At 46.3% G+C, this 57,671-nt stretch carries 49 protein-coding genes and 4 pseudogenes (1 of these 53 only partly in view); 35 read left to right on the top strand and 18 right to left on the bottom strand.

Going from position 1 to position 57,671, the window contains the following annotated elements:
- Positions 1 to 202: 202 nt before the first annotated feature.
- The 4 genes from ACX5J7_RS13130 to ACX5J7_RS13115 form a co-directional block, all read right to left on the bottom strand.
- The gene (locus ACX5J7_RS13130) at positions 203 to 643 is read right to left on the bottom strand and encodes a DUF4426 domain-containing protein (protein WP_015067845.1); all 441 of its coding nucleotides are present in this window, start codon (positions 641 to 643) and stop codon (positions 203 to 205) included.
- Positions 644 to 727: 84 nt separating this feature from the next.
- Entirely contained in the window at positions 728 to 1,264 is a 537-nt protein-coding gene (locus ACX5J7_RS13125) for a YggT family protein (RefSeq protein ID WP_012519496.1), read from the bottom strand.
- Between the two features lie 20 nt (positions 1,265 to 1,284).
- The gene (gene proC / locus ACX5J7_RS13120; protein WP_012519495.1) at positions 1,285 to 2,106 is read right to left on the bottom strand and encodes a pyrroline-5-carboxylate reductase; all 822 of its coding nucleotides are present in this window, start codon (positions 2,104 to 2,106) and stop codon (positions 1,285 to 1,287) included.
- 51 nt (positions 2,107 to 2,157) lie between these two features.
- On the bottom strand, positions 2,158 to 2,856 hold the full coding sequence (locus ACX5J7_RS13115) for a YggS family pyridoxal phosphate-dependent enzyme (protein ID WP_012519494.1): 699 nt from the start codon (positions 2,854 to 2,856) through the stop codon (positions 2,158 to 2,160).
- Between the two features lie 27 nt (positions 2,857 to 2,883).
- On the opposite strand from ACX5J7_RS13115, the gene ACX5J7_RS13110 reads away from it, so the two are divergent.
- Genes ACX5J7_RS13110 through ACX5J7_RS13100 form a run of 3 tightly spaced genes read left to right on the top strand, consistent with a single transcriptional unit; the run spans position 2,884 to position 5,400 of the window.
- Positions 2,884 to 3,927, top strand: coding sequence for a type IV pilus twitching motility protein PilT (locus ACX5J7_RS13110; protein ID WP_012519493.1), 1,044 nt, complete (start codon positions 2,884 to 2,886; stop codon positions 3,925 to 3,927).
- Positions 3,928 to 3,935: 8 nt separating this feature from the next.
- The gene (locus ACX5J7_RS13105) at positions 3,936 to 5,048 is read left to right on the top strand and encodes a PilT/PilU family type 4a pilus ATPase (RefSeq protein WP_012519492.1); all 1,113 of its coding nucleotides are present in this window, start codon (positions 3,936 to 3,938) and stop codon (positions 5,046 to 5,048) included.
- 25 nt (positions 5,049 to 5,073) lie between these two features.
- On the top strand, positions 5,074 to 5,400 hold the full coding sequence (locus tag ACX5J7_RS13100) for a putative signal transducing protein (protein WP_012519491.1): 327 nt from the start codon (positions 5,074 to 5,076) through the stop codon (positions 5,398 to 5,400).
- Positions 5,401 to 5,489: 89 nt separating this feature from the next.
- Here the strand turns inward: ACX5J7_RS13100 and ruvX are convergent, their stop codons facing one another.
- The 4 genes from ruvX to ACX5J7_RS13080 all read right to left on the bottom strand — a co-directional run bounded on the left by ruvX (position 5,490) and on the right by ACX5J7_RS13080 (position 8,490).
- Complete coding sequence (gene ruvX, locus ACX5J7_RS13095) at positions 5,490 to 5,921, bottom strand: Holliday junction resolvase RuvX (RefSeq protein WP_012519490.1); 432 nt, start codon at positions 5,919 to 5,921, stop codon at positions 5,490 to 5,492.
- The gene (locus tag ACX5J7_RS13090; protein WP_498707317.1) at positions 5,914 to 6,480 is read right to left on the bottom strand and encodes a YqgE/AlgH family protein; all 567 of its coding nucleotides are present in this window, start codon (positions 6,478 to 6,480) and stop codon (positions 5,914 to 5,916) included. The genes ruvX and ACX5J7_RS13090 overlap by 8 nt, the downstream gene beginning before the upstream one ends.
- Positions 6,481 to 6,591: 111 nt before the next feature.
- Positions 6,592 to 7,542, bottom strand: coding sequence for a glutathione synthase (gshB, locus tag ACX5J7_RS13085; RefSeq protein ID WP_024016795.1), 951 nt, complete (start codon positions 7,540 to 7,542; stop codon positions 6,592 to 6,594).
- A gap of 219 nt (positions 7,543 to 7,761) precedes the next feature.
- Positions 7,762 to 8,490 carry a 16S rRNA (uracil(1498)-N(3))-methyltransferase gene (locus ACX5J7_RS13080; RefSeq protein WP_012519487.1) on the bottom strand — a complete coding sequence of 243 codons (729 nt, stop codon included), beginning with the start codon at positions 8,488 to 8,490 and terminating at the stop codon, positions 7,762 to 7,764.
- Positions 8,491 to 9,273: 783 nt separating this feature from the next.
- Between ACX5J7_RS13080 and ACX5J7_RS13075 the strand changes: the two genes are divergently transcribed.
- Positions 9,274 to 10,116 carry a mechanosensitive ion channel family protein gene (locus ACX5J7_RS13075; protein ID WP_012519486.1) on the top strand — a complete coding sequence of 281 codons (843 nt, stop codon included), beginning with the start codon at positions 9,274 to 9,276 and terminating at the stop codon, positions 10,114 to 10,116.
- Positions 10,117 to 10,216: 100 nt separating this feature from the next.
- Here the strand turns inward: ACX5J7_RS13075 and ACX5J7_RS13070 are convergent, their stop codons facing one another.
- Positions 10,217 to 11,014, bottom strand: coding sequence for a M48 family metallopeptidase (locus ACX5J7_RS13070; protein ID WP_012519485.1), 798 nt, complete (start codon positions 11,012 to 11,014; stop codon positions 10,217 to 10,219).
- 451 nt (positions 11,015 to 11,465) lie between these two features.
- Here ACX5J7_RS13070 and ACX5J7_RS13065 point away from each other — a divergent pair, with 451 nt between their 5' ends.
- Positions 11,466 to 13,268: a choice-of-anchor I family protein gene (locus tag ACX5J7_RS13065; protein WP_020744137.1), complete on the top strand. Its 1,803-nt coding sequence runs from the start codon at positions 11,466 to 11,468 to the stop codon at positions 13,266 to 13,268.
- 119 nt (positions 13,269 to 13,387) lie between these two features.
- On the opposite strand, the pseudogene ACX5J7_RS13060 reads toward ACX5J7_RS13065, so the two are convergent.
- Positions 13,388 to 13,765 (bottom strand): annotated as a pseudogene (locus tag ACX5J7_RS13060) (TonB-dependent receptor); the annotation flags it as partial.
- Between the two features lie 642 nt (positions 13,766 to 14,407).
- Between ACX5J7_RS13060 and ACX5J7_RS13055 the strand changes: the two are divergent.
- The 3 genes from ACX5J7_RS13055 to prsR all read left to right on the top strand — a co-directional run bounded on the left by ACX5J7_RS13055 (position 14,408) and on the right by prsR (position 19,118).
- Entirely contained in the window at positions 14,408 to 15,532 is a 1,125-nt protein-coding gene (locus tag ACX5J7_RS13055) for a beta-ketoacyl-ACP synthase III (RefSeq protein WP_015067841.1), read from the top strand.
- A 114-nt stretch (positions 15,533 to 15,646) separates the two neighbouring features.
- Entirely contained in the window at positions 15,647 to 17,674 is a 2,028-nt protein-coding gene (gene prsK, locus ACX5J7_RS13050; RefSeq protein ID WP_483379737.1) for an XrtA/PEP-CTERM system histidine kinase PrsK, read from the top strand.
- Positions 17,675 to 17,756: 82 nt separating this feature from the next.
- On the top strand, positions 17,757 to 19,118 hold the full coding sequence (gene prsR, locus ACX5J7_RS13045) for a PEP-CTERM-box response regulator transcription factor (protein WP_012519479.1): 1,362 nt from the start codon (positions 17,757 to 17,759) through the stop codon (positions 19,116 to 19,118).
- A 67-nt stretch (positions 19,119 to 19,185) separates the two neighbouring features.
- On the opposite strand, the gene ACX5J7_RS13040 is transcribed toward prsR, so the two are convergent.
- The 4 genes from ACX5J7_RS13040 to ACX5J7_RS13025 form a co-directional block, all read right to left on the bottom strand.
- Positions 19,186 to 19,503, bottom strand: coding sequence for a GFA family protein (locus ACX5J7_RS13040; protein WP_498707316.1), 318 nt, complete (start codon positions 19,501 to 19,503; stop codon positions 19,186 to 19,188).
- A 12-nt stretch (positions 19,504 to 19,515) separates the two neighbouring features.
- Positions 19,516 to 21,654, bottom strand: a complete 2,139-nt coding sequence (locus ACX5J7_RS13035; protein ID WP_474376156.1) for a tetratricopeptide repeat-containing diguanylate cyclase — start codon at positions 21,652 to 21,654, stop codon at positions 19,516 to 19,518.
- A 123-nt stretch (positions 21,655 to 21,777) separates the two neighbouring features.
- Positions 21,778 to 22,107 carry a hypothetical protein gene (locus tag ACX5J7_RS13030; RefSeq protein WP_012519476.1) on the bottom strand — a complete coding sequence of 110 codons (330 nt, stop codon included), beginning with the start codon at positions 22,105 to 22,107 and terminating at the stop codon, positions 21,778 to 21,780.
- Entirely contained in the window at positions 22,067 to 22,762 is a 696-nt protein-coding gene (locus tag ACX5J7_RS13025) for an AAA family ATPase (RefSeq protein ID WP_012519475.1), read from the bottom strand. The genes ACX5J7_RS13030 and ACX5J7_RS13025 overlap by 41 nt, the downstream gene beginning before the upstream one ends.
- Positions 22,763 to 22,998: 236 nt before the next feature.
- Between ACX5J7_RS13025 and ACX5J7_RS13020 the strand changes: the two genes are divergently transcribed.
- The 6 genes and pseudogenes from ACX5J7_RS13020 (at position 22,999) to ACX5J7_RS12995 (ending at position 29,525) form a co-directional block, all read left to right on the top strand.
- The gene (locus tag ACX5J7_RS13020; protein ID WP_012519474.1) at positions 22,999 to 23,739 is read left to right on the top strand and encodes a glutathione peroxidase; all 741 of its coding nucleotides are present in this window, start codon (positions 22,999 to 23,001) and stop codon (positions 23,737 to 23,739) included.
- Positions 23,740 to 23,822: 83 nt separating this feature from the next.
- Positions 23,823 to 24,865 (top strand): annotated as a pseudogene (locus tag ACX5J7_RS13015) (alpha/beta hydrolase).
- A 182-nt stretch (positions 24,866 to 25,047) separates the two neighbouring features.
- Complete coding sequence (locus ACX5J7_RS13010) at positions 25,048 to 25,506, top strand: hypothetical protein (RefSeq protein WP_015067836.1); 459 nt, start codon at positions 25,048 to 25,050, stop codon at positions 25,504 to 25,506.
- Between the two features lie 191 nt (positions 25,507 to 25,697).
- Positions 25,698 to 26,141, top strand: a complete 444-nt coding sequence (locus tag ACX5J7_RS13005) for a TolC family protein (RefSeq protein WP_287148403.1) — start codon at positions 25,698 to 25,700, stop codon at positions 26,139 to 26,141.
- Positions 26,131 to 26,274 (top strand): hypothetical protein, encoded by a 144-nt coding sequence (locus ACX5J7_RS13000; protein WP_015067835.1) that lies wholly within the window; start codon positions 26,131 to 26,133, stop codon positions 26,272 to 26,274. Before ACX5J7_RS13005 ends, ACX5J7_RS13000 begins: the two co-directional genes overlap by 11 nt.
- A pseudogene (locus ACX5J7_RS12995) lies at positions 26,267 to 29,525 on the top strand (efflux RND transporter permease subunit). The gene ACX5J7_RS13000 and the pseudogene ACX5J7_RS12995 overlap by 8 nt, the downstream one beginning before the upstream one ends.
- A gap of 73 nt (positions 29,526 to 29,598) precedes the next feature.
- Here ACX5J7_RS12995 and ACX5J7_RS12990 read toward each other — a convergent pair.
- A complete protein-coding gene (locus tag ACX5J7_RS12990; protein ID WP_015067834.1) occupies positions 29,599 to 30,813 on the bottom strand; it encodes a dipeptidase in 1,215 nt (404 codons plus the stop codon).
- Between the two features lie 382 nt (positions 30,814 to 31,195).
- On the opposite strand from ACX5J7_RS12990, the gene ACX5J7_RS12985 reads away from it, so the two are divergent.
- From ACX5J7_RS12985 to mutT, 21 genes and pseudogenes are all read left to right on the top strand, one after another.
- Positions 31,196 to 31,966, top strand: coding sequence for a SapC family protein (locus ACX5J7_RS12985; protein WP_015067833.1), 771 nt, complete (start codon positions 31,196 to 31,198; stop codon positions 31,964 to 31,966).
- 173 nt (positions 31,967 to 32,139) lie between these two features.
- Positions 32,140 to 32,964 (top strand): hypothetical protein, encoded by an 825-nt coding sequence (locus tag ACX5J7_RS12980; protein WP_498707315.1) that lies wholly within the window; start codon positions 32,140 to 32,142, stop codon positions 32,962 to 32,964.
- Between the two features lie 491 nt (positions 32,965 to 33,455).
- The gene (mraZ, locus tag ACX5J7_RS12975; RefSeq protein WP_287150065.1) at positions 33,456 to 33,914 is read left to right on the top strand and encodes a division/cell wall cluster transcriptional repressor MraZ; all 459 of its coding nucleotides are present in this window, start codon (positions 33,456 to 33,458) and stop codon (positions 33,912 to 33,914) included.
- Positions 33,911 to 34,852 (top strand): 16S rRNA (cytosine(1402)-N(4))-methyltransferase RsmH, encoded by a 942-nt coding sequence (gene rsmH, locus ACX5J7_RS12970; protein WP_071959764.1) that lies wholly within the window; start codon positions 33,911 to 33,913, stop codon positions 34,850 to 34,852. The genes mraZ and rsmH overlap by 4 nt, the downstream gene beginning before the upstream one ends.
- Positions 34,849 to 35,184 carry a cell division protein FtsL gene (ftsL, locus tag ACX5J7_RS12965; protein ID WP_287150068.1) on the top strand — a complete coding sequence of 112 codons (336 nt, stop codon included), beginning with the start codon at positions 34,849 to 34,851 and terminating at the stop codon, positions 35,182 to 35,184. The genes rsmH and ftsL overlap by 4 nt, the downstream gene beginning before the upstream one ends.
- Positions 35,181 to 36,953, top strand: a complete 1,773-nt coding sequence (locus tag ACX5J7_RS12960) for a penicillin-binding transpeptidase domain-containing protein (RefSeq protein ID WP_023559866.1) — start codon at positions 35,181 to 35,183, stop codon at positions 36,951 to 36,953. The genes ftsL and ACX5J7_RS12960 overlap by 4 nt, the downstream gene beginning before the upstream one ends.
- On the top strand, positions 36,943 to 38,493 hold the full coding sequence (locus ACX5J7_RS12955; RefSeq protein WP_287149743.1) for a UDP-N-acetylmuramoyl-L-alanyl-D-glutamate--2,6-diaminopimelate ligase: 1,551 nt from the start codon (positions 36,943 to 36,945) through the stop codon (positions 38,491 to 38,493). The genes ACX5J7_RS12960 and ACX5J7_RS12955 overlap by 11 nt, the downstream gene beginning before the upstream one ends.
- Positions 38,490 to 39,900, top strand: a pseudogene (locus ACX5J7_RS12950) (UDP-N-acetylmuramoyl-tripeptide--D-alanyl-D-alanine ligase). Before ACX5J7_RS12955 ends, ACX5J7_RS12950 begins: the two are co-directional and overlap by 4 nt.
- On the top strand, positions 39,894 to 40,976 hold the full coding sequence (gene mraY, locus ACX5J7_RS12945) for a phospho-N-acetylmuramoyl-pentapeptide-transferase (protein ID WP_012519459.1): 1,083 nt from the start codon (positions 39,894 to 39,896) through the stop codon (positions 40,974 to 40,976). The pseudogene ACX5J7_RS12950 and the gene mraY overlap by 7 nt, the downstream one beginning before the upstream one ends.
- A gap of 21 nt (positions 40,977 to 40,997) precedes the next feature.
- Positions 40,998 to 42,437 (top strand): UDP-N-acetylmuramoyl-L-alanine--D-glutamate ligase, encoded by a 1,440-nt coding sequence (murD, locus tag ACX5J7_RS12940; RefSeq protein ID WP_287150643.1) that lies wholly within the window; start codon positions 40,998 to 41,000, stop codon positions 42,435 to 42,437.
- Positions 42,434 to 43,846, top strand: coding sequence for a cell division protein FtsW (gene ftsW / locus ACX5J7_RS12935; protein ID WP_024016778.1), 1,413 nt, complete (start codon positions 42,434 to 42,436; stop codon positions 43,844 to 43,846). Before murD ends, ftsW begins: the two co-directional genes overlap by 4 nt.
- Positions 43,839 to 44,933 (top strand): undecaprenyldiphospho-muramoylpentapeptide beta-N-acetylglucosaminyltransferase, encoded by a 1,095-nt coding sequence (gene murG / locus ACX5J7_RS12930; protein WP_071952422.1) that lies wholly within the window; start codon positions 43,839 to 43,841, stop codon positions 44,931 to 44,933. The genes ftsW and murG overlap by 8 nt, the downstream gene beginning before the upstream one ends.
- A complete protein-coding gene (murC, locus tag ACX5J7_RS12925; protein WP_287150640.1) occupies positions 44,933 to 46,378 on the top strand; it encodes a UDP-N-acetylmuramate--L-alanine ligase in 1,446 nt (481 codons plus the stop codon). Before murG ends, murC begins: the two co-directional genes overlap by 1 nt.
- Before the next feature lies 1 nt (position 46,379).
- The gene (locus tag ACX5J7_RS12920) at positions 46,380 to 47,348 is read left to right on the top strand and encodes a D-alanine--D-alanine ligase (protein ID WP_012519454.1); all 969 of its coding nucleotides are present in this window, start codon (positions 46,380 to 46,382) and stop codon (positions 47,346 to 47,348) included.
- 2 nt (positions 47,349 to 47,350) lie between these two features.
- Positions 47,351 to 48,121, top strand: a complete 771-nt coding sequence (locus ACX5J7_RS12915; RefSeq protein WP_015067823.1) for a cell division protein FtsQ/DivIB — start codon at positions 47,351 to 47,353, stop codon at positions 48,119 to 48,121.
- Between the two features lie 7 nt (positions 48,122 to 48,128).
- Entirely contained in the window at positions 48,129 to 49,358 is a 1,230-nt protein-coding gene (gene ftsA / locus ACX5J7_RS12910) for a cell division protein FtsA (RefSeq protein ID WP_014980043.1), read from the top strand.
- Positions 49,359 to 49,466: 108 nt separating this feature from the next.
- On the top strand, positions 49,467 to 50,633 hold the full coding sequence (gene ftsZ, locus ACX5J7_RS12905) for a cell division protein FtsZ (RefSeq protein ID WP_015067821.1): 1,167 nt from the start codon (positions 49,467 to 49,469) through the stop codon (positions 50,631 to 50,633).
- A 212-nt stretch (positions 50,634 to 50,845) separates the two neighbouring features.
- Complete coding sequence (lpxC, locus tag ACX5J7_RS12900; RefSeq protein WP_498707314.1) at positions 50,846 to 51,757, top strand: UDP-3-O-acyl-N-acetylglucosamine deacetylase; 912 nt, start codon at positions 50,846 to 50,848, stop codon at positions 51,755 to 51,757.
- 179 nt (positions 51,758 to 51,936) lie between these two features.
- The gene (locus ACX5J7_RS12895; RefSeq protein ID WP_020746439.1) at positions 51,937 to 52,815 is read left to right on the top strand and encodes a M23 family metallopeptidase; all 879 of its coding nucleotides are present in this window, start codon (positions 51,937 to 51,939) and stop codon (positions 52,813 to 52,815) included.
- A gap of 181 nt (positions 52,816 to 52,996) precedes the next feature.
- A complete protein-coding gene (secA, locus tag ACX5J7_RS12890) occupies positions 52,997 to 55,705 on the top strand; it encodes a preprotein translocase subunit SecA (protein WP_474376150.1) in 2,709 nt (902 codons plus the stop codon).
- Complete coding sequence (mutT, locus tag ACX5J7_RS12885; RefSeq protein ID WP_020746438.1) at positions 55,705 to 56,088, top strand: 8-oxo-dGTP diphosphatase MutT; 384 nt, start codon at positions 55,705 to 55,707, stop codon at positions 56,086 to 56,088. Before secA ends, mutT begins: the two co-directional genes overlap by 1 nt.
- A 90-nt stretch (positions 56,089 to 56,178) precedes the next feature.
- Here the strand turns inward: mutT and ACX5J7_RS12880 are convergent, their stop codons facing one another.
- From ACX5J7_RS12880 to zapD, 3 genes are all read right to left on the bottom strand, one after another.
- A complete protein-coding gene (locus tag ACX5J7_RS12880; protein WP_474376149.1) occupies positions 56,179 to 57,051 on the bottom strand; it encodes an aspartoacylase in 873 nt (290 codons plus the stop codon).
- Between the two features lie 192 nt (positions 57,052 to 57,243).
- The gene (gene yacG / locus ACX5J7_RS12875; RefSeq protein ID WP_012519434.1) at positions 57,244 to 57,471 is read right to left on the bottom strand and encodes a DNA gyrase inhibitor YacG; all 228 of its coding nucleotides are present in this window, start codon (positions 57,469 to 57,471) and stop codon (positions 57,244 to 57,246) included.
- A gap of 90 nt (positions 57,472 to 57,561) precedes the next feature.
- Positions 57,562 to 57,671, bottom strand: the final stretch of a protein-coding gene (zapD, locus tag ACX5J7_RS12870; protein WP_015067815.1) for a cell division protein ZapD. Its footprint extends 643 nt past the window's final position; only the last 110 of its 753 coding nucleotides appear in the window; its start codon lies beyond the right edge, outside the window; the stop codon is at positions 57,562 to 57,564.

Genomic DNA, 57,671 nt, shown 5'->3' with positions numbered 1-57,671 from the left:
CAGTTGTTTTGATTATTTACTACTGTAACGAATTGGTAAAGCAAAGCTGGCAAATTTTTAACATAATAAAAAAGCGAGACACCCACTTAACGGTTATCTCGCTTATCTATTTTAGTTTGGTTTTTCTTATTAACGCGCCAAATCCTTGCGCTAAACGTTGCGACTTGTGTTGCTATGTTAGTAACACAAGGCCAATAAAGGGCTACTCATCAACGTACATTTTTTGTTGGAATTTTAAGGTTTGTTTACTCGAGCCTTTTTGAACATCAATTTCAAACCTGAAGGTTTCCTGGTCGCGAAACGGCAATACAGCTAAATAGTAAATAGCATCGCCTTCCTCTACCTTTTTAAAGGTGAGCTTACGGGCGTTACCTATTAAGTTCTTCGCCGTACCCGTCACGTCAGCGCGCTGGGCCGCCCCTGAAACTTTGTCTAGCACAGAAATGTTAACCAGTGCGTTAAACTTACTTCTTACAATGCCGTAGTTTGCTGCCACTTCCGGTGTTAAAAAGGGCGTACTTACCACCATGTAGTGCACGTCCCACTCTCCAAGCGTTTGCTTTTGTTCAGCGAACGCAGAGGCGCTTAGGGCAGATAATATACCCGCTAGCAGCGCAACCAAGCCTAATTTCAACTTACTCATAATAAAACCTATTGTACGTTTACCATTATTCAAGCGTAAATTTTTACCGCTTAATGTACTGTCGAATATAACCTTTGCCATTAGTTACATGGGGAAGGTGTCTTGGATCAGAAGCTGTAAAAACTGTAATGCGATAATGGCAATGAGCACTGATAAATCTAACCCGCCAAGAGGTGGGATGATTTTTCGAATAGGAGCTAAAAAAGGCTCAGTAAGTTGATAAAGCACATAGTCCACAGGCGACTGGCCTTGTGAAACCCAGCTTAAAATGGCGCGTAATAGCAAAACCCAAAACATCAGAGACAAGGTTTCTTTCACTACGCCAATGACCGACAAAATAGCAATGCCGATGGGGTTAAGACTACCACCAAACATAAGCCCGAGCGTAACTAATTTTAACGCGCAAACAGCTACGGCAAGTACAAAGGTGGCAGTGTCAAACCTGCCGATTGAAGGAATGATGCGGCGCAACGGCCCCACAATAGGGTGGGTTGCTTTTACTACAAATTGACTCAGCGGGTTATAAAAGTCTGCCTGTACCATTTGTAACCAAAGGCGCAGAATAACCACCATCAAATAAAGGTTGAATAAGGTATCAACCAAAAATACCGTTGCGTTCATGTTAAGTTGTTCCTAAAACGTTATAGCTGTTTTGCCATTTCGTCAGCACGTGCAACTGCTGCGCGCATTGACTTGCTGACAATGTCTTTTAACCCTTCATTAATGAAAGTGTTGACGGCTTCTGCTGTCGTGCCGCCCTTTGACGTAACTTGGGCGCGAAGCTCGCTTAATTCAAGGTCTGGGTTGTTACAAACCATTTCGGCTGCACCGAGCATCGCTTGCTGCACCATTAAGCGCGATTGCTCTTTGTCAAAGCCCATGTTCATGGCTTCTTCTTGCATGTTTTGTAAGAACAAGAAGAAATACGCTGGGCTACTGCCCGCTGCGGCAATCACACCATTAATGCCCGCTTCTTCATTTACCCAAACGGTTTCGCCAACGCTGTTCATCACATCGTCAACATATTGTCTGTCTGCTTCAGAAACTGTGCTATCGGCATACATACCCGACATGCCTTTACCTAGCAAACTTGGTGTATTTGGCATAATGCGAACAACAGGGTATTCACCGCCCAGCATTTCTTGCAATCGTGCAACGGGTAGACCGGCTGCAATGCTTAAGAATAACTTACCCGATAGATCGTTATTCTTTTGCAGTTCGCCGCACATATCACCCATAATTTGTGGTTTTACCGCAAGCACAATGGCATCAGCGAATTGGCAGGCTTCATCGTTTGACTGTGTGGTGTGAATACCAAACTCGGCTTTTAAGCCATCAAGCTTGGGCGTTGATGGGTTGGCAGCAAGAATATTTTCCTTTGCATATCCAGATTTGATAAGACCACTGATGATGCTGCGGCTCATATTGCCCGCGCCAATAAATGCTAATTTTTTCTGTTGCATGTAAATCCTATTTGTTGGTTGCGTTTTAGTTTGTGTAGTGACGAGTTTACGCTACCGGTTTGGGTAATCTCGCTTACCAAAAATAGCCGTCCCAACTCTTACCATAGTCGACCCATGGTGGATGGCCTCTACCATATCACTACTCATTCCTACGGATAGGGTATCAAAATTGCTCAGTGATGTATGGTAGTGGTCAAATAATTCTTTGAGCTTAGATAGGGTTTGACGCTGTTGCTCATCGTCAGGGTTTGCCTTTGGAATAGCCATCAACCCTCGCAGACAAAGGCGCTCTTGCGATGAAACAAACTCAACTAGCGAAGCTAATTCACTAAGCGAAACACCCGACTTACTGTCTTCGTCATCGACATTAACCTGTATGCACACGTTTAAGGGCGGCAGTGATTCTGGGCGCTGTTCATTTAATCTTCGCGCAATCTTTTCTCTGTCTACCGATTGTACCCAATCGAAATGTTCGGCTACTACTTTAGTTTTATTCGACTGAATAGGGCCAATCATATGCCACTCGATATTGTCGAGGTTGGAAAGTTCCTGAACCTTTTCAACACCTTCCTGCACGTAGTTTTCACCAAACATTCGTTGTCCCGCTTCATACGCTTCAATGATATCTGATACGGGTTTTGTTTTGCTAACCGCTAGCAATTTAACGGAATTTGGTGGACGATGTGCACTATTAGCGGCTTGGTCTATTCCTTTTCGTGCGGAATTTAGTCTTTCTGCTATTGTTTGCATTATTCACCTTGTTTTGGAGAAGTGGTTGTGGATATTACCGAACTTTTGGCTTTCAGTGTTAAGAATAACGCCTCAGATTTACACTTATCAGCGGGCCTACCACCAATTATTCGTGTAGATGGCGAGATGCGTAAACTGAACGTGCCTGCCCTCGATCACAAGCAAGTACATAGTCTCGTTTACGAGATTATGAACGACATGCAGCGCAAAGAATACGAAGAAAACTTAGAAACCGATTTTTCTTTTGAAGTGAATGGGTTATCTCGTTTTCGTGTCAATGCCTTTGTTCAGAACCGCGGTGCCGCCGCTGTTCTGCGTACTATCCCCAGCAAAGTATTAACGTTAGACGACCTTGGTGCCCCGGAAATATTTAAAGAGATCATCAATCAGCCTACAGGTATTGTGCTGGTAACCGGTGCCACAGGTTCGGGTAAAAGTACTACCTTGGCGGCCATGGTCGACCATATTAATACGCACAAACGCGAACATATTCTGACCATTGAAGACCCCATCGAATTCGTGCACGACAATAAGCTCAGTTTGGTAAACCAGCGTGAAGTGCATCGCGATACCCACTCTTTTAACAATGCATTGCGTTCCGCGTTACGTGAAGACCCAGACGTTATTCTTGTCGGTGAGCTGCGTGACCTCGAAACCATTCGCCTTGCTATCTCGGCCGCGGAAACAGGTCACTTAGTATTTGGTACGCTACATACTAACTCAGCGCCTAAAACTATTGACCGGATTATTGACGTTTTTCCTGCAGAAGAAAAAGCCATGGTGCGCTCTATGTTATCTGAGTCTTTACGCGCGGTTATTTCTCAAACACTGCTAAAGAAAGTAGGGGGAGGCCGAGTGGCGGCTCACGAAATCATGGTAGGTATCCCAGCTATTCGTAACCTCATTCGCGAAGATAAAGTGCCTCAGATGTATTCGGTTATCCAAACCGGTCAGGCCCACGGTATGCAAACCATGGATCAGTGCTTACAGCGCCTGGTCGCCATGGGAGTTATAAGTAAAGAAGACGCGGCTGCAAAGTCAGTGGATAAACAGTCGATGAACAATTTCTAGAGGCCGTTATGCTAGATTCACTACTTCAAAAAATGGTTGATACCAACGCGTCAGATTTATTTGTCACTGCGGGCTTTCCGGTTAGCGCTAAAATAAATGGTAAACTTACCCCTGTCACTGATAGCGCAACGTCAGAAGAGGCATCACTCGCGCTGGTTCATGAAGCCATGACCGATAAGCAGCGAGACGAGTTTCATACGTCGAAGGAATGCAATTTTGCTATCGTGCGTGATGGCATTGGTCGTTTTCGTTGTTCTGCGTTTTGGCAACGAGACCAAGCGGGTATGGTTATCCGTCGTATTGTGACGCAAATACCGAAAGCCGATGACTTGGGTCTACCCCGAGTATTAAAAGAAATTATCATGTCTAAGCGCGGTCTTGTTCTATTCGTAGGTGGGACAGGTACGGGTAAATCAACCTCGCTAGCTGCACTCATTGGGCATAGGAATGAAAACTCTCACGGGCATATACTGACCATTGAGGACCCTATTGAATTTGTACACGAGCATAAAAACTGTGTGATTACACAGCGTGAGGTGGGTATTGATACCCAGTCATTCGACGATGCGCTTAAGAGCTCGTTACGACAAGCGCCAGACGTTATTCTAATTGGTGAGATTCGGTCTATGGAAACCATGGAATATGCCATGTCGTTCGCCGATACGGGCCACCTGTGTGTGGCAACGCTGCATGCGAACAACGCGAACCAAGCCATAGAGCGTATTATGCACTTAGCGCCTAAAGATCAGCACGACAAGCTGCGCTTTGATTTAAGCTTGAACATTCGTGCTATTGTTGCCCAGCAACTGGTGCCGACGCCAGACGGTAAAGGGCGTGTGGCTGCCATCGAGATACTGCTTAATTCACCATTAGTGCGTGACCTTATTCAGCGCAATGAAATAGGCGCGTTGAAAGAAGCCATGAAAAAGGGCAAAGAGCAGGGCATGCAAAGTTTTGATATGGCGCTCTACGACCTTTACAAGGCCGGCCGAATTGACATGGATCAGGCGCTGCATCATGCTGACTCTCCGAATGATTTACGCTTAATGATTAAGCTGGATACCAGCGATGGCTCAAGCCTAGGTACGCTGTCTAACGTGTCGATTGATATGGACGATTAATGGTTGTAGAGCGTGGATATAGCCTTTGAAAAAACTGTTCTCTTCGCAAGATGCTTTTGAATTACAAGCTGTTCGCAGCGAATTAGATGCGTTGTCTATTCCTTATATGGTAAAAAATGAGTTTGCCAGTGGGGCAATAGGCGAATTACCTTGGCAGGACTCGCAACAAGAGGTATGGCTTGTTGACGATACTTGGTATACGAGAGCATCAAAAGTAGTAGAGGCATTGATAGGGCGAACGAGCGACAAAGCGGATATCCAATCGGACTGGCGCTGCCAACAGTGCGGTGAGGAAAACGGCGGCGCGTTCGAGCTCTGCTGGCAATGCCATGCGGGAACGCGGCCTGAATAGTTCTGGCCTAATTCGTTATAGGGTTTATACCCGGTGAGCCTACAAGGCTAAAAGGGAAATGTCGCAGTGAAACTTTGCTGCGTTAAACGCTACTCGTATTGGCTTTCATTCCAACTGGCGAAAATAACGCAGGCCGACACGCTATCGACTTTGTCTTTTGTCAGTTTTTTGTACCCACCTAATTCAAATAGCATAGATTTGGCGTCAGTTGTGGTGAGGCGCTCATCACACGTTTCTACTGCAACGCGAAAACGCCCGTGAAGGCGGTTAGCGAACTTTCGCGCACGCTGCGTCATTTCCTGTTCGGTGCCGTCCATATTAAGGGGCAAGCCTACCACTACCACGTGAGGCTGCCACTCTTCGTAAAGCTTTTCAATTACATTCCAGTCTGGAATACCGTCGCGAGCTTTTAACGCGGGAAGAGGTGAGGCTGTACCGGTAATTTCTTGGCCAACTGCCACACCAATACTCTTAGTGCCAAAGTCGAACGCTAATACAGTACGACTGCCTAACTCAGGCATGACCGGCTCCTGGTGCTAGCTGCCAAACATCCACACCGAGTTTATTCACAGTGGCCTGCCATTTTTTGTGCATAGGCGTATTAAAGAGGATTTCTTCATCGGCCTCGATGGTGAGCCATGCGTTCTCCTGCATTTCCTTTTCTAGCTGACCGGCTGTCCACCCTGCGTACCCAAGGGCAATTAAAACATCATCTGGGCCTTCGTCATTGGCAATAGCGGTAAGTATGTCCTTCGACGTAGTCACCATGACCCCAGGCGCAAGCTTAAGGCTAGATGCCCATTCTTTTTGGGATGAATGAAGCACAAACCCTCGCTCTTGGTTTACCGGGCCGCCGGCTAACACTATTTGCTCAGCTTTATCATCAGATACCACAAGCGCTTTGTCTGTTTGCTCTAAAAGCTGCTTAACGTTCATCGTAGAAGGTTGGTTTACCACTATGCCCATTGCGCCTTCTGCGTTGTGCTCGCATACATAAATAAGTGAACGAGAAAAGTACGGATCGTCCAAACTGGGCATCGCGACTAAAAAGTGGTTTTGTAAGCTTTTCAATTCCGTCATAAATCTTCTTTCATTTGTCTTTCGCTGCCAATTAATAGCGGCTGCATTTTGTACACTCATGTTTCGTTATGCGTTATAAGCAGTGGCAACTGGACACTAGTTTTATACCTATTACTTAGCTAAGCGCTTTTCAATGGCGTCAAATAATGCACCCATAATATTAACGTCGTAGGCTGCTTCTATTTCTCTTACGCACGTTGGGCTGGTTATGTTTATTTCGGTAATCTTATTGCCAATAACATCAAGCCCCACAAAAAGAATGTTGTTTTCTTTCAAGGTGGGCGCAATCGCTTCTGCTAACGCTTTATCCGAGTCTGAAATTGGCTGTGGACGTCCCGTACCCCCTGCGGCCAAGTTTCCTCGGGTTTCCCCTTTGGTGGGCAGGCGTGCTAGGCAGTAGGGCATCACTTCGCCATCGACAATTAGCACGCGCTTGTCGCCATCTTTAATTTCTGGCAAGTATTCCTGCACCATCATATATCGCGTGCCCAACTGAGTTAGCGTCTCAATAATAACACCTAGGTTATTGCCATCAGGCTTCACGCGAAAGATAGAAGCGCCGCCCATGCCGTCCAGCGGTTTACAAATAATATCTTGGTGCTTAGCGTGGAACTCGCGAATTAACGCTTGATTGTTCGACACCATGGTATGGGGGATATGCTCTGGAAAATACGAAGTGAACAGCTTCTCGTTGTAATCGCGAAGAGCCTGCGGATTATTCACCACCAGCGCACCTGCATCTTGCGCTAATGAGAGTACCTGAGTGGCATATAAAAATTCACTGTCAAACGGCGGATCCTTGCGCATAAGCAGCACATCAATGTCGCCCAAATGAACGGTAGACTCATCTTCAATGGTGTAGAAGTCGGTTGCTTGGTCTTTCACCGATACGGTTTTAGCCAGACCCATCGGCTTACCATTGTCTAAATACAAGTCTTTCAATTCAAAATAAACAACCTTTGCACCGCGGCGCTGTGCTTCAAGCATCATCGCGAAGCTCGTATCTTTATGTGGCTTAATGTTCGCAATGGGGTCCATGATTACGCCAACGGTATATTGCATAATGTTTTCACCTTGAATGTTTATAAAGTGCCTGCACACAGGGCTTATCTGATAGATTGTTAATATTGGGGCGTAGCTGAATTCTTCAAGATACGTGACGCCTAAAGGTTAGGGCGCTTTGTACCTTAGCAACAAATATCAAGTTGTTGAAAATAGCACTCTTTATAACACGGAGTAAGCCCTATTTTACTTGATAGGGCACCAGCCTAATAGTGGGAACTAAAAATCGCCGTGCTGCGCTTGAAGTATGCTTAAACTTGTTATGGCCGCGGTTTCAGTTCGCAAAATACGCGGTCCCAAACTAACAGATTGGTACCCATTTTCGTTGGCTTGATGTATTTCCGTGTCTGATAACCCGCCTTCTGGACCAATTAATAAACGAAACCCCTGTGCGTTGTATGGCTGTCTTGCTAGCGGCTGTTCAGCGCCTGGTGCAAGCACCAGTCGTGTGGTATTGGTTGAAGATGATAGCCAAGTGTTTAGGCTCACCGGCGCGTTTAGCTTAGGGATAATATTACGCCCACTTTGCTCACAAGCTCCGATAACAATCTTCTGCCATTGCTGGATTTTCTTTTCCCAGCGAGACTCATCGAGCTTCACGGTGCAGCGTTCGGTAATCACTGGTGTTATCTCTGACACACCAAGCTCAACGCTTTTTTGAAGAACCGTATCCATCCTGTCGCCTTTAGATACACCTTGGCCGAGATGTAGGTGAAGAGGAGATTCTTTAGCTAGGGAAAGGCAAGCATCGGCTTCTACGATGACTTTCTTTCTTTGAACACTGATAACTTGTGCGCTGTATTCATTGCCGTCGCCGTTAAAAAGTACAATGGGACGATTGGGCTTTATGCGCAGTACGGTAGCAATGTGATGCCCTGCATCTTCGGTTAACTCGAATTCTTGCTCTAACGGAATAGGATTGGGGTAATAAACTCTAGGTATACGCATAGTAAATTAGGTGTTTGCTTTTACTGCGTATAATACGTGTGTAAATACAGGTTGCAATGCTACCGACGACATCATGTAAATAATTACTTCAGAATTTACATAAACGGCAGCACGCTGCCTATTTTAGAATCACTTGACTCGTGTGGTTGCTCTAAGCCGCATAAGGCGAAGAGTTGTCCGAAGTTGATTTCAACACTGAGGTTGATGGCTTCGACTTTGGTGCTGGGCGGTAGTCCGCTCTTGCATACTTGGTATGTTTTCCTTTATCAGTGCGCAGTGAGTACAAAAATAAACACAAAACAACTGAAAAGAGTGTTATGAGAAGCAACATGCGTTAATCCTTTAATTGACATAGTTTGCTAAAGCTCGTTCATACCGTCGATCGTCGCCAGTAGAAAAAGGGAATAGATCGACGCGTTGAATGAGGCTTTAGTCTAAAGCTTTACGGCTAAAAAATCATCAAAAAAATTATCTTAAAACTCGGTAACTTCCAGCAATCTGAAAAGTAAAAAGCGCATTTAGGCTTCATAGACAAGTTTGCTTTGACTGCGTGACAAAGGTGTGACAATTATTCAAAAGTATACTCAAACTTTAGTCTAAGGAGAGTGCGCGAACGGAGGTTTACATCACTACTTTCGGATAATACTAACACTTTCAAAGGGCTATGAAGCTTAGACTTTAGAGCAAATTTAAGCTGTTTGGGCTTATATTGTATTGGTGTTCATACGAATTGCTGCTAACGTAATTGCGCATTTAACAACTAACCATGACAAGGACCATATTATGGAAGAGAAACTTTCGCTTTTTTCTGCAAGCGATGTTGAAAGGTACATAAACGATTACGCTATCCCGTGGGGTATTAACATTGCGATGGCGATTGCGATTTATGTAATAGGTAGGATTGTAGTTGGATTCCTTCTTTCTATATTTAGACGTGTGATGTCAAAGTCTAAATATGACGACATGCTAGTAGATTTCCTAGAAGCTATTCTAAGCGCTATCTTGATGCTCTTTGTTATTGTGGCATCACTTGATCAGCTAGGTGTAGATACCACATCGTTGGTTGCTATTCTCGGTGCTGCTGGTTTAGCGATTGGTCTATCGTTGCAGGATTCTTTGAAGAACTTCGCCGCTGGCGTAATGCTACTGGTATTTAAGCCGTTTAAAGCGGGCGACTTCGTTGAAGCTGCAGGTACTGCTGGTTCAATCAAAAAGATTGGCATTTTCACAACCACAATGAATACGCCAGACAACAAAGAAATTATCGTTCCAAATGGGAATGTCTACAGCGGTAACATCACTAACTACTCGGCTAAAGATACTCGCCGTGTAGATATGGTTGTAGGCATTGGTTACGACGCTGACTTGCTAAAAGCTAAGCAAGTGCTGCAAGAAATGATTGCAGCGGACGATCGAATTCTTGCTGAGCCTGCGCCAACCGTAGCGGTTTCTGAATTGGCCGATAGTAGCGTTAACTTTGTCGTACGTCCTTGGGTAAATGCTGCAGACTTCTGGGCTGTGAAGTTCGACTTTACAGAACAAGTTAAGCTGCGCTTCGACAAAGAAGGTATTTCAATTCCATTCCCACAAATGGATGTGCACCTTCACAAAGAAGACAGCGAATAATCGCTTGTTTCTATCACGAAAAAAACGCTGCTAATTTGCAGCGTTTTTTTTGCGTGTAAAAAGCGAATTGAAGAGTCAATATCGCGTAAGTGTATTCAACCTATCGGCAGTTTGGTCTATACGCCGTTGCTTGATAATCGGCGTACGCGTCAGGCATATTTGCTTGCAAGTTATCTATACGGGTTTGTGGCGCGGGGTGAGTGGATAAGAGTTCCATAGGGCGGTCGCCGCTACTCGCTGCATCCATATTCTGCCACAAGTTAACAGATTGTCTTGGGTCAAACCCCGATTTTGCCATGAGTTGTAAACCGATAACGTCTGCTTCCGATTCATGAGTCCTGCTAAAAGGAAGTTGAACACCAACTTGAACACCTAAGCCTATCGCCGCCATTATCGGGCCAGATTGGGGGACTTCGTTCGCCGCAAGCACTTGGCCAACAGCTTGGCTGCCCACGTTTATTAGGGTAGATTGAGACATACGTTCGTTACCGTGCTCAGCGATAACGTGGCCTACTTCGTGACCAATAACCGCGGCAAGTTGATGCTGATTCTCAGCGACTTTCAACAACCCGGTGTACACGCCAATTTTACCGCCAGGCAGTGCGAACGCGTTCACTTGTTCATCATCAAAAACAACGACTTCCCATTGCCCGTTAAAAACACTCGCCGGAACTTGCGCGGTAATCGCGTTTGCAACGCATTCTACGTAAGAGTTTTGCACGGCCTTATTTGAAATTTTTAACTCTTCTTTCATACCTGTGAAAGCTTGATCGCCCATTTGCGCCAATTGGCTTTCAGAATAAAGTAGTACTTGGTTTCTTCCCGTCGGTGAGGTTGCGCAAGCTGTTAACGTGAGCGCTGCTGCCATCACTGCCGAGGCTGTGAATTTCAATTTCATGGTTAATCCTTTTAATAGCCAAACTTAATAGTACACGCAGTAAACCCTGCAAAAAAACGCTATGTTGTTTAGGTGGTACGTTTATATGGCGATATTAGTATCAGATAGTGCTTATAAATAAAACTATACCTTTGCGGTAGGCGTCTTACTTTTTTCCTTTAGATTTTAGACAGTAGAGCGCTAACACGATTATTTGAAATGTGTGGTTACAATTAGGCGAGTATGGCTTAAATACTTGTCTGTGTTATAGAAAAGTTACCCACCTTTGCCTATTTAATATTTGTGTCATAAACTGATTCTAATTTATACATAGAAGTTACATAAATTTTCTGGTGTACTAGTTCGTGAAATCACCGTTTTCCCTAATACTTTTCTCAGGAAGAAATGGAAAACTCTGAGATTTCTGAAACCTCTTAACGTACGACAAAAATACAAATAAAAAGGAAATCAAATGGCAGTGCGTAATAAGTTTAAATATGGATTACTCGCATTTTTAGTTTCAGCGGCACTTACGGGATGTGGCCTTGACGGCGACGATGGAGCGCAAGGGGAGACCGGTGCACAAGGGCCACAAGGTGAGCAGGGTGAACCCGGTACAGACGGTAGCGATGGTACCGATGCATCAATCGGTATTGCTATGGACATTGTTGGTCGCGCATTTTTAGGTAATCAAACGGCTGCTGAAATTGTTCAGTACCATGCTGAAACAAGCACGATTTATGCAACCAATGGTGAAACCAATACCATAGCTATCATCGACGCGTCTGGTGTGAGTTCAGCCACTATGGCAGACCCAATTAACACCACTTCGCTTACGCCTACCACTATTGCACTGCCAGCAGATATCAATGGTGTAGCGCTTGGTAGCCTTACCAGTATTGCCATAAGCGGTGACCTTATGGCGGTGGCGGTACCCGCCGCTGTTAAAACAGATAATGGTTTTGTACTGTTTTACAACGGGCTAGACAGTTCAGCACCTGCCTTCCTAGATTCGGTAGAAGTTGGTGCATTACCTGATATGGTTACCTTCACGCCAGACGGCGGAAAGGTATTGGTTGCAAACGAAGGTGAGCCATCTGACGATTACACCGTCGACCCTGAAGGTTCAGTTTCTGTTATTAATATTCTTGCAAGCGGTGAGCCTGAAGAAACTGGCACTACCGTGGGCTTTAGTGCGCTAAACGGCAGCGAAGCCGACTTGATGGCTCAGGGCATGATGTTCCCTAACCCAGCAGGGCGCACAATCAATGGCACTGCTATTACCTCATCTGTCGCTAAAGACCTTGAGCCTGAGTACATTACAGCAACCAACGATGTGGCTTATATCAGCCTTCAGGAAAACAACGGCCTTGCTATTTTAGATTTAGAAGAGCTAACGATAGATGTTGTAGGGTTGGGCACGAAGACGTGGGCCGGCCTTAATATCGACATACAAGAAGACGGTTCGGTTAGTTTTGGTCAATACACTGGGCTTTACGGTGTATATCAACCGGATACCATCGCTAACTTCACGTGGAAAGATGCTACGTTTATTGTGACGGCTAATGAAGGTGACGCACGAGAGTATTTCTTTGACGCGGCAGACGAAGCAGCCTGCACGGCAGCGGGTGGCGTAGACTTCGATGAAGATGATGGTTGTTTAGCTTACACCGACGAAGTCAAAGTAGAAGACCTGACGGCTGCTGCAAATTCTGAGTTAGCTATGCTTCAAGCTACTGGCGAAGCAGATGATTTACGCGTTACTTCAGCCATGGGTGATGCGGATGGCAATGGCGAGTATGACGCCGCGTACGCATACGGTGCCCGTTCATTTACCATTTGGGATCAAAACGGTTTAGTTGTTTATGATTCAGGTGATGACTTCGAGCGTATTACGGCTTCTGTGCATGGTGCGCAGTTTAATAACGGTGATGATGAAAACGAAGGCGATTCTCGCTCTGAGAATAAAGGACCAGAGCCAGAAGCACTCACCGTGGGCCAAATTGGCGATCGCACTTATGCGTTCATCGGTACAGAGCGCATGGGCGGTATTTTCGTCTATGACGTCACCAACCCCTACGACGTTCAGTTTGCAGAGTATGTGATTAATCGTGACCTTACAGAAGGCTTAACTGCTGATGACGTGATTGGCGACCTTGCTCCAGAGAGCCTGGTATTTGTCAGCGCAGAAGACAGCCCTAGTGGTGTGCCGCTGTTAGTGGTAGGTAATGAAGTAAGCGGTACAGTAACCGTTTGGCAAATCAACCAACTATAATTTGTGGCTTAAACGAGATAAGAAAACCCGCTTCATGAAGCGGGTTTTTTGTTTGGCTTTTCACAAACGCCTCAGCATTGCCGAGGCATTGTTTGTACGTTTTATTAGTACTTAGCGGTAACGCCTACAATTAAGTCTGAGATAGTGGTAGGGGCAACCTCGTCATCAGTTTGGAATGTGCGGCTGTAACCCAAGTCTGACGGGTCTGCGCGTGACATACCGCGATAAATACCCGCACGCAATAAAATGTCATCACTGTAATCCATAACAAAGTTTGCGCTTGGTAGGACTTCAGTGTAGCTGCCACCGCCTTCAATACGCTCTACAATCGAATCGTCTTCAACTAGCGTTAACGTATCAAGCTCACCTTCAATAACTTCAAAAGCGCTTCTAAAACCAATAGACGTAACCTCAGTATTTACAACGCGTACGCCAAAGTTACCACGAATAAACTTGCCCTACATTTCTGTATTGTAGTTCGCCATTGCCCATAAGGCCAAGCCCGATGAAACCAATAGCTGGTTTAGACATTATCTTTTCCTCTTCTTTAAATTTCTAAAGGTTCGATACAACCTTGTCACCATTGGTATCAGCTAGTCGTTTACTTGCAAGCTGCTATAAGTTCATGACTGTTGTTATTACCAATTTTGTAATTTAACCCTATTTATACCTTGCCAATTTGTCAACCAATAACAGGGGGAAGGTCATTTTTTTGTAAATATTTTGTTGAGGAAGGGAGGTGGAAGATAATGTATTTTCTGCCTATTTATTGTGTGCCAATCTAAATAAGTATTTTCATGTTCTTAGGTTTTTAGCGTAGCGAATTTTGAACTGATTTTGAAATAGAGTGCGGGGGGAGAATTGACGGAAACAGATTTTAAACTGAATAATCCCATTTTGGTGTTTTATTGGTCAGGTCAATTTTGTTGAGGTACTGATATGCCGCTGAAAGTGGGTTTGGGTACGTTAGCTATGGTTACACTGAAAGAGGATTGAGGTAAGCTATAGGTCATAAAACGCCGTCGCTACCCCTGTAGAGGTAAGAGAGCGGTAAATTGCGCGAGTAGTAGTGCGTTCAGGACACACAGTAACGCAATGCTCAATACACGTGTGGTATTAACTAATAGTAGAGAATGCTTATGTCTCAGCAAGTTGTGATTAGCGGTGTTGGTGTATGGCACCCTAAAGACAGTGTTACGAACGAAGAATTAGTAGATAGTTATAACGCTTACGTTGATGCGTTTAACGAAGACAATAAAGCCCAGATAGACGCAGGTGAAATCGCCGCGATGCCTTACTCAAGTGCCGAGTTTATTGAAAAGGCATCAGGTATCAAAAGCCGCTACATTTATCAAAAAGAGGGTGCGCTTGATATTAAGCGAATGAAGCCGAAAATCTCCCCCCGTGGCGATGATGAGCTTTCGCATCAAGCTGAAATTGCCGTTGAAGCCGCTAAGCTAGCATTAGCATCGGCTAATCTAGAAGCAGCGGATATAGACGCGGTAATTGTATCGTGTGCTTACACGCAACGCGCTTATCCTGCTATTGCCATTGAGGTTCAAGAGGCGTTAAACATTGAAGGTTTTGGCTTTGATATGTTGGTAGCCTGTTCAGCGGCCACGTTCGGTATGCACCGGGCCTACGAGATGCTGTGTGCGAAAAATGCGTCGCGGGTATTGGTTATCAACCCTGAGCTAGTTTCCCCACAAATCAATTATACAGATCGCGACAGCCACTTCATTTTTGGCGACGTCGCAACGGCTACTGTATTGGAGCTAGCTGAAACCGCTAAAAGCGAGCACGTTTACGATGTGCTAAGCACCAAAGCGCTGACCAAGTTTTCCAACAACATCCGATCAAATTTTGGGTACATGACCCGCGCAGAAGATGTTGACCCCTACGGACCCGATAAGCTGTTCCACCAAGCTGGGCGAAAGGTGTTTAAAGAAGTATGCCCAATGGCTGCAGCACATATAGAAGCGCATTTGGCAAGTCATGATCTTACCCCGGAGGGGGTGAAACGCTGGTGGCTACACCAAGCGAATATTAATATGAACACCTTAATCTGCAAAAGGTTGCTAGGTCGAGACGCCGATCGTACTGAAGCACCTATTGTGTTAGATGAGTATGCCAATACCGCGTCTGCAGGTTCTGTTATTGCTTTTGGCTTAAATCACGAAGATTTGGTTAGCGGCGATGTGGGTGTGCTTTGTTCGTTCGGCGCTGGCTACTCAATTGGATCGTTGGTTATTCGTAAAAGGTAATCAACTAGCGTAAAGGGAAGTTCTGCGCGTTATCGGGTGCAATGAATACAGAGACGGTGCGCGAAGCTGCTGTTGTAGTTCTCATAACAATGATAATAAGGGTGAGATAAAAGGATGATTTCAGATATAGGCTATGGGTTAAATAGTCTGGCGCACTTAGCCCTTTTATTATTGTTATTTACGGTACGAAAGCCTGGCGTGGCCAAGCATCTTTTGGTGTTGGCCACGGCCGCTACAACGCTGTGGTCCACTAGCCTGATAACCTCTCTTTTCGGGCCCATCTCGCTTAGTTGGTTGTTAAGTGCAGATGTGCTTAAACAGCTAGTGTGGCTATTGTTTTTAGCGGGCTGTTTGCAAAGTAGCTTTAATCGCTTTTCCGATGTATTAAAACGCCCGGTTACGTTAATTATTGTAGCGCCGGCTCTTCTTGCGCTTCTTACTCCTTACTTGTTAGCGGTAAACCCGGCCTGGAGCTTTCTAGTACTTATTGTACTTTCCTTAGAAGTACTGGTGCTGCTAGAAGTGGTCTACCGGCAAGCTGGCAGAGAGAAGTGGGCGTTTAAGCCTCTCATTATTTATCTTGGCGCTACCAACTTATTTGAGTTTGTTACCTACGCCAATGCAACTATGGTTAATCAGGTAGAAATTGGCTATATCGCTGCGCGAGGTTATATCTATTTTTTATTGATGCCGCTATTGGTGATTTCTATCAGACGTATCCACCATTGGGGAATCGATATATTTATCTCCCGAGACGTTGTTCTACACAGCTCACTTTTATTAGTGGCAGGCGGCTACTTGTTTGTGATGGCGGTGGTGGGATACGCGATTAACTATTTAGGGGGGAACTGGGGCGCGACGGTTCAAATTATACTGGTGGTGATGTCTTTTGCCCTATTGGCAACGGTGTTTTTGTCGAATGCCTTTCGAACAAAAATTAAAGTATTTATTACCAAACATTTTTTCGCCAACCAATTTGATTACCGCGTTGAATGGGTGAAGCTCACTCAGTGGCTTACTCGCGCTGGAGATACGTCGCCACAGGTGTATTACGCGGGTCTAACTGGCGTACTGAATGCCATTCAATACGAGTCGGGGTTGCTGTTTAAAGTGACTCAAAACGGTTACGAATGTGTGGCTGAAGCGTCACCTGTTGCAAATAATGGCAATATTCACACGACACTTGATGTACTAGCCCACTACAGCGACAAGAATGGTTGGATAATTGACACAGACGCTTATCTTGTAAAGCCCTTTGACTATGAGGGGCTCAATCTAGACCGCGAGGCGTTAAAAAAATGGGGCTATCAACTTTTTGTCCCTTTTTTGAAAGATGGTGGGTTATGGGGCTTCGCCGTACTTGCATCGGGAGATAAAGAAAAGATTAGTCTAAATTGGGAAGTTAAAGACTACTTAACGGCGGTATCGGAGCAGGTGGGTACGTATATGCAGCACCACGAGGCTGCACAGGTGGTAGCCGAGAACGCTCAATTCGCTGCATTCAACCGTATGTCTGCATTCGTCTTGCACGACTTAAAGAACGTGCTGGCCCAGGTTGATTTAATTTTAGCCAATGCTCAACAACACAAACACAACCCAGAATTTATCGACGATACGTTCGAAACCTTGGAGCACACCAAGGCGAGAATGGAGAAAATGCTCAAACAGCTGACAGATAAAAAAGCGGTAGAAGAGGGCGTGAATTCAGAGTTTTTACTTTCCGATATTGCCAATGATGTTGTAGAAAACCGCTGTATGGGGTTAAGCCCAACTCCTTCTGTACATATTGTCAGAGAGCGCGCTGTGATGGTGGATAGGGAAAAGGTAGCAAACGTGCTTTATCACCTTATCAGTAACGCTCAGCAGGCTACTGCAGATGACGGTGAAGTTGATGTAGTTATTACAAGTAATTCCGATGATAATACGCAGCTCGTCATGATAGAAGACAATGGAATAGGCATGGATAACGAGTTTGTTGAAGCGCGTTTGTTTAAACCGTTTGATACCACCAAAGGCAATGCTGGCATGGGAATTGGCGCCTATGACGCGAAAACCTACATAGAATCAATTGGTGGTAAACTGACTGTGCAAAGTGAACCTGGTCGCGGTAGCTGTTTTACGCTGTATTTTCCGATAGGATAGAGATTATCAGTGACAAGGCCGTAGTAGACACGGGTCAGTCCCCGTGCCCTTAATGGATGAAGTATAATAATAGGATGATGAAATGACCGATACTATTTTGGTAGTAGACGATGATTTAGGTATTCAAAAGCAGCTTAAATGGAGCCTTACCGATTACAATGTTGTTTTTGCTGATGATCATACGTCTGCCATAGCTCAGCTACGTCGTTTTGAACCTAAAGTTGTCACCCTGGATTTGGGGTTGCCACCAGACCCGGCAAACGCGTCTGAAGGGTTGAGAATTCTTCACGACATCATTTCATTAGCGCCGCGTACCAAAGTTATTGTTGTAACGGGCAATAACGACAAACAGCATGCGCTTAAAGCGATAGATTTTGGTGCCTATGACTTTTACCAAAAGCCCATAGATTCTGACACTATAAAGCTGTTAGTTCACCGCGCGCTTAATCTAGCTACGTTAGAGCATGAAAATAGTATTCTTGCTCGCACCCGCTCGGGAATGTCTCGCATAGTCGGTAACAGCGAAGCCATTCAGAAAGTCGTACGTCGCGCAGAGAAAATTGCTAACACTGACATTAGCACCCTTTTACTTGGCGAAAGTGGCACAGGTAAAGAGGTATTCGCGCGCAGTATTCATGAACATAGCCCAAGAAGAGACAAGCCATTTGTAGCTATTAACTGTGCATCTATCCCTGAAAACCTTTTGGAAAGTGAACTGTTTGGTTATGAAAAAGGCGCCTTTACGGGGGCTAATAAAACCACGCTCGGTAAAATAGAAACAGCGCAGGGCGGCACCCTGTTTTTAGACGAAATTGGGGATATGCCCATTGGCCTTCAGGCTAAAATGCTTCGCTTTTTACAAGAGCGGGTTATAGAACGGGTTGGGGGGCGTAACGAAATACCCGTGGATATTCGGGTAATCTGTGCTACTCACCGGGATTTACAAAAAATGGTGGCAGAGGAAACCTTCAGGGAAGATTTATATTATCGGGTAGGGGAAATGCCGATCCTGATCCCACCGCTTCGTGAGCGTGACCAAGATATTATTCTCTTAGCTCGAACCTTTCTCAATATTTACAGAGAAGAGTTTAAAGCAAAGGCAAAGAGCTTCTCTGAGTCTGCAGTGAACGCTATGCTGGGACACAAATGGCCTGGCAATATTCGCGAGATGCAAAACAAATTAAAATCAGCGGTAATTATGGCTGAAGGAACCGTTATTCAGCCTGACGACTTAGGCTTAATGCCGGTTGATGCTCAAAATGAGCCTGAAACTCTTAATCTGCGTGAAGTTAGAGAGATTGCCGAAAGTCGCGCTATTCGCAAAGCCTATCAAAAAGCGGAAAAAAACATGTCGAAAACCGCCGAATTACTTGGTGTAACCCGGCCAACACTTTATTCGCTGATCGACAAATACCACATGGAAGACATTAAAAGCAGCGACTAGCAAGCCGCTTGTAGTACCGGTGAGAGGAGCTTCCACCGGTACTAAAAACAAACATCTAGCCTTGTCGCTAGATAACAAATTGGCAGTGAGGTTCAGATAAAATGTCATGGCCGCTGTAAGTAACTTCAACCACCACACTATGCGGGCTACGCTCAACATAAATGACGCTGCCACACAGGTTACAGACGTGGTGGGTTTCACCATTTGCTTCGTGTAAAGTGGCTAACGCTGACGGTGCGCAATCTATCAGTAGTTGCTCTTTTGAAACCGTTACACGAAGCGTACGTGTATCTGCGATAGACAAGGTTTCATTGTCGGCATCACGTTCATCAATGTGGTCAACTTCATATTGAATAGCTTGGCAATTACAACTTCCTCTATACATAATGCTAGACCTCTACTGCTTATTATCGAGGGTATCAGGCCACTGAATGCTTGCGATGTTGTTAAATGATGTCGCAATTCTGGAGCCAGTAAAATTAAATTTTTCATCTATTGGCGTGCGGTTCTTAAAGTCTGTATCAAGGGTCTCAATAACACCTACCCAACCGTTTCTTCCTGAGAGTTTTGATGCATACAGCGCGTAGTCAATAACGGCGAACGTGCGTTCCCATGCCACATCGGAGTTGTCTTTCTTATCAGGAGAAAGTAGCGAGAACCCTATGCTGCAGGTAATTTTTATGGGCTTGTCTAAGCCGATATCAAACGGCGTACTTGCCACCATTTCCCGGCAACGCTCGGCGAGTTCGGGAAGCTCTTCTCGATTAGACTGTCTGCATACCACTAAAAACTCTTCTCCGCCCCAACGGATAATGAGATCGGTTTGTCTAAACACATTTTTTAAAACCTGAGCAAAAGACGACAGCACTTTATCACCAGCAATATGGCCATAATCGTCGTTAACACGTTTAAAATGATCAATGTCTATCAGGAGGCAAAGTAAATCTTGCTTTGCCTTATCGGTAGTAGGGCTTTGGCGTGCAGAAAATTGACTGCGCCTAATTTCTCCAGGTAGCTGAGACTCGAGGTAGTGTCTGTTGTACAAACCGGTTAATGGGTCTCGCAAGCTAACTTCTTCAAGGGTTTTGTAGGCGGCTTGGAGCTCCTCATTCTTTTTGTGAAGATCAAGGGTTTGTTGACGAACCTCGCGGCGTAAAATGATGGTTTGTCGTCGCTGCTTGTATCTACTCCACACTAAAAAGGTCAACAGCATTACCGCTAGCGACACGCTCCAGACAAGTGTGGTTTGCAACTTCTCCCTTTCTGCTTGGGCAAGTGCTAGCTGTTTTGACTCCTCTAGCTTTTCTAGCGTACGCGATTGCCTGATAAGCTCTATTTCAGCCTGAAGCCCTTCGATAGCCGACTTATTTTCAGAATCGAGTAAGACTTCACGTAACTGCTGGATTACAGATTGAATATCTAGGGCTTTTTTAAACTCGCCTAAGGATACGAAAGCACTAAGTTGCAACGATAAAAAGCTGAGCTGGCCGCGTAAATCCCGGCTTTTCCTTGCGTCAATAGTCCCGGACTTGGCTTCTGCTAACGCACGCTCAAAATCCTGTTCTTTCATGTAAGCCTGAGCCAGCGCCAAGCGACCATCAATCATGAGTTTGGCTTGCCCTGAAGAGCTTGCAAAGCGCATGGCTTCCATTAACAGCTCGCGTCCTTTAGCCGTCTCACCGTTTTCTACTAGGGCGCGGCCCATCAGCATTTTCGCTTCAGCGATAGCGCCCACATCGTTTGTCACCTGTAGAAGCTCAAGCCCCTCTTTGATGGCAACTGTTGCTTGCGCACTGGCGCCAGTTTTAAGTAAAAGGGCGCCGATACGGGTTTTAATAGTGCCAAGAAGACGCGGGTCAGTAGACCCTTCGATACTGTCGAAAGCATCCTGGTAATAGGTATGCGCAAGAGAGGCTTGGTTAAGAAGGCTGTAGATATCACCAATGCGCAGTAGGGAAAGACTCATTTCATTGGGCATGCGATTTTCTCTGAAGAAATCGAGTGCTTGCTTTAAAGGTTCAAGGGCGACTTCAATCTGGTTTTGTTGCTGGCGGATAATGCCAAGCTCTAAATTCAGTTTGGCTTTTAGCAGGTCGTTGCGCTCAATGTGCGCGATAGACATAGCGCGACGTACATAGGTAAGGGCGGTGTTGTAGTTTGAAAGGTGTCGTTCCGAAGTCGCAAGCTGCAACAGCGTTGACGCCATCTTTTCCAGCTCACCTTCTGTGGTGTATCGCTCTAATGCTGCGTTGAATATCGCTTTGGATACTTCAAAGCGCGAAGCATTTTGAAGCAGTTCACCTAGGCTTGAGAACATATCTGCAGGCATGTGCTGCTGCTGAAGGGCTTGCTCTAGAAGGAGAAGTGCCTTGGTGTCTGCGTTGGCATATTGTTTTGCGTGTAACAGCGATTCAACGTCGGCGAACTCCTTATCAAAAATCGTTAACGCTTTTACCGGGTTAACATGAGCAAAGTGCACAGCTACGAGTAGGGCACACATGAGCACGCGCAATGTGCTAAATCCTTCATGGCCCATTTGGCTCTATCTCCTATACAGTGACTAAGTTTGCTGTTGCAGAATATTCCAGCAGGCTGTTTCCGTAGCAATACTATAATAATGGAGGATAAAACGAAAAAAATACGTACATGGATCTATACTTTAGTCTAATTTTTGGTGCTGTTCGTTAATCCACTCCCGAATCAATGCAGACTTTGCTTTTCCTGTCCTAGCGGCTAACTCGGCAAGCATATCAATACATTGTGGTGTCAAAGTAAAGGTAGCGTGACGCATACCTTGTACTTTGTCTGGCTTTTTAAGCGGCACAACACAATTTGCTGCCGTGGCTTTACTGTTTTCTTCCGTTGACTGCTTGCTAGCGAAATCCACTTTACCCTGTGCGTAAAGTAAGGCGTCATCGATAAAGTCTTCAACCGTACGAAGGTTGGGCTTAGCTAATGGCTTCGACTTTTTTAGGTTGAGCAAACTCATAAGCATCCTCCATTTTGCCAGCCAATAGCTCTTCAAATAATGTTCTGATTTCGGTTGCTGCTTTGCCTTCAGGTTCGCTCTCTATCACCGACTGTCCCGATTCTTCAGAATCGTCGTACATGTTGCGGCTAAACGTTACCGCGTTTAATACCGGAATGCCAAATGAGCGGCAGACTTCTTTTGCCTCCAAAATGCGGCTAGCTAGACTTGGTAAAGAGGGGCACTGGGTGATCACAAACGCCGCGTTCATTTTAGGGTTTACCATTTTACAGGTAGATAATATGTCTTCCATGTGCGGTACCGTTTTCAAGTCCCGTCTTTTCGGCCTTAAGGGGATGAGGATATGGTCAGCAACAGCCATCGACGAGCGCAGGGCCAAGTTATCTTGCCCACCACAGTCGATGACTACGTAATCATAGTGCTGACGCAGACTTAGTAATTCGTTGCGAATTTTTCCATAAAGTTGGACACAGTTAATTTCTGCAAGGCGAGGGTTGGCTTTGCGCTCCTGAATCCAGTCTGAGGTGGTCCGTTGAGGATCGCAGTCCACCATTAATACCTTGGCACCTTTTTCGGTGCGAAGATATACTGCAATGTTTTGTGCCAAGCAACTTTTACCGCTGCCGCCTTTTTCTCCACCAACTAGAATAATCATGGTGATAACCCTCGAATGTCGCTTTACATTAAAAATTTGCGCTACCAATAGTCCGTAATTACGCTTGCAAACGTACTTACCTTCGAATCGAAGCATAGGCAGGGAAGGCGTTAACTTCAGCATCAAAATCGATATTAACGAATGTAGGGCGATACCTATTGATTTGTGCTCTAACTCATTCTAGGCTTCTAAGCCTATAGAAAGTTTACAATTACTATTTCTAACGAGAGGTTGTTATGTCAGAGAGTCGCTTTACTTCAAAAGAAGGCCAAAAAATCCCGAGTGTTTCATTTCAGTGTCGAGAAGGCGATGCGTGGGTAACGAAAACGACAGAAGCGCTATTTTCTGGCAAAAATGTTGTAGTGTTCTCACTTCCTGGCGCGTTTACGCCAACCTGTTCTTCTACGCATTTACCTCGCTACAACGCGCTGGCGAAAAAGTTTGCCAAACACGGTATTGATGACATCGTGTGTATGTCGGTAAACGATACGTTTGTAATGAATGCGTGGGCTGCTGATCAAGAGGCTGATAACATTACGGTTATCCCCGATGGTAATGGCGAGTTTACTGACGGTATGGGAATGCTGGTGGATAAGGCCGATTTAGGCTTTGGAAAACGAAGCTGGCGTTATTCTATGCTGGTGAAAGACGGTGTGGTAGACAAAATGTTTATCGAACCAGACGTTGCTGGCGACCCCTTTGAAGTGTCGGATGCCGATACTATGTTGGCTTATATCGCCCCAGAAGAGCAAAACAATCCACCGGTTTCAATTTTAACTAAACCCAGTTGCCCGTTCTGCGCAAAAGCCAAAGCCTTGCTTGATGAAAAAGGCTATGAGTACGAAGAAATTGTGCTGGGTAAAGGTGCGTCACTCACAAGCCTAACGGCTATTAGTGGCCGTGAAACCGTGCCTCAGGTATTTATTGGTGGGAAGCATATTGGTGGCTCTGACGACCTAGAGGCTTACTTTAGCTAACCCAACTTGTGTTTTAATCGTCACAAAAACGGGAGCATGTTAATATGCTCCCGTTTTTTATTGAAATTCCATAGCGGAGAAAAATGGTGTCGTTGAAGTCTTTTGTAAAAATGCTTGCGTGTTGTATTGCGCTAGCTAGTGCCAATAATGCGCTGGCCCAAAATAGTAAAATAAAAGAGTCGCAGGCGCAGTTTAAAGCTTTTTACGAAAAAGAGTGGGGGCAAACCCAGCCTTGTAGGGAAACCGCGCTTAACCGTTTTTCTGTGTGTAGCAATGTGTTGCGCAATGAAGGCAACGGGCCTTTTATGCTTACCAACAGCGCAAGTGACAAGGTCGCTGTGTTAATTCACGGGCTAAGCGACTCTCCCTTTTTCATGCGTGAAATAGCAAATATCTTATTCGAACAAGGTTTTACCGTTGTGGTGCCGTTACTACCCGGCCACGGCAAGCGTGACGCGGATGACGACATGTCTGACTGGGATTTGGCTGAACGTTGGCAGAGTCATGTTGATGAAATCATAACATTAGCTGACAGCATGGGTGACACACTCATTGTAGGAGGGTTCTCTACGGGTGGCGCGCTTGCAGTAGAACACTATTTGGACGGGGCCGATAACATAGACGGCTTAATGTTGTTTTCAGGGGCTCTTGCACTATCCGATAACGCTGAAGGCATGTCGCGTATTTGGGGTGTATTAAGCTATTAGCTAAAATGATAGACGGAAGCTACGTGACACATGGGCCAAACCCTTACAAATATCCTAACGTAGCAGGGTTCGCCGGGCTAGAGCTAATGGATTTAATTAATACAATTCGCGAAAAGATAGAAGAAGGTAACAATATTGAGGTGCCCTTATTTGCAGCCCATTCTCAAGCCGATGTCACTACGCCTATTGCGGGTGTTGAAGGGTTGATGGATGCTAGCAAAGGGCCGAATACGTTTTTCGTTATTGATGAGTCTTATTCACTGTGCCATGCTGACTTAGTCGTTAATTCCACTTTACTGAACGACATGAATTTCAATGCTAACATGGTTAACCAGCAAGAAGAATGCGCGGTGCCTAAAGCAAACCCATTGTTTTCTACTATGCGCTTTATGCTAACCGATTACTTGAATCAGTTTTAAAATAAGACGAACGGGCCCTGCGCACAGAGTTTACCGGGGCCTTTTAACGCGCTATTATTTAAGCTGCAAATAGCAACTATAGCCACCCTCTTGTAAAGTGGTATTACTGAAAGCAGGTAAACCTAAAAAGGTACAGCACAGTTTTATGCCCATAAAACCTAGGCAACAAGGTCAAAAAACGCGTGAGTTTGGCCGCTTTTATGCTCTTTTTAATGATGTCCCTTGTGTCGTCAGGGAATGCTGTATCTTTTGAAACGTCATCTCATTTGCATAATCAAAACTTTTCAATGTCAGAAATGGCAATGAAGCCTGTACCTTCGGACCTTTCTCAACACGAGGCCGATGCACCGCATTGTCAGCATCAGGGGATGCTAATGCGCGAAATAGCAAAGGAGCAGAAATTGGATGCCTCGTTGGAAGAAGCAACCATGGCACAAAATGCTGATATGTCTTGTTGTAATGACGAGTGTCAGTGTCCCACTGATCACTGTTACAACTTTAGCGCTACAGCACTGTTACAGCCGCTCATGGAAGCTGAAGTAACGGTCAACAGAACGGCTGCCTTGTCGTTTGTTTCGCAGCAATACAAAACTCTTCATTTCGGGCAGTTTCGCCCACCTAAAACCCTTTTCGCAGCATAGATCTATCTCGCGTTTGCGACCCTTGCCCGAAACACTAGTGAAGTGACATGGGTGAAAGGCCTTCGCAAACACTGTTTGTCTATGTAATGCGCTTTTAGTGTCTTGGCCCTTCGCTATTAAAGAAGCTTATATTTATAACGCTTAAAAGTTGGCTTTCACAACGCGCATTGCACCTGAAAAGTAATATTCACATGAGTAATTTATTGGTAACCCCAAAAGTCCATCTGGTTTTTAGCACATGTTCTCAACTACGGGGCCTGTACGCTCAATATACGCTGCTTTTGTCGCTATTAGTGTGTCTGTGTTCGATAGGGTTTTCTAAGATAGCCACGGCCGATACCTTTAGTTTAGAGCAAGCGGTTCAGTTGGCCATTCAACACGACCCCTTGCTAAAAGGGAATGCCTATCGTGAGCAAGGGTTTAAAGCAGACGCAGATGCAGCGTCTTATTGGTCTAACCCGCAAATGTCTGTATCGATGCAAAACTTACCTACAGATGGGTTTGCAATTGACCAAGAGCCCATGAGTCAAATTAAAGTAGGGTTTAAACAACAGCTTCCCCGCGGTGATGAAAACCACTATAGCCAAAAAAAATATCAGGTGATGGCGAGCAAAGTCGGCAGCTATGCCAAGTGAAACCATACCCCATGAAATGCGTCACGGTGAGCATGACGCAACAAGCGGCCATAACAGTGAAAGTGGCCCACAACGCGAGGGCAATAGCGACACCAAGGCAATGAATCACAAAGAGCACATGCACCATGATTGAGTCAGTCATTCGCTGGTCGGTAAATAACCGCATTATGGTGCTGCTAAGCGCGATTGTGCTGAGCATTGCTGGGGTATGGGCAGTAAAAAACAACCCCGGTCGATGCCATACCTGATCTGTCAGATGTTCAAGTTATTGTTAAGGTAAGCTACCCGGGGCAGTCGCCACAGGTAGTGGAAGATCAAGTGACATTTCCGCTTACGTCTGCGCTCATGTCCGTACCCGGCGTTCAGACAGTTCGTGGTTATTCTTTTTTTGGTGATGCTTACGTTTACGTCATTTTCGATGACGATACGGACATGTACTGGGCGAGAAGTCGCGTTTTAGAGTACTTAAGCCAAGCGTCATCTCAACTTCCGCCGGGTGTAACGCCGCAGCTAGGGCCTGATGCGACGGGCGTAGGTTGGGTGTATATCTATGCCTTAGAAAATGACACTAGTCAGCCTAACGCACTGGATGCCGGGGAGTTAAGAGCACTGCAAGACTGGTTCTTAAAGTTTGAACTGCAGTCTGTACAAGGTGTGTCAGAAGTTGCCTCGGTGGGCGGCATGGTGAAGCAATACCAGGTTATTGTCGACCCGGAAAAATTGCGCGCTTATAACATTATGCCTTCTATGATTGAACTTGCGCTAGCGCGAGGCAATCGCGCGACGGGCTCGTCGGTCGTTGAAATGGCCGAAGCGGAATACATGGTTACTGCGCAAAGTTATATTCAAAGCATAAACGATATTAAACGGCTGCCTACTGGGGTTATCAAAGATGGTGTGAGTATAACCATTAACGATGTTGCCCACGTGGTCGAAAGCCCTTTAATGCGAAGGGGGGTGGCGGAACTTAATGGTCGGGGCGAAACTGTGGGCGGTATTATCGTTATGCGTTATGGCGAAAACGCGAAAGCCACTATCGACGCCATAAAAACGAAGCTCGAGGCATTAAAGGCAGGCTTGCCAGAGGGCGTTAATATTGTCCCTGTGTACGACCGCTCCACGCTTATCGATAAATCGGTAGAAACGCTCTCGAATAAGCTAATGGAGGAGCTGCTGGTAGTTGGCGCGGTTTGTGCCCTCTTTTTATTCCATTTGCGCTCGTCTGTTGTAGCGCTAATAAGCTTACCTATTGGCATACTCGCCGCGTTTATCGTAATGAAACTACAGGGGCTTAACGCCAACATTATGTCGCTGGGGGGAATTGCTATTGCGATAGGCGCTATGGTGGATGGGGCCATCGTAGTCGTTGAAAACCTGCATAAACATATTCATCAACACGCAATTTCAAGTAAACAAAAGTCGCTAAAGCCAATGCCGCTTAGCGCAGCGAAACGGTGGGAGTTAGTCATAAAGTCAACATCAGAAGTTGGGCCTGCGCTGTTCTTTTCGCTGCTTATTATTACGGTGTCGTTTATTCCTGTCTTTGCGTTAGAAGCACAAGAAGGGCGACTATTTGCCCCCCTTGCATTCACCAAGACTTATGCCATGGCAGCGGCGGCAGCGCTAGCAGTAACGCTAGTGCCCGTACTGGCGGGTTACTTTGTCCGGGGTAAGATACGTTCAGAAGCGGAAAATCCGGTCAATCGTACGTTAAGCAACCTCTATAAGCCGGTGTTAATGCGCCTGCTTCATTATCCGCTAGCTACTGTTGCGGGCGCTATATGCCTGCTGGTTTCAATGTATTGGCCACTAAGTCATTTAGGGAGTGAATTTATGCCTGAATTAGATGAAGGTGACCTGATGTACATGCCCACCACGTACCCGGGAATTTCGGTGGGTAAAGCCAGAGAAGTTTTACAGCAAACAGACAAGCTCATAGCAACGTTACCCGAAGTGGAAAGCGTATTTGGAAAGGTAGGGCGAGCGGATACCGCTACTGACCCAGCGCCACTCACTATGATTGAGACCTTTATTCAGTTAAAGCCGAAAGCTGAATGGAGAGACGGCATGACAACAGAGAAACTTAAAGAAGCGCTTAATGCACTGGTACAGTTCCCCGGGCTCACTAATGCATGGGTCATGCCTATCAAAACCCGAATCGATATGTTGGCGACAGGAATTAAAACCCCGGTGGGGATTAAAATCGCCGGGCCTGATTTGGCGGGAATTGAAGCCATAGGTAAAGATATTGAAATGCAGCTAAAGGACGTACCTAACACCGCTTCGGTATACGCAGAGCGGGTGGTGGGCGGTCGCTACGTCAATATTGATATCGACCGCCAATTAGCGGCGCGCTATGGTCTTAGCATTGATGATGTCCACAGTATTCTGGCCAGCGCTGTAGGCACAAAAGTGGTAACTCAGTCGGTAGAAGGGCGCGAGCGCTTTCCCGTTAGCATGCGATTTTTGCAGCACTATCGCGATACACCTGAATCCTTGTCGTCAATGCCCTTTGTAACACCGAGTGGCGCTCATATTACGTTAGGGGATATTGCCAAGGTTCGAATAGCAGATGGCCCTGCCGCAATTAAAAGCGAGAATGCGCGTCTAAACGGGTGGGTTTATATTGATATTGCTTCTGACTCAGCCACAGGTATAGATTTAGGGGGGTATGTTGAGCAGGCTAAAGCGCATTTGCACAAACACCTTAAATTGCCGCCGGGCTACTCCATTTCCTGGGCGGGCCAGTTTGCTTATTTAGAACGGGCGAAAGCCAAGTTATCGCTGGTTATTCCAGCAACGCTAGCCATTATTTGCTTGCTATTATACTTAGCCTTTAAACGTTTGCGCGACGTGGCACTCATATTAGCAACCCTCCCTCTAGCCCTTGTGGGTAGCGTCTGGCTGCTGTACTTCCTTGATTTTAATCTGTCGGTAGCCGTGGGCGTTGGATTTATTGCGCTAGCAGGCGTTGCGGTAGAGATTGGGGTAATTATGTTGGTCTATTTAAAACAATATGTTGAAGATGCCCTCGCTAAGCATGAGGAAGGCATCATGTCGAATAGTCGAAATGACGCTAACGGCGATACTGAAACTGGTCGCGATAATGATAGAGCAATCGATGCATCCCTAGCGCATAGAGACTGCGTGGTCAGAAGTGCAATCGTACACGCTGCGTCGGCAAGACTTCGTCCCGTCATGATGACGTCTTTGTCTATTATTGCGGGTCTGTTACCGGTTGTTTACGCATCGGGCACCGGTAGTGAAGTAATGCAGCGTATTGCAGCGCCAATGGTGGGCGGTATGGCAAGTGCGTTGGTGTTAACGCTTTTGGTATTACCATGCGTGTTTTACTTAAGCATAACCCGCGGTAGAAAGCGCTAAATAAATGCAAAGGGAAGCGCTTATGGCTTCCCTTTGGTTAAATTGCTATTTATAGCAGGGGGCTGAAAAGGTGTTAGTGCGCTGCCGCATAGTCTTCCACCTGCTGCCATACGCGCAGAAGGTTTCCGCTTAATATTTTTTCAATATCAGTACGGCTGTAGCCTCTATCCAGCAACCCTTGAACTAAGTTTGGAAAGCTCGCCACGTCTTTAAGCCCAATTGGCAGCGAGTCGCCCACGCCGTCGTAGTCAGACCCAATGCCCACGTGCTCAACACCTATTAGCTTTACAACGTGGTCAATGTGGTCAAGCACTTCATCTAACGTGGAGTAAGGATAAGGTACTTCCTTACGGTAGGCTTTTTCAAAGTTCTCAAGTTTAGGGCTATCTTCCCCTTCTTTTTCAATCAACGCTTTACGGGCAGCTGATAGGCCTCTTCGCCATTCACCGGCCACTTTTGATACAAAACTAGAGCCAAAGTTAATCATGATAACGCCGCCATTCTCACCTAGCTTTTTAATCATGTCGTCGTTCATATTGCGCTCGAAACCCGGGGTAAAACGACGAAGCGATGAATGCGACGCAATAACCGGCGCTTTTGTTAGCTCAATGACTTGGTAAAAGGCATCGTCAGACACATGAGAAATATCTAACATAATGCCGATGTTATTCATTTCTCCCACTAGCGCTTTGCCAAATGGGCTCAGTCCTTTCCACTTTCTACGCAGGTCATAAGAGGAATCTGAAATGTGATTAGCCTGGCTGTGAGCAAGAGTAATGTAGCGTATGCCGCGCTCGTAAAAGGCATTTAAGTTTGCTAAATCACCTTGAATAGGTGAGCCGTTCTCCATGCCCATTGGCAACGAAATGAGGCCTTTTTCAAACTGCGCTTTTACGTCAGAAGGGCTTTTGGCAATGGCAAATTTATCAGGCGCTCGCGCAACAATTGCTTCTACTGAGTCGATAAGTTCATGAGCGAGCTGTGTAGACTCTGGAGAGTTATCTAAGCTTGCTGGTACGTAAATGCTCATAAAAGGGGCGTTTAAACCGCCCGCAACGGCACGCGGGTAGTCAAAATCGCCGTCTTCAGTTGCGTTGGTTACATCCACCCATTTTTCTTTAACGCGGTAAGGTACGTCAATATGACCATCTACAATAATGGTTTCCTTCGCGATATTTACCGCTCGTTCAGAGGCAGAGTAGGTCGGTGTTTCTGCCAGTGCGGTGTGTGAAGCAAAAAGCGCAGAGATAACTAATGCGCAAGATGAAAGTGGGAAGCGCCCCTTCATAGAAAGTCCTTATTTTGTTTTTAATCGCTTAGGCCTTCAGCCCCTAAAATGAATAGCAACTAGAGACTAAAGGATAATTCATACCGCGACAATAGGCTTTCGTTTCCCCTTCATTGCTCGCGTAATTCTTCAAATTCGTCGGAATTGCTCATTTTTAGAGCGCTTGGGCTCATTCACTTAAAGTTTACATTGCAATAAAAATTTAAAACTTGTTATGGTGAAGACTGCGTGACTTCATTGCGCGAATACGGGATACTCCCAAGCGCTCCGCCAACTATCGATGGATAATATACATCAGCGCGGCCGACGTAATTTTTTAGTGGCACCCGCTCTTCTCACATAATTAAGCCGGGGCCACAGCTAACAAGTATGAGAAATAAATATGGCTATTAACTTTGTACCGCTAGATAAAGAAAAGCATAAAGACCTAAAGGTTGCGGTAAACACTTCTTTCAGTTTTGCTAAAAATACACACCTTGCAGCAGCAACAATCCGTGAGTTCGCACAACTAGCAGCAACTATGCCGCTTGTTTTCATTGAAGACACGAATGCTAAGCGCCACCACGTAGTTACTATGCTTGGTATGGAACAGGGTCAAAACCTTTTCCTAACTGGCGACAGCTGGAAAGGTCCTCACGTTCCAATGAACATCCTTCGCTACCCGTTCGACGTACGTCCTGACGGTGACAAGCTTGGTGTTTACATCGACGAAAACTCTGATCTTATTTCTGATGAAGGCCAAGCGCTATTTACAGAAGCTGGCGAAGCAAGTGAATTCCTAGATAACCGTCAGAAATTCCTAGCAGACCTTGCAAACAGCGAAATGCTAACTCAGCGTTTTGTTGCGAAAGTCGTTGAACTGGACCTTCTTGATCCAATTCAAATTCGCCTTACTTACCAAGACGGTAAGCAGCGCAATGTTACCGGCATGATGAGCATCAACGAGAAGAAACTTCTTGAGCTACCTGAAGAGCAAGTACTTGAGCTACATAAACAAGGCTTCCTAGGTGCTATTTATGCAGTAATGATGTCTGTTGGTCAGCTAAACCGCCTTGTTGAGCTTTCTAACGATACAGATAATCCAATTCGCAACATGCAGCTTTCAGCGGTTAAAGCAGAAGAAGCAGCACCTGAAGCGGCGCCAAACGCGTAATCGCTCCCTCATTTTGAAGTTCAAAAGCCCGCAAAGTTGCGGGTTTTTTTGTACCTAAAATTCACGTTCAGACTTCGTCACGTTTCGTTCAGAATCCGTTAAGTTTTAATGTCTTATCTTATGCGTAGTGTTATTACACGTCGTTCCCAACACATTTTTTAAGGACAAAAGACATGAACATCAAATCTAATAAACTTTCAACAACGCTAACCGCACTATCAATTATTACGGCTTCGGTATTTACAGTTTCAGCAGCACATGCAGCTACGCAAAACGAAGTACAGGTTACCGCTGTCGATCCTGAAGGATTCGATGACAACCTCTACGGTGCAAGGTATGTGCGCTACCTGGAAGAAGTTAGCGGAAACAGCGGCGCTTACCTTATAAACCCTTATCTTCAGCGTGTATCGAGTTTATCTGGTGGTTACGCCAATTTAGATGGTGCCGACTTTTTTAATCTTGGAGCGACGTTTTACATCGATGAAAACTTAATGTTAGCAATCGAAGGGGTTCATAGGAAATGGAACAATGGCTATGGCGAATCTGATAGCACCGACATAAATGCTAAGCTGGGTTACAACTTATCACGTGAGTGGCAAGTTGGCGCAGGTTTGACTTATCAGCACTTCAGCACTGAATATGTCTTCGAAGATGACGTGTTTGAAGCTAGCGGTAACGAATCTTCTGCATTAATTTTTACTCGTTACACAACTGTTGGAAGGGGTGGTAAAGGCTGGGACTTTATGGCCGAGTATATAGCTGAAAGTAATGACGTTTTTTATGGCTCAGCTCGTTACTTCTTCAATAAAGGTTTCAGTGTTGCTGGCTTGTTCACCTATTCAGATGCGCCAGACGGCTTTGTAAATGAGAAGGCTGTTGGAGTAACACTCGATTATTGGGTTAATGAACAGTTTTCAATATCAGCAAGCTATGAAACGGATATTGATGGGGAAGAAAGCAGTGACGTTGCTTCACTTTCAGCATCATATCGTTTCTAAGTTAGGACACCTTTATCATCGCTATGCGTTAGCACGCGTTGATGTAAATGCAGTGAGTTAGCACTAGTCGTGTTAACTCACTCGGTTTTTAACGTACTGATGAGGCGAAGCTGGTTGAATTTCGACTCAGCATACGCTCAATACCGCTGAAAACAGCGTTAAACATAATCGTGAGATCTCGCCGCTTATTTACAGTCAAAAACAGCAGTTCATCGATTAATTACACCTTTATTTTTTCTCACCTGAATATTTTTTAATCTTTTTTACGCGCCTAATCATACACTTCCTAAAAGAACTGTATATCCAACCAGTTTAAACCCAGTGTTTATGCGGCTTTCACGCCTTTTTTCTACTTGACAGTGGGGATCATTGATACCTAAACTGTATCTCAGTGGGTAAATGTGGCGAATTGTGGATCAAATCATCATCACTTTGCAGATTAGTACTCAAAAAACAAGAAAAACAAGAGCAAATAATAAAAGGCTAGGGGAATGTTCCGCGGCGCTAACGCAATCAATCTGGATACAAAAGGCAGACTGGCTATACCGACGAAGTATCGTCAGTCGCTGCTGGATGATTGTCAGGGACAACTAGTCTGCACAGTCGATACACAACAAAGTTGTTTGCTACTTTACCCACTTCCCGAATGGGAAGAGATTGAGCTTAAACTCTCTAAGCTTTCAAGCATGGTTCCAGCCGAGCGTCGCTTGCAGCGATTGCTACTAGGTTATGCTTCAGAAGGTGAGATGGATAAAAGCGGGCGTATTCTTGTTCCTACTCCACTGCGAAGTTTCGCAAAACTCTCAAAAGAAGTCATGTTAGTTGGTCAGTTAAACAAATTCGAAATTTGGGATGCCGATATTTGGGCACAACAAGTTGAAGCTGATATAGACACCGAACGCAAAGGCGAATTTGAACTTACCGAACGATTACAGGACTTCTCGCTATGACGCAGCCTAATGAATTTAAACATATTTCAGTATTGCTTGACGAGTGCATTGAAGCATTGGCGATTAAACCAAACGGCATTTATATTGATGCTACGTTTGGCCGTGGCGGGCATTCGGCGCATATTTTAGACGCGTTAGGCGAGAAGGGGCGACTCATTGCCTTTGACCGTGACCCACAGGCTATCAAGGCCGCTGAACGCTTTGCCGATGACAAGCGCTTTAGCATTATCCACTCACCATTTGGTGATATGGCTGAAGAAATCGAAGCGCTGGGCCTTACCGGCAAGATTGACGGTGTGTTAATGGACCTAGGTGTGTCTTCGCCTCAACTTGATGATGCAGAACGCGGTTTTAGCTTCTTACGAGACGGCCCACTTGATATGCGTATGGACACCTCGCGTGGTCAAAGTGCGGCAGACTGGCTAGCTAACGCCGAAGAACAAGACATTACACAGGTCATTAAAGAGTTTGGCGAAGAGAAGTTCGGCAAGCGAATCGCCCATGCCATTGTAAATACTCGCCAAGAAACGCCCATTACACGTACTGCACAGCTTGCAAAAATCATTGATGAAGCCGTACCGGTGAAAGATAAGTTTAAGCACCCGGCGACGCGTGCATTCCAGGGTATCCGTATTTATATCAATGCAGAATTAGAGCAATTGCGCGTTGGGCTAAAAGCGGCCACACAGGTATTGGCGAAAGAAGGGCGTCTTGCGGTTATCTCGTTTCACTCGCTTGAAGACCGCTTAGTAAAACGTTTTATAAAGGATCAAAGCAAAGGAAAAGTCGTACCCCACAACCTACCGATTACACAGGCAGAAATTGACGCCGATAAAGTGTTAAAAGCTCTGGGTAAAGCAATAAAACCATCTGAACAGGAGATTGCGAATAATGTTCGCTCCCGCAGTTCGGTATTACGTGTGGCAGAAAAGTTATGACCAAAGCCATACCAGACAAGGCCAGCACTAATTTTAAATTATTGCTCATTATTGTTTCAGATTTAACCCGCAACAAGTTGCGGGTTTTGTTGTATTTAATGGTTATCACAAGTGCCATGGCCGTAACGCTTAGTAGTCACCACAATCGCCAGCAGGTCATAGCCCTTGAAGACTTAATGCAAGAGAAGGACGAGTTGGACGTTGAGTGGCGCAATCTAGTGTTAGAGCAGCGGGCGTTAACCGAACATAACCGCATTGAAAACCTTGTTGAAAAACAGTTAGAAATGTACCGCCCCACCGCCGACGATGAAGTAGTGGTGAAATTGAAATGAATTCATCAAGCCCACGCCAGCGCAAGAAAACCGGCGCAAAGCAAAATGTAACGCCAAGCCTAGTGCACTGGCGCTTTGTGGTTGTGCTTGTGGTTATTATGTTCGTTTTTGGCGTGCTCGCCGCCCGCGCAGCTTATATTCAAGTTATCGAGCCAGATGAGCTTATTCAGCAAGGCGACAACCGCACGCTAAGAACCCGCGACATGCCGACCTATCGCGGGCTTATTACCGATAGAAACGGTGTTGAACTGGCGGTGAGTGTGCCGGTTCGTGCTATTTATGCCGACCCGAAAATTATTCACGAGAATAATGGGTTTGAGGAAGAGCGCCGGTGGGAAGCGTTAGCCGATGTATTGCGCCAAGACGTTAATGAACTTAAAGAAAAAGTGGCGAATCCAAAACGCCGCTTTGTGTATTTACAGCGTCAGGTGTCTCCAGCAATGGCAGAGTACGTTGATAAGCTAGATATCCCTGGTATTTACCTTCGTCGTGAAAGCCGTCGTTATTACCCAACAGGCGAGGTGTCAGCCCAGCTTATTGGTGTTACTGATGTTGATGATACGGGCGTTGAAGGCTTAGAACGCATGTACGACGAGTGGTTAACGGGTACGCCAGGCTCTCGCAAAATTCGCCGTGATGCCAAAGGACGCCAGGTAGAAATTCTAGAAACCACGTCGGGCGAAAAAGCGGGCGATTTGCAGCTTACTATCGACCAGCGTATTCAGGCGTTAGCCTACAAAGAAATTAAAGAAGCCATGATTTATTACCAATCAAGCTCGGCTTCTGCCATTGTCATTGACGTTAAAAGCGGCGATGTATTGGCCATGGTCAACGCGCCGTCATTTAACCCGAACGACAGAAGTAATATCAGCCCCCATCGCATGCGTAATCGCGTGATTACCGACGCTTTTGAACCCGGTTCATCGCTTAAGCCGCTTGCGGTATTAACCGCGCTTGAGTTTGGTGAAGTAGAACCTGAGGATTCAGTTGATACTAATCCAGGCTGGATGCGGTTAGGCGGCAGTCTAGTAAAAGACTCACGCAACTATGGCGAGCTAACGCTAGAAGAAATTATTCAACACTCCTCGAATATGGGAACGTCAAAGCTAGCGTTGTCGGTACCAAAGCACTTCTTGCTTGATACCTATTACAACATGGGGCTGATGAGTGATACCGGGCTTAACATGGCAGGCGAGAGCAGCGGTATCTTTCACGAGCGCAGCCGCTGGTCTGAATTTGAATTAGCCACACTTTCATTTGGCTACGGCATTTCAGTAACTACCGCACAGTTAGGCCGTCTTTATGCAACCCTCGCGAACGGCGGTATAAAAACGCCACTTAATATTATTAAGTCGCCGGAACAACCGTCTTGGCAGGCCCAGTCTGAACGCGTTATTAGTGAAGAAAACGCAAACGCCATTGTTCAAATGATGGAAAGCGTTACCCAGCGTGGCGGGACTGCGACAAAAGCAGCGGTACCCGGTTATCGTGTTGCCGGCAAAACCGGAACTAGCCGTAAAGCCGTGGCCGGGGGATACGGTGAAGAGTACGTCAATATTTTTGCGGGGATCGCACCGGTTTCAAACCCTCGATTAGTTACTATAGTGCTTATCAATGAACCGGGTGGCGACTTGTATCATGCGGGTGACACTGCTGCACCTGTGTTTTCGTCAATCATGGGCGGCGCATTACACATGTTAAATGTCACACCTGACGATAAGCACGTTACCTCGAGCCGCTTATTGAAAGGAGGTCAAAGTGGTAGTTAGTGCCTTTATTCAAAGTACCAAAGCATTGCTGGCGAAGTTTGGTGTAGACGCACCGGATATACGTATTGAAGGCCTTACTTTAGATAGCCGCGAAGTGAACACGCGGTTAGCTTTTTTAGCCATTAAAGGGCATGAGCGCGACGGCCGTGATTTTATCCCTCAGGCAATAAGTTTAGGGGCCCGTGTAATTCTGGCGCAAACTGACGACAGTGAAGCTCATGGTCAAATGGAAATGCGCGACCACAGCGTTATCATTTCTCTTTATGAGCTACCCCAAATGCTCTCTGCATTAGCTGCAGCCTTTTATGACTATCCCGCACAAAAGATGACAACGGTAGCGGTTACTGGAACTAACGGAAAAACTTCTACAGTTCAATTGCTTACGCAACTTAAAGACGCGTTAGGTACGCGTAGTGCAAGCATAGGTACCCTAGGCAGCAGTGTGTTTGAAGGCGATGCGACGCAATGGTCGAACACGCCTGCGGCTAATACCACGCCAGATGCCATACGTATGCAGTACTTGTTGGCAGACTTTGTGCAAAGCGAAGTGCGCCATACCGCCTTTGAGGCCAGTTCTCACGCGTTGGTTCAGGGGCGACTTGGTAAGGTTAAAACCGATATAGCTGTTTTCACCAACCTTACGCGGGATCATCTCGATTATCACGGCACGATGGAGGAATACGGTAAGGCTAAGCGCCTGCTGCTTTGTCAGCCTGGGTTAAAAGCGGTGGTGTTAAACGCTAACGATGATGAAAGTAATAAATGGGACAATGTTGCTGACAATGCTATTAGCCGCATTTGGACGGGTATTGATGAAAGTGCTGATGGTGCGTTATTTCGCGCCCACAACAATCCTCAAAGTCGCCATTGTTTCGCCACAAATGCTTCTTATCATTCCGGTGGATGTAGCTTTGAACTGGTAAGCTCGTGGGGAAGTGCCGCCATTTCCCTACCGCTTTTCGGTAAATTCAATATTAGTAATGTGCTAAGCGCAATAGGAACACTTCTGGCAGAAGGTGAGCGTTTTGACGCGGTGGTAAAAGCGGTTAATGCGATCACCCCTGTGCCAGGGCGAATGGAAGTGTTTCCAGTACCCGGTGCTGCCAATTTGGTGGTGGACTACGCCCACACCCCTGACGCACTGGAAAAGGTGCTGCTAAGCGCCAAGTTTCATACCGCTGGAAAAGTGTGGTGTGTATTTGGTTGTGGCGGTGATAGAGACACAGGAAAGCGCCCATTAATGGGGCAGGCTGCTGAAGCTGGCGCTGATGCCATTGTTATCACCACTGATAACAGTCGTAGCGAAGACCCTGAATCTATCGCGCAGGACATTATTACCGGTTTAAAAGACATTAGCCTTGCGGTGTCAATTCCTGACAGAGAGCAAGCTATTCGTCATTGCCTAGCGCATGCTGATAAAAGCGACATCATCATTGTGGCCGGAAAAGGCCATGAAGATTACCAAATTATCGGTGACAAAAAGACTAACTATAACGAACGTGCGGTTGTGGCGCGACTGCAACAGGAGTACAGCAAATGATAACAACAACGCTGTCATGGATAGCCGGCAAGGTTAACGGAAAATTATTAAATGGTAATGCTGACACGCAAGTGTTGGCCGTCAGTACTGACACGCGCACCATTGAAAGTGGCGCCGTGTATTTGGCGCTGAAAGGGCCGAATTTTAACGGCCACGACTTTATTGAAGCCGCCGAAAATGCAGGTGCAAGCGCAGTTATTGCCAGCGAAAACGTAACGACTTCGTTACCCGTGATATCAGTTGAAGATACTAAAGAGGCCTTGGGGTTATTAGGCGCTGCGGTTAAACAACATATAGCCCCAAAGACGATTGCCATTACCGGCAGTAGCGGTAAAACCACAGTAAAAGAGATGTGCGCTGCTATTTTAGCGCGCAGAGGCAATGTGCTTGCCACTAACGGTAACTTTAATAACGATATTGGTGTACCGCTTACTCTTCTTCGCCTAGAGCCACACCATGAATATGCCGTGATGGAATTAGGCGCCAATCACTTAGGCGAAATAGCTTACACCACAAATCTAGTGAAGCCGGATGTTGCAACCATTGTGAACGCCGCAGCATCGCACTTAGAAGGCTTTGGTAGCTTGCTTGGCGTAGCGCGCGCCAAAAGTGAAATTTTTAAAGGGTTAGACAAAGACGGTGTCGCTATTGTCAATGTCGACAGCCAGTTTGCAGAATTTTGGCAAGGCAAACTTAAACAAACTCTAAAACGCTAACATTTTCCCCGCAGCAGAAAAACGACGCAGATTTTCAAGCCGAAGATATCACCATTGGTCTAGATGGCTGTGCGTCATTCCACCTAGTATGCCCGCAAGGCGAAATCGCTATTCAGCTTACTATTCCTGGCGTTCACAACGTTGGTAATGCCCTAGTGGCTGCAGCATTAACGCTTCAAGTAGGCGCAAACCTTGAAAACGTGCGCGACGGATTGATTGCCATGCAGCAAGTCAGCGGCGTTTAAATGTAAAACAGCTTACCGACCAAGTTCGGCTATTAGATGATACTTACAACGCCAATGTAGCGTCAGTTAATGCAGCAATTGATACGTTAAGTAGTTTTTCAGGCATCCGCGTTCTTGTGCTAGGCGATATGAAAGAGTTAGGGGAAAAGGCGCGTTTTTACCACGAGCAGGTGGGGGAATACGCTAAACAAAAAGGAATTAACTACCTGTATACCATGGGTGTTTTGAGTCAATCAGCCAGTGCTGTGTTTAATGAAAATGGCGGTCATTTCAGCGATGTTGAAAGTTTGTTGGCCGCAATGGAGAGTGATTTGTTAGTGCAGCAGCGCGATATTTCAATTTTAGTTAAGGGTTCACGCAGTTCCAAAATGGAACGCGTGGTAGAGGCGGTCGAGGCCTCTGCGCTGGGAAAGCACGATAGCCGTCGGGAGCGAATAGCATGTTAATTTGGCTAGCCGACTGGCTGACACAATTTGATTCAGGGTTTAACGTATTTTCATACCTTACCCTTCGCGCAATTTTAAGTACGCTGACCGCGTTGCTTATTGCCATTCTTATTGGCCCTAAGATGATTCGTTATTTGCAGCGTATGCAAATAGGACAAACGGTACGTGACGATGGCCCTCAAAGTCATTTGTCAAAATCTGGCACGCCTACTATGGGTGGGTTGTTGATCCTTGCAGCAATCGTAGTAAGTGGTCTGCTGTGGGCCGACCTAACTAACCGATACGTTTTGGTTACCCTTACTGTAGTGGTGGCCTACGGTATTATCGGATTTGTTGACGACTACAGAAAAGTCATTCGCAAAGACTCTAAAGGGCTCATCGCCCGCTGGAAGTATTTCTGGCAATCGGTGGTGGCGTTAGGCGTGGCCTTTTATCTGTATAGCAGCGCAACCATGAGCGCTGAAACCTCGCTATTGGTGCCCTTTTTCAAGGAAGTGTTCCCGCAGTTAGGGATCTTCTTCATCATTATCACTTACTTTGCCATTGTGGGGACCAGTAATGCGGTAAACCTTACCGATGGATTAGACGGCTTAGCGATTGTCCCTACCATCTTGGTGGCAGGTGCGTTTGCTATTTTTGCCTATGTAACAGGTAATGCCAACTTTGCTGAATACCTCAACATTCCACATATTCCGCTTACCAGTGAACTGGTGATTGTGTGCACCGCCATGGTTGGAGCAGGCTTAGGTTTTTTATGGTTTAACACATACCCGGCACAAGTCTTTATGGGTGATGTTGGTTCATTAGCGCTAGGCGGTACCTTAGGGGTGCTCGCCGTATTAGTGCGCCAAGAGCTGGTGTTAATCATTATGGGCGGTGTTTTTGTAATGGAAACCTTGTCGGTCATTCTTCAGGTGGGCTCTTACAAATTGCGTGGCCAGCGCATTTTCCGTATGGCACCTATTCATCACCACTATGAATTAAAGGGCTGGCCAGAACCGCGCGTTATCGTGCGCTTTTGGATCATTTCTATCATTTTGGTATTGGTTGGTCTTGCGACCCTCAAACTTAGATAAGCGCTAAAGAGACACACATTAATGTCGTATAACGTACGTGAGCATAGTTATGTAGTCGGTGGCCTAGGTGTTACAGGTCAGGCTTGCGTGCGCTTCTTGTTGCAACACAAGGCAACCGTGAAAGCGTTCGATACGCGGCCTACCTTTAGCGCACCTGAAAACCTTGATACAAGCATGCAAGCATTCATGGCTGAAAAGGTAACTTGTCGCGCTCTTAGCGCCGATTACTTTGACGGCGTTGATACCTTGGTGTTAAGCCCGGGTTTGGCGCTAGATATCGAGCAGGTGGAATTAGCGAAACAGTGCGGCGTTGAAGTGATTGGTGACGTTGAGCTGTTTGCTCGTTTGAATACATCATTTAAGAGCGACACACCAGCGAAACGCGTTGTCGGTATAACGGGGTCTAACGGTAAAACCACGGTCACGTTGTTGGTAAACCACCTACTTAACGCATGCGGCGTAAAGAGCATTGAGGCAGGCAACGTTGGGCGACCTGTACTTGAAGCCCTTGAAAGCGACGCAGATGTAGTGGTGATGGAACTATCGAGCTTTCAACTTGAAACAACCTCAAGCCTAGTTCTAGAGGCTGCCACTGTGCTTAATATTTCCGATGATCACTTAGACCGCCACGGCACCCTTGAGCATTATGTTGATGCAAAACATCGTATTTTCGCTAACGCCAAGTCAGCGGTAGTGTGGCGCGATGGCGAGTTTGTCGCGCCAGACGACGCCTTGAATGTCGAAAGCCAGGCTAATGCGCAAAAAGCAAATCAAAATGGGCTTTTGCGAAGCGCGATAGAATACGGTCTTGGTGCCTCTGATACCGGCTTTTCAATAGTCACAATGTTGGACAGCAAACATATCGCATTTAACGGCAAGCCAATTATTGCGCTTAGCGATATTCACTTAGCGGGCATGCACAATGTATTGAATATCATGGCCGCGCTGGGCATTTGCTGTAAGCTCGGGGTTTCACCAGACCAAGCGGTTAAGCATTTACATAGCTTTAAGTCTGCGCCGCATCGCTGTGTGGAAGTTGCGCGGGTGAATAGCGTGCGCTATATCGACGATTCTAAGGCAACAAACATCGGTGCAACCATTGCTGCTTTAGAAGGGATAAGCCCCACAATTGCGGGTAAACTTTTACTTATTGCGGGTGGAGACGCCAAAGGCGCAGACATAAGTAGCCTAGCCCCTTATCTTACGCAATACGTGTCACATGTTTTTGCCTTAGGCAAAGACGCCCACCTGTTTGCGCAAAGCTTTGCACATACAACCCAAGTCGCGACCATGAAAGAAGCGGTGAAAGGGGCTTTACGATTAGCAGCGCCAGGTGATGCCGTATTACTATCGCCAGCATGTGCAAGTATAGATATGTTTAAAAACTACATGCATCGTGGCGAAATGTTTAAGCAAACCGTGCATGACTTACTTGATATAAAGCAGGAGGCCGTATCATGATCACAGCCTCTACTAAGTTAAGTGCGTTGTTTGCCGCCAAACACGATGGCCAAGCAGCGGCGAAACACCCCTATGACGTTACGCTTATTCTTATCGCGCTCGCACTGATGAGCATAGGCGTAATTATTGTTACGTCTGCGTCGATGCCTGTGGCTGACAGATTACACGATAACCCTTTCTACTTTGCAATTCGCCACGGTATTTACATTGTGGGGGCCATTATCGCCGCCATGATTGTGCTTAATTTACCGATGCAATTTTGGCGCATGACCAACCCTTATTTATTACTAGCTGCAATAGTGCTACTCCTTGCCGTACTTGTTGTGGGAAGGACAGTTAACGGCAGTACCCGCTGGCTCGCAATCGGGCCTATTACTATTCAAGCCGCTGAGCCAGCCAAGCTCTTTTTCTTCGCTTATCTTGCTGGCTACTTAGTGCGCCGTTATGAAGAGGTAACGGAAAACCTAAAAGGCTTTTTAAAGCCGCTGGTGGTGTTCTTCGTATTAGCGATGCTGCTATTACTTCAGCCTGATTTGGGAACGGTGGTTGTTATGTTTGCCACGACTATTGGCTTGTTGTTTTTAGCTGGTGCAAGGCTGTGGCAGTTTTTCGCACTGGTATTCGTAGGGATTTTGGCAGTGGTCGCCCTTATCGTGTTCGAGGAATATCGATTAAAGCGGGTGACATCATTTCTCGACCCTTGGGCCGACCCTTTCGGCGCAGGCTACCAGCTTACTCAGTCATTGATGGCTTATGGGCGAGGTAACTGGTTCGGACAGGGGCTTGGCAATAGCTTACAAAAACTCGAATTTTTACCAGAAGCACACACCGATTTTGTCATGGCGATTTTAGCTGAAGAGTTAGGCTTCGTGGGCGTAGTAGCGGTACTGGGGCTTATTTTGTGGATGGTACTTAGAGCATTGCGTATTGGAAATCAGGCGCTTGAAAAAGGCCGCGCATTCGATGGCTACCTCGCATATAGCATCGGCATTTGGTTTAGCTTTCAAACGGCGGTAAACATTGGCGCAAGCGCAGGTATTTTGCCTACTAAAGGATTGACGTTACCCTTGGTAAGCTATGGTGGCTCTTCGCTTATTATCATGTCGATAGCGGTAGCAATATTACTTCGCATTGACTTTGAGTTACGGGTTGATGGTGTGCAGGCAATAGGGCGCGGCGATGCAAGAGATGCTAAGCAAAAGCCACGCAGGAAAAAGCCTATAGCTGCCGGCGTAGCGAAAGACGCAGACATCAATAGCAAAGATAAAACGGTTGATGATGACGATAACTTTGCCTCGTCAACGGTAGAAGCTAAGCCAGCCACAAAAGCTTCATCGGCAGAAGATGAAGGCAAAGCCGGCATAAAAGCCATACTCGCTCGCGTAGCACAGGAGGCTGACAATGGCTAAGCGTTGCTTAATTATGGCTGGGGGTACAGGCGGCCATGTTTTCCCAGGTCTTGCCGTTGCCAATGCGCTTCGAGCGGAAGGCTGGGATATTCATTGGCTAGGCACCGCCGAGCGAATGGAAGCGCAAGTGGTGCCTAAACACGATATTCCCATTCACTTTATCCCTGTGAAGGGGCTGCGAGGCAAGGGCATTTCAGCGCGTATCCAAGGTGCAGTGGCATTGGTTAAAAGCTTGTTTTCAGCGCGTCGAATCATAAAGCGGCTACAGCCTGATATTGTTGTTGGGTTTGGCGGCTATGCCAGTGGGCCGGGCGGCGTTGCGGCCAAGAGTTTAGGGATCCCTGTCATTGTTCACGAGCAAAATGCTGCGGCAGGTATGACAAATAAGCTGCTGAGCAAACTCGCAAGTCGCGTGCTTCTTGGCTTTGATGATGCTAAAGAACAATTTTCAGGCGCTGCGGATAACGTGCATACTGTGGGTAACCCCGTTCGCGATGACATTTGGCAGGTTAAACCCAAAAAACGAGAGTCATACGCAGGGGCTACATCCCTTAATATGCTCGTGGTCGGTGGAAGTTTAGGGGCACAAATTTTAAATGAAACCGTGCCGGAAACCTGCGGCGTACTAAATGGTCTTTCTATAAAGCACCAGTGCGGAAAGGGAAACAGCGACGCTGTTGCAAAAGCCTACGAGAGCGTAGGGGCTGACATGGCTAACGTGGAGGTAAGCGACTTCATCGACAACATGGCAGCCGCTTACGAATGGGCTGATTTTATTGTATGTAGAGCCGGCGCGCTTACCGTTAGTGAAGTGGCTGCGTCTGGCCGCGCCGCGATTTTTGTCCCCCTGCCATTTGCAGTAGATGATCATCAAACAAAAAACGCGCAGTCGTTAGTGAAGCAAAATGCAGCGCTAATGATTGCACAATCTGTATTGAAACAGAACTTAGGGCAGGCAGTGCGTCGATGGTTAGAACACCCCGAAGACTGCTTAAAAATGGGTGCGCTAGCAAAAACATGTGCAAGCATTCATGCCACGGAAAATGTAGTAAGCCACGTTAAAAGCGTGGTAGGAGAAGGGGACTAATGGTTTTTAAAACCCCATTTGAAAGCCCGCAAATGCGCAGGGTGAAAAATATATTTTTTATCGGCATCGGCGGTGCCGGTATGGGCGGTATTGCAGAAGTACTGCTAAACGAAGGTTATGCAATTTCAGGCTCAGATATTCAAGAAGGGCCTATGACAAAACGCTTAAGCGAATTAGGCGCTGATGTAAAAATTGGTCATCGTGCAGAAAACGTAGAGGGCATGGACGTCATTGTTGTGTCTAGCGCTATCAATGAACAGAACCCGGAAATTATAGTAGCGCGCGAACAGCGCATTCCTATCATTCGCCGGGCAGAAATGCTCGCCGAACTCATGCGATTCCGTCACGGTATTGCCGTAGCGGGCACCCACGGTAAAACCACAACAACCAGTTTGATTTCCACTATCTTCGCGGAAGCAGAGTACGACCCAACGTTTGTTATCGGTGGTTTGTTAAATAGCGCGGGCACCAATGCACGCTTAGGCAAAAGTCGCTACCTAATTGCTGAGGCTGATGAAAGCGATGCGTCGTTCCTGCACCTTCAGCCCATGGTATCTGTGGTAACTAATATCGAAGCTGACCATATGGACACCTACGGCGGTGATTTCTCAAAGGTAAAAGACACCTTTGTTGATTTCCTGTCTAACTTGCCATTTTACGGGCAGGCTATAGTGTGCGGTGACGATGCTAATATTCAAGAGATTCGCCCTCGCATAGGCCGTAGCATCATCACTTACGGGTTTGAGTCTCATAACGACTATCGCGCTAAAAATATCAGCCTGTCGTTTGGCAAAGCAAACTTTACGGTTATTCGTCCCGATCACGATCCCCTTGAGATTACGCTGAATCTTACCGGGAATCACAACGTGCTTAACGCCCTTGCAGCAATCGCTGTGGCCACAGATGAAGGAGTCAACGATGAGGCGATTATTCGAGCGTTGGCAGGCTTTGGCGGTATTGGCCGTCGATTCGAGCAATTAGGTACGTTTGATACCAGTAAAGGTGAAGTTTGTTTGGTTGATGACTACGGACACCATCCTACAGAAGTCAGAGCCACAATAGCCGCTGCGCGAGCCAACTGGCCTGATAAGCGCCTTGTTATGGTGTACCAGCCTCACCGCTTCACGCGTACCCGAGATCTCTATGAGGACTTCGTGGAAGTTTTATCAAGTGTTGATGCGCTGTTATTGCTTGATGTTTATGCTGCAAGCGAGCAGCCTATTGAGGGCGCGGATAGCAAATCGCTATGCCGCTCTATTCGCCAGCGTGGTCAGATTGAGCCTGTTTACGTGGGTGATAAAGATGCTCTGCCGGGAATTCTAGCGAACATTATGCAGGACGGCGATATCGTGATGACCCAAGGCGCAGGAAATATTGGGCAAATTGCTAAGTTGTTGGCTCGTCACGAGTTAGAGCCGAATACACTTACAAAGGAAGGAAAATAAGATGTTTAAACCTTCAGTAAGTACACACTCACCTGAAAAGTATGGGAAAGTAGCCGTACTTTTAGGCGGTGACTCGGCCGAGCGTGAAGTATCGCTAAATTCGGGAAATGCGGTGCTAAACGCACTGTTAAGACAAGGGGTAAATGCATTTGCCTTTGACCCCGCAGAGCGCCCGCTTAACGATTTGCTGTCGCTAGATGTTGATAGAGCTCTCATTATGCTTCACGGTCGCGGCGGTGAAGATGGCGCTATGCAGGGGGCTCTTCAGTTTTTAAAAATACCCTACACGGGAAGCCGAGTTTTAGGCTCAGCGCTGGCGATGGACAAAATTCATACTAAGCAAGTGTGGCAAAGTTTAGGTTTACCCACTGCAAAATATGAAATTGCTGACAAAAGGCACTTTGAAGCTGGTAAGTGCAGCGCTATAATGGATAAATTGGGGAATGAAGTCATGGTAAAACCGGCCAGAGAAGGGTCGAGTATTGGCATGGCGAGAGTGACAAGCGCTAAACAGCTCGAAACTGCCATTCAGGACGCTTTCAAATACGATAATCAAGTCCTGTTAGAGCAGTACATAGACGGCCCTGAATTTACTGTTTCTGTGATACAGGGGCAGGCGTTGCCGTCTATTCGCATGTCTACTCCACATACATTCTATGATTATGCTGCGAAATATCAGGATAATACAACAGAATACTATTGCCCAAGCGGTTTGTCTGAAGAGCAAGAAGCACAGCTTGCAAAGTTAGCTTCTCGTGCGTTTGATGCTATTTCTGGCAGCGGTTGGGGCAGAATTGATGTTATGCAGGACAATCAAAGGCAGTTTTATTTGCTAGAGGCAAATACAGTGCCTGGCATGACAGAAAAAAGTTTGGTGCCTAAAGCGGCCAAAGTTGCAGGTTTAACGTTTGACGAGTTGGTGTTGAGTATTCTTTCGACCAGCTTTGATGATGTTGCAAATAAGGCGTAGGCGTGGCTAATACGAATACTAGTCAAGACAAGCGCGCTACTGAAAAGGGCGGCAAAAGCAAAACGGCAGTATGGGGCGGTGTCGCTTTCTTACTTTTCGTTATAGCAGGGTTAGTATTTGGCGGGCTTAAAGCGAACCAGTATTTGCAGGACGAACAGCAAATGCCGGTACAGGTTATCGATTTTTCTGGTGATTATCAGCACATCGATATTACTAAACTAGAGCGGTTAATACGCAAAGCGCAGCCGGGAAGCTTTTTTGCGCTCGATGTCAACGAAGTGTTCGAGTTGGTTGAAGCCCAACCTTGGGTGTATCGTGCATCGGTAAGAAAAAAGTGGCCAAACACGCTAAAGATTTATTTGGTCGAGCAACAGCCTGTAGCACAGTGGAACGAAGACTTGTTGTTGAACCCCTACGGAGATACGTTCAACGACGAAGGCATAAAGCTTGATTTACCGCGCCTTTACGGGCCTGGTGGCAGTGAAAAAACGGCCCTTGAGGGTTACAACGCTATGCACGCGCTGATATCGACGACAAACATGACATTAGATGAGTTGTCGTTAAGTGAGCGATTTGCATGGCAAGTGCAGTTGAAAAACGGCATTAAGTTGAATTTAGGGCGTCAGGAGTTTATCGATAGGCTACAACGCTTTATTGATGTGTATCCTCTTTTGGCGCAACAAGAGAAGGCGGTGAAATACGTCGACCTTCGCTATGACACGGGTGTCGCCGTTGGATGGAAAGACGACAGCACCACAGATGAAGAGAGTTAAGGAAACCATGTCAAAACCTGCTGAACGCAATTTGATTGTAGGACTAGATATCGGCACCAGCCAGGTAAAGGCTGTGGTGGGTGAATTACTAGAAGATGATCAAATCAGTATTGTTGGCGTGGGCACCCATGCATCGAAAGGGATGGATAAGGGCGGCGTTAACGATTTGAACTTGGTGGTTAAATCGGTACAGCGTGCGGTAAACGAGATGGAGTTAATGGCAGATTGCCGTGTGTCTTCAGTGTTCATGTCTATCTCGGGCCGCCATGTGAAATGCCAGAACGAAAATGGCATGGTACCGATTAACAACCAAGAAGTAACACAAGAAGACGTAGACAATGTTATTCATGCGGCGCGCAGCGTGCCTATTGCTGCTGAACGTCGTCTGCTTCATGTGCTACCTCAAGAGTTTACCATTGATGTGCAGGAAGGAATTAAAAACCCGATTGGCATGTCAGGAGTACGAATGGAAGCAGACGCTCACATTATTACCTGTGCCGATGATATGGCGAAAAACATGGTGAAATGTGTAGAGCGCTGTGAGCTGAACGCCGATCAGCTGATTTTCTCAGCGTTGGCGTCAAGCTATGCGGTATTAACTGACGACGAGCGTGAGCTAGGCGTTTGTGTCGTTGATATTGGCGGCGGTACTATGGATATGGTTATCTATACTGACGGCGCTATCAGACACACTGCAGTTATACCGGTTGCGGGTAATCAAATTACCAGCGACATCGCTAAAATATTTAGAACGCCTATCAGCAATGCAGAAGAAATTAAGGTTAATTATGCCTGTGCATTGAAAGATATGGTGAGTATGGAAGACAGTATTGAAGTACCTAGTGTGGGTGGACGCCCGGCTAGAGTAATGTCTCGTCATACGTTAGCTGAGGTAATTGAGCCTCGCTACCAAGAACTTTTTGAGCTGGTGCATGACGAAATTCGCGCCAGCGGTCTGGAAGAGCAAATCGCAGCAGGCCTTGTACTTACAGGCGGTACCGCTAAGATGGAAGGTGCTGTGGAATTTGCCGAAGAACTTTTCCAGATGCCCGTGCGCGTGGGCAAACCCATTAACGTAAAAGGTTTATCTGAATACGTTGATGACGCAGGATTTGCGACAGTCGTAGGACTGCTGCAATATGGCAAAGTACAATCTGATAATAAGAAGTCCAGTACGCAGAAGACCGGTGAAAGCTTGTTTCATCGAGTGCAAAGCTGGTTTAAAGGTGAATTTTAATTTTATTTTGGGGGCGCTATAGCTACGGCATTAAGGCTAGCAGGATGCAATTAGCCTAAGGGAATGACCTGGCGTAGTGTTTAAAAGACGTACAACCGGAGAGTAAGTATGTTCGAATTAATGGATAGTCACGGCGAAGAAGCCGTAATCAAAGTCATCGGTGTCGGTGGCGGCGGTGGTAATGCAGTTGAGCACATGGTGTCTCAAAGCATTGAAGGCGTAGAATTTATTGCAGTTAACACCGATGCGCAGGTGCTTCGTAGCTCAAGCGCAGACGTTACGCTTCAAATTGGTTCAAGCGTAACCAAAGGGCTAGGTGCAGGTGCCGATCCGAACATTGGTCGCGAAGCCGCACAAGAAGACAGAGAAACCATCCGCCAGGCACTAGACGGCGCAGACATGGTTTTCATCACCGCCGGCATGGGTGGTGGTACAGGAACGGGTGCAGCGCCAGAAGTGGCAAAGATTGCCCGTGAAATGGGTATTCTTACGGTGGCGGTTGTTACTAAACCATTCCCGTTCGAAGGTAAAAAGCGTACCTCGTTTGCAGAGCAAGGCATTGTAGAGCTTGCTAACAACGTAGACTCGTTAATTACTATTCCTAACGAAAAGCTATTAAAGGTAATGGGTCCAGGCACGCCACTACTTCAAGCGTTTAGCGCGGCGAATGACGTGCTACGCGGTGCGGTTCAAGGTATTGCCGAGCTAATTACTCGCCCTGGTCTTATCAACGTTGACTTTGCAGACGTACGTACTGTTATGTCTGAAATGGGTAAAGCCATGATGGGTAGCGGCGCAGCGAGCGGCCCAGATCGTGCTGAAGAAGCAGCTGAATCAGCAATTGCCAGCCCACTGCTTGAAGATATCGACCTGTCAGGCGCGCGCGGTATTCTTGTGAATATCACAGCCGGCCCAGATTTCGCTATCGATGAGTTTGAAACGGTAGGTAACGCCGTTAAAGCGTTCGCATCAGAAAACGCGACTGTGGTAGTAGGTACGGTTATCGATATGGAAATGACAGAAGAGCTTCGCGTTACCGTTGTTGCAACGGGTATTGGCGCAGAGCGCAAGCCTGACATTTCGCTAGTAAGCTCTGAAGGTTCTCGTCTAACGCAGCCTGCTAAAGAATACGGTAACACACAAACAAGTGAACCGCGTTCGGCTGTAGGCGGTACAGAAGGTAACCAGGCACTTAAAGCAGATGATAGTGCTCAGCCAGACAACGATTTGGAGTACTTGGATATTCCTGCGTTTCTGCGCAAGCAGGCAGACTAATTTAGCTGCCTGAAAACGAAGGGAATTATTTTACGCTTGTGTTGTCTCACCTTATAAGGTGTAGAAACACAACGTGAAGAATTCGCGTGAATAGGTTAAAAAAATACGTAATTTGACTGAGTGAAATCCGTCAGATCGGGTATTTTTTGACATGTGAGTAAGAACTCACTATAATTCGCGCCCGCTTTTTTAATAGGTAAAAGCTTAAGCAGATGATTAGACAACGTACAATCAAGCAATCGGTACAAGAGACCGGAATTGGGCTTCATAAAGGGGAAAAGGTCACAATGACTCTCCGACCTGCGCCAGCAAACACGGGTATCGTGTTTAGGCGTGTTGACCTTGAACCACATGTTGACATACCTTCGCGTGCGAACGCGGTAGGTAATACCATGCTGTGTACGTGTTTAAATAATGAAGACGGTGTAACTATCCAAACGGTAGAGCACTTAGCGTCTGCGTTAGCGGGTTTAGGTATCGACAATATTATTGTTGAAGTAGACAGTAACGAGCTGCCAATTATGGACGGAAGTGCTAGCCCGTTCGTATTTTTACTTCAATCTGCAGGTATTGAAGAGCTAAACGCGCCTAAGCAATTTATTCGTATTAAAAAGCCTGTTCGCGTAGAAGATGGCGACAAGTGGGCCGAATTGGTACCTTATGATGGCTTCCGCGTTGATTTCCAAATTGACTTCGACCACCCGGTGATCAGTCAAACTCGTCAACACATGGTCATGGACTTCGATTCATGTTCTTATGTGAACGAAGTAAGTCGCGCGCGTACCTTCGGTTTTATGAGCGATTTAGAGTATATGAATGCTAACAACCTAGCGTTAGGTGGTAGCATGGAAAACGCAGTGGCGCTAGACGAATTCCGCGTGCTTAACCCTGAAGGGTTGCGTTACGATGATGAATTCTTGAAGCACAAAATATTGGACGCCATTGGTGATTTATATCTTGGCGGACTCAGCTTGATTGGTGAATTGCGTGCATATAAAACGGGCCACGGCCTGAATAACAAACTGCTTAATGCAGTGTTAGCGCAAAAAGAGCGCTGGGAGTTCGTGACTTACGACTCGCAGGAATCAGCACCAATTCGTTATGCTCAACCCGTGTTAGCGTAAGATTTTTAAAAAGCCGCCTTACGGGCGGCTTTTTTTTCGTATGGCAATTACTGAAATTAATGATACAGTAGCCGAATAATTAATATAAATTTCACCCATGTGTAAAAAGTGGCAAGGTAAGGCACTCGCCTTAACGTAAAGTCATAACACAGGCGTGAAACAGCAATAATCTCCGTGGTATGAAACTAACTATTACATTGGCTGGTAAAAATAAACGCTACAGACACAGCATTCGTGTCCGTACGCTTGTTAGTGCTACCGTGTTATCGTCAATTTTTATGTTAGTGTCGAGCCGTTCTACCGAATCGGTATCTGAAGATATTGCTCGTGTGCGTTTAGCCCAAACAGAAGTCAACGAACAACAAAAAGATGTTGAGGCGCTAAAGCAACAAACCTCCGTAAAGATAAAAGCCTTACTTTCTCACGTTGCTGAACTTTCAGCACAAGTTACATTGCTAGATGAGAAAGGTAAGCAAATAGCAACAGAATTAGGTATGTCAGCGGCTGACCTGGACGCTTTCGTGCCGGTATCGATACCGGATAACCTTCAAGACGATCCCATCCTTAACGAAATAGCTAAACTAGAGCAATCTCTCGATTTGAAGTCTCAACAGTTATCTATGCTTGAAAGTTTGGTTAGGGGTCACCATATAAACGAACAGAGCCAATTATCTGGTCGTCCCATTGAGTCAGGATGGTTGTCTTCTTATTACGGTATGCGGGCCGACCCGTTTACCGGCAAATCAGCCATGCATAAGGGTTTAGACTTCGCCGGTAAAGCAGGGGAGAACGTAGTTGCCACAGCAGCAGGTATAGTGACCTGGGCAGGCGAACGCTACGGTTATGGCCAGCTAGTCGAAATTGATCACGGTGATGGTTTTGTTACCCGATATGGGCATAACGACTCCCTTACGGTTTCAATTGGTGATGTGGTCACTAAAGGTGAAGCTATCGCTAAAATGGGCAACACTGGGCGCTCAACCGGCGTGCATGTTCACTACGAAGTAATAAGAAACGGAAAACAAGTCGATCCTCTGCCTTTTGTCTATAAAAAGTAGATAGAGGCAGCAGCCAGGTAAATTCGCGTAGTAGGTGCGTTTTATTAATAAAGCACTAATGACGACGAAACATTTTTTTAGAACATCGCTAAACACCCCTTAATTAGGGCTGTGTTTTATAGGTTTAATTTAGCTGTGCACGTTGTGCGGCGCCTCGACAAGTAGTGGAATATAAAAGCTAATGTTTTCAAGCATCCTTCGAAAAGTATTCGGTAGTAGAAACGACCGACTATTAAAAAAATTACGCAAAAACGTAGATGCCATTAATGCACTGGAAGCAGAATTTGAAAAGCTTTCTGATGAGGCGCTAAAGGCAAAGACCGACGAATTTAAAGCCCGTATAGAAAAAGGCGAAGCGCTAGACGATATTCTTGTAGAAGCGTTCGCTACAGTGCGAGAAGCCAGTAAGCGTGTATACGGCATGCGTCATTTCGACGTGCAAATGCTTGGTGGTCAAGTTTTACACGAAGGCAAAATCTCAGAAATGCGTACGGGTGAAGGTAAAACCCTTACCGCGACGCTACCTACGTATTTAAACGCATTGTCAGGCAAAGGTGTCCACGTCGTTACCGTGAACGACTACCTTGCCCGTCGTGACGCTGAGTGGAGTAATCAGTTATTTACCTTCCTTGGTATGCGTGTAGGCTGCAACATACCGGGTATGTCACCTGAGCAAAAGCGTGACGCTTACCAAGCTGATGTGACTTATGGAACCAACAACGAGTTTGGTTTTGATTACCTGCGTGACAACATGGCATTTAGCCCTCAAGACCGCGTACAGCGCCCCCTTAACTATGCAGTAGTGGATGAAGTTGACTCCATTCTTATTGACGAAGCCCGTACGCCGCTTATTATTTCAGGTCAGGCCGAGGATAGTTCAGAGCTTTATCGCCGCATCAACACCATTATTCCTAAGCTTGTTCAGCAAGAAAAAGAAGATGAAGAAGGCCAAGAAGGCGACGGTGATTACACTATCGACCTTAAAGCAAAACAGATTCATCTTACCGAGCGCGGTCAGTTACACGTTGAAGAGATACTTCACGAAGAAGGCTTATTGCCTGAAGGTGAGTCGCTGTTCGCTGCGGGCAACATTTCATTGCTTCACCATATCAATGCTGCACTTCGCGCGCACAATTTGTTCTCGAAAGACGTAGATTACATCGTTAAAGAAGACCAAATCGTTATTGTTGACGAGCACACGGGTCGTACCATGGAAGGACGTCGTTGGTCTGAAGGTTTACACCAAGCGGTAGAGGCAAAAGAAGGCGTTCGTATTCAAAACGAAAACCAGACGCTAGCCTCTATTACTTTCCAGAACTACTTCCGCCTGTACAACAAACTTGCGGGTATGACAGGTACAGCTGATACCGAAGCGTTTGAATTCAACCATATTTACGGCCTAGAAACGGTAGTGATCCCAACTAACCGCCCTATGCAGCGTAAAGATATGCCAGATCTTATCTACCTAACGGCGGAAGAGAAGTACGAGGCTATTGTTGAAGATATTAAAGCGTGTGTTAAGCGCGGACAGCCAACCCTTGTGGGCACCGTGTCTATCGAAAACTCTGAGCTTATTTCTCGCATTCTTAAGAAGTCGAAAATTCCTCATAAGGTACTAAACGCCAAGTTCCACGAACACGAAGCTGACATTGTTGCTCAAGCTGGTAAGCCTGGCGCTGTCACCATTGCAACTAACATGGCCGGCCGCGGTACGGATATCGTACTTGGTGGTAACTGGCAGGCCGAGCTTGAGAAAATCGAGAATCCGACCGAAGCACAAATTGAAAAAGTAAAAGCGGCGTGGAAAGAAAGCCACGATGCGGTACTAGCGGCAGGCGGTCTTCATATAATTGGTACCGAGCGTCACGAGTCACGCCGTATTGATAACCAGCTACGTGGCCGTTCAGGCCGTCAGGGTGACCCTGGTTCAAGCCGTTTCTACCTATCACTAGACGATGCCCTAATGCGCATCTTTGCCTCTGAGAAAATGGGCAACATGATGAAGCGTTTAGGTATGGAACGCGGTGAAGCGATTGAGCATCCGTGGGTGACCCGCGCTATTGAAAATGCCCAGCGCAAAGTAGAAGGTCGTAACTTCGATATTCGTAAGCAACTGCTTGAGTACGATGATGTGGCTAACGATCAGCGTAAGGTTATTTACGAGCAGCGCAACGAGTTGCTAGATGAAGGCGACATTAGTGAAACTATCGCTGTAATCCGCGAAGATGTTGTTTCAAGCGTCGTGGACGAATACATTCCGCCACAATCACTAGAAGAGATGTGGGACGTAAGCGGCTTAGAAGAGCGTATGCGCGCCGACTTCGCGGTAGACCTGGCTATTAAGACATGGCTTGAAAATGACGACAAGCTGTATGAAGAGAAGCTTCGCGAGCGCATTTTGAATGAAGTCGTCGATGCGTATAAACAGAAAGAAGCGGTTGTGGGCGAGCAGGTGCTACGCCAGTTTGAAAAAGCAGTAATGCTACAAAACCTAGACAGCCACTGGAAAGAGCATTTAGCGGCTATGGATCACCTTCGTCAAGGTATTCACTTACGTGGCTACGCGCAGAAAAACCCTAAGCAAGAATACAAGCGTGAGTCGTTTGCGCTGTTCTCTGAAATGCTAGAAGCGCTTAAGGTTGAGGTTATTACTATCCTTGCCCGCGTTAAAGTGCAAGCAGAAGAAGACGTGCAAAAAGTAGAAGAACAACGTCGCCAAGCTGACGATGTACCAAAGAACTTTGAGCATAAAGACGCCACCGCAGCGCCAGAGGAAGCGAGCGACCAAGTGCGTACACAGGTTCGTGAGGGAGCCAAAGTAGGCCGTAACGACCCATGCCCTTGTGGTTCAGGTAAAAAGTATAAGCAGTGCCACGGTAAGCTTAAGTAATGAAAGTAGTACACGTTGCTGTGGGCGTTATTGCCCGCGGCGATGAAATCTTCATTACCCTTCGCCCAGACAATGTCCATCAGGGCGGGAAATGGGAGTTTCCCGGCGGTAAAGTGGAAGCAGGCGAAACCGTGCTTCAGGCATTAAAGCGAGAGCTTGCTGAAGAAGTAGGTATTAGCGTGAACCACAGCGAGCCTGTGATTGTTATTACCCATGACTATGGCGACAAGCAAGTTAAGCTAGACGTTCATCGCGTTTATGACTTTACCGGTGAGCCCCATGGCAAAGAAGGTCAAGCATCGCGATGGGTTAACATTAATGCGCTTAACCCAGAAGATTTTCCCGAGGCAAACGTGCCTATAATAAAAGCATTACAGAAATAAAAATGGCCACAATATGATGTGGCCATTTTTTTGTCCGAACTATTTGTAACATCTGCGCGTTAAATAATGAAAACAGATGGTTGATTAGGCTTAAAGCACTATTCGCTCTGAGGTCGCAAACGCCACGTTAAGCTTGAAGTAAGCGGCTTCGTTAATGAAGTGAGGGTAAGTTTCTTTATCACTGTTCCAAGTAATATCTTTCCCGTCAAACGTTCTAAACACAGGCATGCCCGGCATTAACGGCTTGAAATCACTATCTTGAAGGGCGTGGTGAATCATTGCAGTACGCTGACCATTTTCATCCAGCGGAAACCCGACGTTTTCACCTAAGCGAAATGCTTCGCATTGTGGCAAGTTGTCAGTTGATATACTGCCGTTGTTATAAGCCATGCAGAAGTCTAAAATGACCTCGGCCATGGTTTGCGTTAGAAGGTACACATCTTCTCGTAACACCCCCTGTGGCTGGCCGCCCACTTCTATCATCACGCCTTTTTTGCCCGTGGTACACAAGTAACCATGGTCAAGATAAGGCTTTTCGTCTTCCACCAGAATATTGGCCTCGGGCATGTGATGCTTCACATAACGCGCTAACTGGGTATGGAATTCGTCAACTTCCAGAATGATTAACGTTGCGCCCATTTCGCTGGTGGTGTTGTGAATGTCAATCACAAAGTCGGTCTTCGAATTCCCCTTAGGGCCGAGTTGTTGGTTTAATGACTTAGCCAGTACTGCTTCCTTGGCGCGACTCTCATTCGCAAGTCCCGCTAAGGTGAACTGCCTATTTAGGTCTTCTTCAACAAAACGAACATTAGCAGCCAGCGCTGCTTCGTTGGCAATAGATAAAGAAACGTTTAGTTCGTCGAATCGAGCATGAAGGCCGAACTGTTGCCAGTTTCGAATCAGTTGAATACCACTGGTTTCATTTCCATGTGTACCACCAACAAGCGCGATAGAATTAAACATTCATGTTCCTTTTAAAAAATTGATGATGGGGAAGCCACAGGGCAACCCGTTAAAGTGAACTAGCCATGCAATCATTGAAAAGCGTATCTCGCATTACCAGATAATAGCCTGATACTACCCCACTGGACAACACACTTAAAACCATGCCTTGGGACTTTACCTAAAGTTCGTCTGTTCACCTATTTGAAAAACTTAGTGCTTAAAAAAGTCGTCAGACTGCTCGGCTAGCATGGCTTCTATTTCTTCAACATCAATATGCTTTGGGGTGGCATCTTCTGCTGGTTTACCGGCAATCTTTCTATCTTCAGCCGCCCACTCGCCTAAATCGATAAGCTGGCACTTCTTACTGCAAAAAGGGCGAAACTCACTTTCAGGGCTCCACACGACCTGTTTAGCACAAATAGGACACTTCACTTCCATAATACGCTCCAGTGAAATACGTCACGCAAAGCTGAACACTCAATTATGAATGCTGTTGCGATAACAAAGGGAAAAGGAATTGGTGATAGTTTAACAGGCAGCGAGGCGAAACTGAATATTGCTTTCTACTGCGCCGCTTTGGCCTTCTTCTGGAGAAAACAGCATGAAGCGCAGTGCATACCGGTATTTATTTCCACTAA

It is taken from the genome of Alteromonas infernus (assembly GCF_902705815.1).
This window is presented reverse-complemented; position numbering and strand designations above follow the sequence as displayed.

Bases quoted from the DNA above. Each gene is read 5' to 3' on its own strand.
- yacG (WP_012519434.1), bottom strand. From the start codon at position 57,471: ATGGAAGTGAAGTGTCCTATTTGTGCTAAACAGGTCGTGTGGAGCCCT.
- ftsZ (WP_015067821.1), top strand. From the start codon at position 49,467: ATGTTCGAATTAATGGATAGTCACGGCGAAGAAGCCGTAATCAAAGTC.
- ACX5J7_RS13070 (WP_012519485.1), bottom strand. From the start codon at position 11,014: ATGAAATTGAAATTCACAGCCTCGGCAGTGATGGCAGCAGCGCTCACG.
- ACX5J7_RS13035 (WP_474376156.1), bottom strand. From the start codon at position 21,654: ATGGGCCATGAAGGATTTAGCACATTGCGCGTGCTCATGTGTGCCCTA.
- ACX5J7_RS12895 (WP_020746439.1), top strand. From the start codon at position 51,937: ATGAAACTAACTATTACATTGGCTGGTAAAAATAAACGCTACAGACAC.
- ACX5J7_RS12985 (WP_015067833.1), top strand. From the start codon at position 31,196: ATGGCTATTAACTTTGTACCGCTAGATAAAGAAAAGCATAAAGACCTA.
- ACX5J7_RS13055 (WP_015067841.1), top strand. From the start codon at position 14,408: ATGTCTCAGCAAGTTGTGATTAGCGGTGTTGGTGTATGGCACCCTAAA.
- mraY (WP_012519459.1), top strand. From the start codon at position 39,894: ATGTTAATTTGGCTAGCCGACTGGCTGACACAATTTGATTCAGGGTTT.
- ACX5J7_RS13090 (WP_498707317.1), bottom strand. From the start codon at position 6,480: ATGACGGAATTGAAAAGCTTACAAAACCACTTTTTAGTCGCGATGCCC.
- ACX5J7_RS13025 (WP_012519475.1), bottom strand. From the start codon at position 22,762: ATGATTATTCTAGTTGGTGGAGAAAAAGGCGGCAGCGGTAAAAGTTGC.
- ACX5J7_RS12920 (WP_012519454.1), top strand. From the start codon at position 46,380: ATGTTTAAACCTTCAGTAAGTACACACTCACCTGAAAAGTATGGGAAA.
- ACX5J7_RS12960 (WP_023559866.1), top strand. From the start codon at position 35,181: ATGAATTCATCAAGCCCACGCCAGCGCAAGAAAACCGGCGCAAAGCAA.
- prsK (WP_483379737.1), top strand. From the start codon at position 15,647: ATGATTTCAGATATAGGCTATGGGTTAAATAGTCTGGCGCACTTAGCC.
- ftsL (WP_287150068.1), top strand. From the start codon at position 34,849: ATGACCAAAGCCATACCAGACAAGGCCAGCACTAATTTTAAATTATTG.
- ACX5J7_RS12980 (WP_498707315.1), top strand. From the start codon at position 32,140: ATGAACATCAAATCTAATAAACTTTCAACAACGCTAACCGCACTATCA.
- prsR (WP_012519479.1), top strand. From the start codon at position 17,757: ATGACCGATACTATTTTGGTAGTAGACGATGATTTAGGTATTCAAAAG.
- murD (WP_287150643.1), top strand. From the start codon at position 40,998: ATGTCGTATAACGTACGTGAGCATAGTTATGTAGTCGGTGGCCTAGGT.
- gshB (WP_024016795.1), bottom strand. From the start codon at position 7,542: ATGCAATATACCGTTGGCGTAATCATGGACCCCATTGCGAACATTAAG.
- murC (WP_287150640.1), top strand. From the start codon at position 44,933: ATGGTTTTTAAAACCCCATTTGAAAGCCCGCAAATGCGCAGGGTGAAA.
- ftsW (WP_024016778.1), top strand. From the start codon at position 42,434: ATGATCACAGCCTCTACTAAGTTAAGTGCGTTGTTTGCCGCCAAACAC.
- secA (WP_474376150.1), top strand. From the start codon at position 52,997: ATGTTTTCAAGCATCCTTCGAAAAGTATTCGGTAGTAGAAACGACCGA.
- rsmH (WP_071959764.1), top strand. From the start codon at position 33,911: ATGACGCAGCCTAATGAATTTAAACATATTTCAGTATTGCTTGACGAG.
- ACX5J7_RS13125 (WP_012519496.1), bottom strand. From the start codon at position 1,264: ATGAACGCAACGGTATTTTTGGTTGATACCTTATTCAACCTTTATTTG.
- ACX5J7_RS12880 (WP_474376149.1), bottom strand. From the start codon at position 57,051: ATGTTTAATTCTATCGCGCTTGTTGGTGGTACACATGGAAATGAAACC.
- ACX5J7_RS13065 (WP_020744137.1), top strand. From the start codon at position 11,466: ATGGCAGTGCGTAATAAGTTTAAATATGGATTACTCGCATTTTTAGTT.
- lpxC (WP_498707314.1), top strand. From the start codon at position 50,846: ATGATTAGACAACGTACAATCAAGCAATCGGTACAAGAGACCGGAATT.
- ACX5J7_RS13005 (WP_287148403.1), top strand. From the start codon at position 25,698: ATGAGTAATTTATTGGTAACCCCAAAAGTCCATCTGGTTTTTAGCACA.
- ACX5J7_RS13075 (WP_012519486.1), top strand. From the start codon at position 9,274: ATGGAAGAGAAACTTTCGCTTTTTTCTGCAAGCGATGTTGAAAGGTAC.
- ACX5J7_RS13000 (WP_015067835.1), top strand. From the start codon at position 26,131: ATGCCAAGTGAAACCATACCCCATGAAATGCGTCACGGTGAGCATGAC.
- ftsA (WP_014980043.1), top strand. From the start codon at position 48,129: ATGTCAAAACCTGCTGAACGCAATTTGATTGTAGGACTAGATATCGGC.
- ACX5J7_RS13040 (WP_498707316.1), bottom strand. From the start codon at position 19,503: ATGTATAGAGGAAGTTGTAATTGCCAAGCTATTCAATATGAAGTTGAC.
- ACX5J7_RS13080 (WP_012519487.1), bottom strand. From the start codon at position 8,490: ATGCGTATACCTAGAGTTTATTACCCCAATCCTATTCCGTTAGAGCAA.
- ACX5J7_RS13130 (WP_015067845.1), bottom strand. From the start codon at position 643: ATGAGTAAGTTGAAATTAGGCTTGGTTGCGCTGCTAGCGGGTATATTA.
- murG (WP_071952422.1), top strand. From the start codon at position 43,839: ATGGCTAAGCGTTGCTTAATTATGGCTGGGGGTACAGGCGGCCATGTT.
- ACX5J7_RS12990 (WP_015067834.1), bottom strand. From the start codon at position 30,813: ATGAAGGGGCGCTTCCCACTTTCATCTTGCGCATTAGTTATCTCTGCG.
- ruvX (WP_012519490.1), bottom strand. From the start codon at position 5,921: ATGCCTGAGTTAGGCAGTCGTACTGTATTAGCGTTCGACTTTGGCACT.
- mraZ (WP_287150065.1), top strand. From the start codon at position 33,456: ATGTTCCGCGGCGCTAACGCAATCAATCTGGATACAAAAGGCAGACTG.
- ACX5J7_RS13030 (WP_012519476.1), bottom strand. From the start codon at position 22,107: ATGAGTTTGCTCAACCTAAAAAAGTCGAAGCCATTAGCTAAGCCCAAC.
- ACX5J7_RS13105 (WP_012519492.1), top strand. From the start codon at position 3,936: ATGCTAGATTCACTACTTCAAAAAATGGTTGATACCAACGCGTCAGAT.
- proC (WP_012519495.1), bottom strand. From the start codon at position 2,106: ATGCAACAGAAAAAATTAGCATTTATTGGCGCGGGCAATATGAGCCGC.
- mutT (WP_020746438.1), top strand. From the start codon at position 55,705: ATGAAAGTAGTACACGTTGCTGTGGGCGTTATTGCCCGCGGCGATGAA.
- ACX5J7_RS13115 (WP_012519494.1), bottom strand. From the start codon at position 2,856: ATGCAAACAATAGCAGAAAGACTAAATTCCGCACGAAAAGGAATAGAC.
- ACX5J7_RS13020 (WP_012519474.1), top strand. From the start codon at position 22,999: ATGTCAGAGAGTCGCTTTACTTCAAAAGAAGGCCAAAAAATCCCGAGT.